We start from the raw sequence: 57,258 nt of genomic DNA on the forward strand, positions 1-57,258 counted from the left end.
AGCGAAGGTCGGCAAATGGTCAGTTGCGGCCAGTCCTGCGCGCGCAGGGCCTGTTCCATCTCGCCTTTGACGCGGTTGTAGAACACCGAGGAATTCGGATCGGCGCCAATCGCGCTGATCACGATCAGGTGCCGCGCGCCCATCTCCCGCGCGCGTTTGGCAAACGCCACGACCATGTCCAGATCCACTGCGCGAAAGGCTTCTTCGGAGCCGGCCTGCTTGATCGTGGTGCCGAGGCAGCAATAAGCGATATCGACCCGGCCACTGAGCTGCGGCAGAAACGTCTGCGGGTCGCCGACCGGGTTTTCCAGATGCGGATGCTCGGCCAGCGGCCGGCGTGATGGGGCGAGGACACGGGTAATCGTTGGCTCGTTGAGTAAACGGTCGAGCAGATGTTCACCGGTCAGTCCGGTGGCTCCGGCAAGCAATACGTGCTGAGGCGTCAAGTACATAGTGTCTCTCCCTTGATACTGTTCAGCTTAGTTGCCTTTTTTCGCTGCGTCGTTCAATGCGCTGCTTTGCAAAGCTTTGCGCGCTTGCTGTTTACGCAGCAATTGCCAGTGCGACAGCACGGTCTTCGGTGCCCAGATCTGCGGCTCCGAGGCTTCGAAACCGTCGGCCAGTTCGCGTTCGGCGACAGTGGCTTTAGCCAGTTTGAAAGCTTGTTCCAGATCGTCGGTCTGGTTCAGCGCCTGAGCAAACAGGGCGTCGCCAAAGTAAGTGAAATTGGCTTCTTCCGAACAGCCGAACGACACCCGATCTGCACGCGAGGCGGTCATGATCAGCGTGCGTTCGTCCTTCAATGCCGGGATGAAACCGCCGGAATAGCACGAGGAAATCACGATGACCTTGTCGCGATGCTTGAGCGGCGCGAGCACCGCGGCGAGTTCATCGGCGGGCAGGTCGGCCAGTTCCATGCGCGACTGATCGAGCACCAGTTCATGCTCGGCGGTGCCATGGCTGGTCAGATAAATGAACAGCAGATCTTCCGGCCCGCTGCGTTCGGCGAGGGTTTGCGCGGCGCGGCGCAGGTTCTCGCGGGTGGCCATCGGCCGGTCACCGAGGTGGTCGCGGTGATTGACCAGACGGATCTGGCCGAAGGCGCCGAAGCGTGTGTTGAGCATGTTGGCGACGTAGTCGGATTCGCGCAGAAACACGCTTTGCTTGCCATCGCCACCGAGGGTCAGGGTGTACAACTCGACCGCCGGGGTCGAGGCCGGGATTGCCGACAGCGCCTCGTCGAGCAGACGACCCTGGGCGAGCAAACCGAGCTCGAGGGTGTCGGGCAGCAATTTGCCGTCGGCGTCTCGCACACGCTGGCCGTTGATCCAGGTGCCACTGAGCACGCTGCCATCGGTCAGCACCAGCGTGCCGCGGCCGGAGTAGCTGTCGTTGTCGAAGCCGCCGACGTAGAAGCTGCCGTCGGACAGGTTCAAACGGCCCTGGCCGGTGAATCGCCAGTCGTTGAACACACCGATGTAATGGCTGCCGTCAGCGCCGATCAATTCGCCCTTGCCGCTCAGCGCGCCTTCCTTGAACTGGCCGAGCCAGACGTCGCCGTCGGCATTCTCGTAGCGGCCCTTGCCGTGCAGTTGATTATTCTTGAAACCGCCAACGTAGATATCGCCGTCGGCGCTGGTGTAAGTGCCGTTGCCTTCCAGTTGACCGTTGACGAAATGCCCCGTGAACGCATTGCCGCTGGCGTCGCCGCGCTGGCCTTCACCGTTGGGTTTGCCGTGGGCGAACTGGCCTTGATAGGAGCTGCCGTCGTCCATCTCCAGACGGCCGAGGCCGGAATACTGGTCAGCCTTGAATTCGCCGCGATAGGTCATGCCGTTTTCTTTCAGCGTACCCTCGCCATCGCGCCGGCCCTGCTTGAAACCGCCGGTGTAGCTGCTGGCATGGGTGCTCAGGCTGCCCTGGCCGTCGAACAGACCTTGCTGGAACTGGCCGCGATAGACCTCGCCATTGCTGCCGTGCCATTCGCCTTGCCCGTGCCACTGGCCCTTGTCGAACTGCCCGGCGTACCAGCTGCCGTTTGGGTAGTCGACGCGGCCCTGACCCTGCAGCAAGCCGTCGACCAGTTCGCCGCGATAGCGTCCGCCATCGGGCAGGCGCGCATCCGGCGGCAACAGCGATTCGCCGTCGCCGCAAGCGGTGAGCATCAGGGTCAGGGCAAGGGGTGCAAGTCGAGCGATTGAGCGCATAGCGGGATCCGGGCAATTAGGCGACCGAGTATGCCGCAGCTATGCATCGCATATATAGAGACGTGACGCGAAACAGCGTGCGCTGCTTCGCATCCGGGATGATCAGACGAAGCAGAGTGACAGCGGCTCGGCGATATAGGCCGGTTTGTCCGAGCCCTCTATCTCCAGTGTCGCGGTAGCCTTGAGCAGCCACTGGCCGGGTTTTTTCTCGGTCACTTCGACCATATCGACCTTCAATCGGACTTTCGAATTGACCTTGACCGGCTGGATGAACCGCACGCTGTCCAGGCCATAGTTGACGACCATCTTCACGCCTTCGGGCAGCACGAGGATGTCTTCCATCAGTTTCGGCATCAGCGACAGCGACAGGAAACCGTGGGCTATCGTGCTGCCGAATGGCGTTTGCGCGGCTTTGACCGGATCGACGTGAATGAACTGAAAATCACCGGTGGCTTCGGCGAACAGGTTGATACGCTCCTGATCGATGGTGAGCCATTCGGAACGTCCAAGTTCCTTGCCGACATAATCTTTGAGCTCTGCAACGGGAACATAGGGCATTGAGACTCTCCTTGGGTTCATCGGTTTTATAGTTTTTCTGGTGGCGGATTTGACCGGCCTGCGAACCACTGTAGATCATCATGGCGATTTGCTCAGGTCAACCGACCATGCTTTTGGCGAATGCCGGTCCATAGCGCCGGCATGCTTATAATGCCGGGCCCCTGCTGGGTGAAATACAAGACGGAGATGTCAGATGTTGTTACGTGGCCTGACCCTGCTGGTGCTGTTTCAATTGCTCGGCACAGCGCTCAATCACTTGCTGCTGCCGATATTGCCGGGGCCGATCATCGGGCTGCTGCTGTTGCTGGTGTTCCTGATCATTCGCGGTGAAGTCGGCGAGCCGCTGAACCAGGCGGCGGGCAGTCTGCTGCGTTATCTACCGTTGCTGCTGGTGCCGCCAGCAGTAGGCGTGATGGTGTATGCCACGGCGATTGCCGCCGATTTCTGGGCGATCGTCGGCGCGCTGGTGGTCTCGCTGATCCTGTCGATGGCCTTTGCCGGCGTGCTCATGCAACGTTTGGTCAAGCGTCACGCGCCGCCGGCGGAGGAGTCCTGATGCTGTTCGACTGGCAAGGCGCGTGGGCCTCGGTGATTCACCATCCGCTGTTCGGCATCGGCATTACCCTCGGTGCCTATCAACTGGTGCTGGCGGCGTTCGAGAAAACCCGCTGGATCTTTCTGCAACCGGTGCTGGTCTCCATGTTGTTGGTGATCGGTGTGCTGGTCGGCTGCGGCCTGACCTACGCCGAGTACCGCAAGAGCACCGAAATCCTCAGCATTCTGCTGGGGCCGGCAACCGTCGCACTGGCGGTGCCGCTGTACCTGAATCTGCGCCGGATCCGCCAATTGTTCTGGCCGATTTTTACTACGCTGGTGATAGGCGGGGTAGTGGCGACGGGCATGGGCGTGGCGCTGGGCTGGTGGTTCGGTGCCGATCACATGATCCTGATGACCATGGCGCCGAAGTCGGTGACTTCGCCGATCGCCATGCTGGTCGCCGAGCAGATCGGCGGTGTGGCCGCGCTGGCCGCGGTGTTCGTGCTGATCACCGGGGTGATCGGCGCGATCTTCGGCCCCGCGCTGTTGACCCGGCTTGGCGTGCACAGCCCCGAGGCGCGCGGCATGGCGCTGGGCATGACCGCCCACGCGGTCGGCACGGCGGTGGCGATGCAGGAAAATGATGAGTGCGGCGCGTTTGCCGCGCTGGCGATGAGTCTGATGGGCGTGGCCACGGCGGTGTTCCTGCCGTTGGCGGTGTCGATGGTGGTGTAAGGAAATGTCTATGAGTCTGCCGCTTTTCCCGCTGAACACGGTGCTGTTCCCCGGCTGCAATCTCGATCTGCAGATCTTCGAGGCACGCTACCTCGACATGATCGGCCGCTGCATGAAGCAGGGTGTCGGCTTCGGGGTGGTGTGCATTCTTGAAGGCAGTGAAGTCGGCGTGGCGCCGGAGGGATTCGCGCTGGTGGGATGCGAGGCGCGGATCACCGATTTCCAGCAGCAGGACAACGGTCTGCTCGGCATCCGCGTGCAGGGCGGGCGACGCTTCAATGTGCTGCGCACCGAAGTGCAGCGTGATCAATTGATTCTCGCCGATGTCGAGTGGCTCGACGACGAGCCCGAGCAACCGCTGCAGGAGGAGGACGCCGATCTGGTGGCGCTGCTCAAGGCGCTGGCGGAACACCCGATGGTCGAAGCGCTGGACATGGGCACCGAAGCCGCGGGCCAACAGTCACTGGCCAATCAGCTTGCCTATCTGTTGCCTTTCGCCGAAGAAGACAAAATCGATCTGCTGCAACTCGACGACCCGCAGCAGCGGCTCGACGCAATCCAGGCGTTGCTGGATGAATTGCAGGGTGAATTGTTTGCCTAGTTGCACTCTGAATCAACTCAGGGCGCCTGCCAGCATTGTGTTGGTTCGGTCTTTATCATAATTTCAGGTGACCCGCGGGAAGCGGGATACTTGAATAAAAATAAGGACGAATCATGACTGTATATGAAGATGAATGGGCATTTTGGGATGATATTGCCGGCAAGTATATTTTGAAACATGCCGAGACGGATCATAACGTCAGGCACGTGGTTGACGCGGCATCAACTTATGCGGACCTGATGGTGATAGCCCGCCGTAAAAGAAAATCTGAAAAAGTTCCTGTCGGCGAAGTGCCGCGGATGTCTGCATCAGCAACTACCGTCGTGACTGCGACGGCGGTCTGATTATTTCCCTTTTTCAGCATTGCCTGCCGTTGCGGTTACCAGACGGCAGGTGTTTACAGGTGGGCAACCATGGCTTTAGCAAACATAAACAACCAGACATTCACCGCGCATCTTTATCTTGATGGCCGGCCGGTAGTGCTCAATCAACAACGTCTGCAACAGGCTCTGCGCAACCTGCGGATAACCAGAGCCGAGAAACTGGAGGCCGAAGTAGGACTCGCAGATTCACGCGTGTCCAGTTTCATAACCCTGGCCGACCATGAAGACGACACACCACTGTCGCTGAAATTTGTCCCCAAAGGTGACGAATATCTCATCAGTGTGGTGCTGGCGGGAATGTTCGATGGCGCGCGGTTATTCCTGGAGGACAAGACTCATAATCTGCTGGCCAGCACCAGTGCCCCAGAGCAGTACTTTTCAATCAGCACTACCGGTGTTTCAAAGGCAAGCTTCAGTCATTTCAAATCCGGCCCTGCCTGGCTCGAGCTGATCGGCGAGCCTCATGACAGGCCCTTGTATCGTCATATAAGCAGCGGAATGAGCACATTCCTCAAGGTCGATCCCAACAGCACTGGGCATAACGCCTTCAATAACAAACCTGCGATATTTGTGATCAAGGTCATCGACGAGCGTTCAGCGGTTACTTGATAAAAAAGGCGCCATTCATTTTTAAATGAATGGCGCCTTTTGTCAGGCTCGATAATGTTCGGGCACTGGCCAGGTCACATCGTTGGAGTAGGTGTTTTCGCCTTTTGGCAACTTCAAGACGACACCGCCGGAGCGGGCTATTCGATTGATCAAATGGTCATAAGCAGTGGCACCATGGCGCATGTAATCGGCCCCGTCGGTGCCTGCCCATGTGGCTTTCTCGATAGCCTCAGCGGAGTTCCCGGCTTTGCGCAAGATATCTTCGACTCTGGCCGCCTGGCTCAAGTCCGAACTCACCAGCCATATCCTCTCTGCACTGATACCTCGCGTCGGCATTGATATCCGGCCTTCGAGGGTATCGCCGTCGAAATCCTTGTTGTTCAGATAGATGTTTTCCACTCGTGGCACCACCTCGATACCCCGAGTGTCGATGACGTACAGGAAGCCTAGCGTTTGCTTGCGACGGAGCAAGGGATAGTCACGCGAGTTGTCCATTTCAAACGATGTCTCGGAATCGTTGGCTGAACTGTGCCGATTTCCGCTCGACGAATCACTGTCAGAGAAATGCCCCCGGATAACGGTTGGCCTGACTGTTGTAGTGTCGAGGGTTGGAGTAGTAATCAAAATTCATGTAGGTCAAGCCATCGGCCGCGCCGAATGTCGCGCTGAAAGCCGATTTGGTCGTGGAGTCGGAAGGATTGCCCCGCAATTTCACCAGGCGTTTGTCTCGAGCCAGTTCAAAAGGCGTGCGCAAGTCAGCACGGAACATGGCCGGGATGTCTGTTCGGTAAAGGTAGCCATGCTTGTTTCTCTTGTAGCCTGCATGCTCCAGATAACTTTTCAGGAAGTTTTCTTCATAGCGCTGCTCTACGGGATGTGAGTCGAACTCAGAGTTCTCGCCTTCCTCTCTCATTCTCAGAACGAGAGGTTGCATCTCTTCTGCAATCTGCGCAAAGCGGGTGTCATCCAGCGGATTCTCGGTCAGGCGTTTGTGCTGTTCGGCCCAATCGGGGAATCGCCCATGCTCCATGTCTTGTCGCAGACGTTTTTGCTGAGCCATGCTCAAGTTGTAGCTGCGCAGAATGTGCGCACGTTCCGTCTCGGACCTGTGTGGATATGACCATCTGAATGAGTCGCTCAGAAACTTGTGAGTATCCGGCTCGTTGAAGCGCGTAGCCCAGTCGGGCGCTCTTCCCAAGGCTTCTGCTTCGATTCGGAATACCAGCGCCTGTGCGCCCTCAAGGCGGTATACGCTCCAGATATCACCATCGCTCCAATGCGCAAGTTTCAGCGGGACAGATGCATCGCCCCGTGCCTCGTTCGGATCAACCCGAATCAAGCGTCCATTCTCATCCGCCAGGGCGAAACCTGCCTCTCGTTTCACTACTGTGAATTCATGCCACTTGCCATACGGGCCAGTGTGCTCGATCGCCCGGTGTTCGCGAACCGAGTAATAGCCCCGCGCATCCGCGGTATAAGACGAGGCGTACTGCATGGGGTCGTAGTACTCGAGCGGCTTCTTCAGACTCCAGACATTACTGTCGTTCACGCGATAGAGAGCAGGCCCTGAAGGAATCCGCTCGCTCGGCAATCTGGCGCGCCAGGCCTTCATCAGATCGTGAAACGCCACCATCACTGTCAGTCCGGAAGCTGCCAAGTCATCGTTGGCGATGTCGGCGAACGTGCGACCCTTGTAGACCTTCAATCCGTCGGCATTGTGACTCAACGTCTCATCAATCCTCTGTAAATAGGGCTCCAGGGGTGATGCCGCCGCTCGACGTTGAAGTGCCTGCGTTTGCGGAATCTGCGTAATTGTCATGCCAGGCTCTGTTTTTGCAAGACTGCTGTGAGGGTGGCCAGTGACAGGTCCGGGCAACCAGTCCGGATCGTCCGGCCTCATGCGCACAGGCAAGTGCAAGTCCAGATCCATCGTGCGCTCAGGATGAGAGGGGCGGGATGTTGAAGTCGATGCATCTGGTGTCAATGAAGGGCGTACGCCCCCAGGTTTTTGTCGCATGGGAAAATCCTTTTTTTGCGGGTCGGCCCTCCATGGGCCGTGGTGAGCGGGTGCCAGTCCGGGCATCGGAGCCCGCACTGGCACGTTGTTGAATCTGGAGCGGTCGCGGTCAGGTTCCGCTGATGGGGATGAAGAGATCGTCGAGGTTCAAGTGTTTCTGCGGATCGGTCGCCAGGCTCCAGCTTTTTCTGATCGAGTTGTAAGTCAGCGTACCCTCGGTGTCGGGCTGGTAACCGATGTCGGTTACGTAAACCCGTGCCGCCAGTTCGTTGCGCTGTCTGTGCTGCTCGATGTCGGCCACCAGTGCGTCGACGCTGGCGTAGCTGCGGGCATTGATGACGTACAGTTGCAACACTTCAAACAGCAGCGAGACTTCATAGATATGGCCGGCGGAGGTCACCACGCTGATGGATTCCACAGGCGTGTCATCCTCGATATCCGGCAGTTCGATGGTGACGCTGGCAATGCGCAAGCGATTGTCCTCAAGCTGGATATCGTCACGCTTGACGGTTTCGCTCAGCGTGCGAGTGAACAGATTCCACGTTGACGCATTCGCCGTTTTCGCCGCGGCGCCCGGGGTGGACAGGCGCACGATGCAGTTGCTGGCCAGGTAAACGTCATACGTCGCGCTCTGGCCCTCGAGTACGTAGATGCCTGTGTGCGTGCGTGGCTCGATGACCACTTTGCTCGCTTGCGCAGTCAGCACCGGTTTTTCGCTGACCAGGGGCCGGACAAACAGGTAGTTGCCATTGCGCCTTTTCAGCCAGCTGCGCGTGCTGGACACCCGCGTACCGGGATTTCTGGCGTCCTCTTCGTAGTCCAGCCCGGGCACCTGCAGGCGGTACGAGACTTCATCCTGCATGACCAGCACGATGTCTTGCGCCAGCAACGGGGTGGTGACTTTCAGGCTGTTGCGGCCGCTGTAGCCCGTGGCCGCAGCGATGGTCGTTATCACGCCTTTAAACAGTACTGCTTTGGAGGGCAGCAGAAGCGACAGGCAAATGTCTTTGTAGATCAGGTGGGTATTGCCCGAAACGCCGTTACGCACTTCGACTTGGTAGCTGAGCACCGCGTCGACGATTTCGCTGGCCTTGAAGTCAAGGTAAACCGTGCTGGCCGTGGCAGCGGCAGCAGTCGCTGCAACGAACTCGACCCGACGATCCGTGCGTGCAACGAAGTGTCGGTGCAAGCCCTGAGGGGTGATCGTCACCGTGCCGCCATTGACGATGGCCGGGGCAGGTGCCGGTCGACCGTTGACGGTCACAGCGACCTCGATGTCCTGACTCGCTGCTTCACCAGGTCGAGCCGGGAGCAACGCCAGCAGTTCATATTCGTCCTGAGTGCGGAACAGCCATCGGGCGTTTTTCAGTTGGCGTTGGCCGTCGACCATCTGATAGACGTTTTCCAGAGTCAGCACATGGTCGGGGTCACAGCCATCGTTGCCGCGCAACGAGGTGATCACCAGTGAAGTGCCGATGAGCTGCCAGCGCTGAATGACCGAGCGCGCCCAGCCGAACTCGACCACGCTCGAATGTTCACCCTCCTCGATGATTGTCGTCCGCGCGTTGGTGTTGGCGATGTAGTAACGATCCTCGCCATGGCCACCGTCGACCCGACATTCGGTGCCGAAGATAGCGATAGTGTCATTGCCGTCGCCGGCCTTGACGCGGTCGTATCCGTTGGCAGAAATCTGATTGGCGTCGGCCGTACCCGTGACGTGACTGGTGCCCTTGCGCAGGGTCGAGACATTCTCGAAAGAGGTCAGGTGGGCGACTTCGATCCCTTCGGCCTGCGGATCCAGGCCGCGCAGCATCACTTTGCCGGTCTGCAGATTGATGTCATGCCCGACGTGGCGCGTGTCACTGGTCGGGCGACTGCCTTCGAACGCCACCATATCAGCGCCGCCTCCGCCGTCCAGCACGTTGACATGGGCCGGTTTGCCCGAGCGATCCAGTTCCCGGGCGGTGATTTCGTGATAGAAGGCATCGTTCTTGTCGCCGCCGGTGAGGGCCTTGTGGCCGTCGCGGTAGGTGAACAGGTTGGGCTGCGCCTTGACGCCGACGACGCGATCATTGCCATCGCCCATGCGCCAGAACACGCCTTTGCCTTCACCCGCGCTGCCGCTGACCTTGCCCTTGAGATCCGCGGGCAAGCCATCGCGGGCATCGATCACATCGTCTGCGCCGACGATCACTGCCTGATTGTCGAGCTTGAACGGTTTCTCCCCGGTGCTTTCGTCCCAGACGTAACGCCATAGCTCGACAGCCTGTAATTCGGCGCGGAAGGCGCCGTTCACCACATGTTCGATGGAATTTTTGTACGCGCCCTCCAGCATGTCCTTGGCTGACAGTTCGAGCTGTTTCTCATGGTCGCGATAGCCTTTGGACAGCTTGAAGCGATCCATTACCTCGGTGTCCAGTTCCTTGCCAGTGAAGGCGAACCAGCCCGAGCGCAGGCGTTCATGGGCGGTCAGCTCGATGTAGTCGTCGATATCGTCAACCACTCGTGCAGCCTGGTAGATCATTGAGCCGGCGATCAACAATGCCGCAGCGACGAGGCCGACGGGCCCTGCAACGCTGCCAAAACCGGCCAGGGCGGCGACGCCCAGCACCAGGCTGATCCCCGCACCGGCGACACTCATGGCACCGCTGACGTAGTGATCCTGGGCCTCTTTGCCGGATGTGGCCGCGGCGGCGTTGAACGATTTGACGGCGTCGATGATATCGAAGGGCAGCGTGATCGCGCTGGCGAACATCCCGGCCCCGCGGCTCATGTATTTGCCCACCGACGTCAGCGGGAAATATTTGAAGAGTTTGCCGCCGTTGGTGAGCATTGCCTCGCCGGTTTTGGTCAGGCCCTGTTCGATGATCAGCGAGCCCAGTTCCGCTGCGATGGATCCGCCCTGGAAGATCGCTTCCAGCTTGTCACCCTTTCTGATTGCGTCGGCCATGGCCATGTAGCCGCTGTAAATGCCGAAGGCTTGCAAGCCCACGCCTGCACCGCTCATCAAATAGCTTTTGTTCCTGTTAACCCAGCCGGGGGTGTTTTCGAACGAATCGGCCCGATGGATGCCCAGTTTTTGCGCGGCTTTGCCGAGCTGGTTGAGGCGCTCCATCGTGCTCCCGGTACCGATGGGCGTATCGCTGATGAACAACGGCCCGGCATCGATGGAGCGTTTGCAGGCGATTTCAAAAAACAGCATGGCAGGCACGGCGCTGTCCGGAATGTCGACCGACTGCAGCCGGGCTTCGACTTTTGCCGCTTCGAAATTAAGGCCATCCAGAAAGGCCTGATCGGCATTTTTCATATCGGTATTGGCCGGGCTGACGGGTTGCCCGTTAACCGTCGCGCCCAATGCCTGCAGTTCGACCCGGCTGGTCGTGAACTCGCCGATGCGCAATGGGCCGTAATACTTGTCGAGAGACCTGAGGCTTTGCCGGTGGGCGGCATCAGCGTTGTTTTCGAGAGCGGGTGAAGGCAAATGATGGAGATTGCCTGTCGAGGGCGCATGGACGTTGGCCGAGGCATCGATCGGCGTGACCTGAAGCAGGCGCACGTTGGCAATGTGCGCGGAGGGTACGATGAGTTTCGACACGTCTTAATCCTTTAATGGTGTGTTTGAAGAGCCGGTTTCCTTACCGGTGTTGCCTGTGTCATCTGCGTTTCAGGGCCAGACGATGTCGTGCCCGGACTCGTTCCTGTTGCCCGACAGCCTGACTATCGGCAGAGCGGCCGCTTCGGCCTTGTCGATCAATCGATCGTATTCGAACTTGTTGGCATGCCCGGCATGGGTGGCCGCTTCGATCCGCTCGGCGCTGTTGCCGGCCATGTCCTTGATGTCCATCACCCTGGCGCCTTTGGTCTGGGCACTGTTGAGCAGCCAGATGCGCTCGGCATCGAGACCGCTGCGGGTGACCGAAATCAGCCCCTCGAAATCGTCGCTGGGGAACCAGGTCGGCGGCGTGTCGCGCGCGGTGGCATTGAACATCATGTTTTCTTCGTGGGGGACGACTTCCAGGTTCCGGGTGTCGAGGGCGTAGAGGAACATCTCCGTCTGGCGCGTGCGCGTGGATCGATAACCGCGCTCGTGATCCCATGTCACGGGGCTGGCCGGGTCAGACCAGTCGGAAGACGAACTGCTGGAAGAATCACTTGCGTCACTGTCCGAGCTGCTGTCTGCGGCATCCCGCCCCGGGTACTTATGCATCTGACTGTTGAAACGCAGGTACTCGGGATCGGGCGCGCTGGCATACACCTGCGCTTCTTTGAGGCTGAACGTTGCGCTGATCGGCTTGTGCGTGGTGGCGCCGGGCTCATGGTGGTAGCGCGGCAGCATGGTGCCGTCGTTTGCCAATTCGAAAGGGGTGCGCTCGTCACCGCGAAACAGCGCCGGGATATCGGTGCGGTACAGGCAGTTGTTCTTGTTGCGCAGATAGCCGAGTCGCTTGAGCAGCGCTTCGCGTAGCTCGGGGGTCAGAAAGTTTTCGGCGTGATACCAGTCGTGGCGGGCATTGCGCTTGAGGTTCAGCTGTTCAACCGCATCCCTGGCGAACTGATCGAGGCGGTGCGGATTGTCGACATCGTCCAGCAGCCGCTTGTGTGCCTGGGCCCATGCAGGAATCGCCAGTTGCTTTTCCATCTCCTGCCGCAAACGCGTCAGTTGATCCGGCAGCAGGTTGTAGGACTGCAGAACGGCTTCGCGCTCTGCCAGGCTCAAGCCCGGATGCAGCCAGCGCAAAGCGTCGCGCAGCAAGTCCGTGGCCGGATTTTCCGTGCTCACCGGATCTGCCCACTGTGGGGGTGTGCCTGCGGCCTCGGCTTCGACACGAAACCGCGTGATGTCCCGGCCTTGCAGCCCATACAGTTGCCAGATTTCCAGATCGGTCCACTGTTTGAGGTGCGTGGGAGATGCGTTGAAACCGCCTTCCGGAGGATCGACCCGCCTGAGGTTGCCGAAAGAATCCCTGAAAGCAAACTGGATGCCGTCTTCGTTCGACCTCAGAACCGGTTGCATTTCGTAGTAGCCCTGGGCATCCGGCGAACGCTGCGAAGCGCGGTAACGGCTTTCATCGATAGGCGTGGTCATTGAGGCCAGACGCGGGCGCTTGGCAACAGGGGCGGCATCGGGCTGTGCGCTCACGGTCACCGCGGCCCGCTGCGGCACCGGTTGTTCGGTCAGGCGCCAGGTCGGGCTGTCGGCGTTTTTATAAAGGCGCGCGCCGGAGGCGGTGCGTTCGGTCAAGCGCTTGCTGCGCCAGACGCCGGACTCATCCCGGTCAACATGGGTGGTCTTGATTGCGCCGTCAATTTCGACATCGACAAATCTTCTGCCGACGATCCAGCGAAATCCGTCAGCGTCCGCGGGGTTCATTCCGTGCACAAAAGCTTCGGACAGCCAGTAGTCATGGACCGGACTATTGGCTTGAGGCGCCTGGGTGCCCCGTGTCGGCATCCGAAAGATTTCGACGGCGGGTGGTTGTAAACGGGGCGCGACGATTTGCACGCCCATTGCATCCGCCGGCGACGTGGGATCGACAAGCCCGGGTGTGGGGAAGAGGGCGGGTGAAACGCCATCGAGCTGGCGTGGCGGGAGAGCGGCGGATTCCGGCGGGTGCGACGTGGCCGCGGGGGGCTTTCGAGGTGTTTTTGGGCTCATGGAATACTCGGAACAAACAGATTGAAAGGCATTGTTTTCGGAGTTTGAAAGTTGCGGTATCAAACGTTGAACATGCGCTTTAGTTGTAATTAAGCCAAATCAATCTAACCGGTTTTCACTGGGCGGAATGACACTTTCAAGCAAAGTGTGGCCTGATTATGTAACCTCTGTTTTGTATATGTTTCGAGCGGGGAATTGTCTGGTTTTAATCAGGAAGTTTGACCGGGCACAAGTAATCGAGTGTCAGCAGTGAGTGCCGCTCTTGTCGGAATATTCCTAAAGAGCGGCGTTAGACAAACAATACTTGTAAGTTGGTCCGGTTTAGTAGGCGTAACGCAACAGTGTGTGTGGCAGGTGGCGCAAGACGAAAAAACCGAACAGGGCCACCATCGATGGCAGGATCAACCACCAGATCCTGAACGGCATCGGGTCGAGTGACGTCTGCCGCTGGCTCAGCCATAACATCGCGGCGCAGACGCAACTGGCGAGCATTGCGCCAGCGAGGATATCGGTGGGCCAGTGCGCGCCCAGATAAACCCGCGACAAGGCGATCGACAGCGCCGGGATACAGGCAATCAGCAGCCAGGTCAGGCGCATGCGTGGCGGCTGTCCGCGCCCGGCCAGCACGCCGAGTGTCAGGAACAGGGCAAACGCGCCGGATGCGTGGCCGCTGGGCATGCTGTAGGTGGTCAATGGATCACTGAGCACCTCTGGGCGTACCCGGGCGAAAAAGTATTTGGTTCCGGTGTTGGCCATCGCCGTGATGAGCATGGTGGAGCCGGCGAACATCGCCTGGCGCCATTGCTTGCACAGCAACAGCAGCACGACGAGCAGGGCGCTGAACAGCAGCATGTTGCGGAATTCGCCGATCAGGGTCAGCGTCACGGCGATTTCGTCCAGCGCTGGCTGGCGGTGCTCCTGCACCAGGGTCATCACGCCATTGTCGAGCGCGGTCAGGTACGGATAGCCGATGAACAGGCCGATCAGGATCAGCAGGCTCATGCTGCCGATCCAGATCGTCGCGCGACGATGACGACGCACACTGCTGTTGACGCTCAGGCCGACCATCACTGCCACGCTGGCGGCGACGATGCCGGCCTCGAGCCAGAAACCTTCGGGCAGAGGAAGGCGGAACGCAGCACCTGTGGCCCAGCCGGGCAGCAGATAGGCCAGGCTCCAGCCGGCGGCTGCGAGCAGGCTGACGGCGAAGAAACGCGGGAACGGCATGTCGCACATCCCCGCGACCATCGGCAGCATCGGCCGCAAAGGACCGATGAAACGCCCGACCAGCAGGCTGGCGATGCCATAGCGCTGGAAATACGACTCGGCGCCTGCCATCCATTCCGGGTGGTGGCGCAGCCCGGGGAGGCGGCGGATGTTCTGGTGGAAATGGCGCCCGAGGAAATACGAAATCAGATCGCCGAGGATGCCGCCGAGAAAGCCCAGCAACAGCGTTTCGCTCAATGACAGCGCGCCGCTGCCGGCCAGAACCGCCACGGCGAACAACAGCACCGTGCCCGGGACGATCAGCCCGGCAATCGCCAGACATTCCACGCACGCAACGATGAACACCGCTGCGGCCAGCCACTGTGGATTGGCGCCGAGCCATCCGGTGATGCTATCGAGCCATGGGCCCATAGAGAAAACTCCATCCAATCTTTAATTGATCGTTACGCGTTTGACTTCTGACCTGTGGGAGCGAGCCTGCTCGCGAATGCGGTGTGTCAGACGATAGAAGCGTTGGCTGGCACGACCCCTTCGCGAGCAGGCTCGCTCCCACACGGGGACATCATCTATTTGCGGATTCGGCGTCAGCTCCGGGAAGCAGGCAATAATCCCGGCCTTCGACCTGACCCCGTCGCAGCGGGTTCCGCGTGCACCATTGGGCATACGCGGCGTCAACGAAGCGATACATCAAGTGTTCATCGCGGCCCAGCGGAATGCCCAGCCGGGTGGTCTGGATAATGTGTGTCGGCGCCGCCCCGGCGTCCTCGACCAGCAACAATTCATGGTCGAAACGCTTGGCGTCCCACATCGGCACTTTCAAACCCAGCGCCTTGCACAGCAATGTCTGCCCGGCGCAGAGTTTCTGCGTCGGACGCGGCCGGCCCTGGGCATCGGGGTTGTTCACCAGCATCTGCGCCAGACTCGCCGGGCCGCTGACTTCATCGACCCATGGATAGGCGGACTTGATCAAAACGGCATTGCCCGGCCCCTGGGCGCTGAAGTTCAGCGAATCGCCGCCACGGGCGTAGTACATATAGATGTGCCCGCCATCCAGAAACAAAGCCTTACGTTTTTCTGTATAGCCGAGGGAGGCGTGGCTGCCTTTTTCCGCGCAGTAATAAGCTTCGGTTTCGATGATCCGCGCACTCAGCCACAGATCGCCGACGCGGTGACGGATCACTTTACCGAGCAGAGCCTGCGCCAGTACCTGGGCGTCGCGGTCGAAAAAACTGTCCGGCAGGCCCACGGGCAGGCGCGCGGACTCGGGACATAGGGGCACGTTGGTCATGATGGGCAAGGTTTATCCAGGCTCAATGAGGTCGTGATGATAACAACGCTGAGCTTAATTACGTCTGAACGACGGGCAAACGCAGCTCATTTCGACCATCCGCCCGTCACCGCTGTTAGTCCCGGGACGCGACAGCTATAATCTGCCGCTTTCCTCTTTGCCAAGACCCCAGCAGACCATGACTGAGTCCGTTCTTGACTACATGACCCGATTGGGTCGCGCCGCCCGCGCTGCCTCCCGGGTCATCGGTCGCGCCAGCACCGCGCAGAAAAACCGCGCCTTGCAGGCTGCCGCCAATGCTCTGGATGCTGCGCGCGCCGAGCTTGCTGCCGCCAATGAGCAGGATCTGGCAGCCGGTCGCGCCAACGGTCTGGAACCGGCATTGCTCGAGCGTCTGGAACTGACCCCTGCACGCATCGACGGGATGATCGTCGGCTTGCGCCAGGTCGCAGCACTGGCGGATCCGGTCGGCGCGATCCGCGACATGAGCTTCCGTCCGTCGGGCATTCAGGTCGGCAAGATGCGTGTCCCGCTGGGCGTGATCGGGATCATCTACGAATCCCGCCCGAACGTGACCATCGATGCCGCCAGCCTGTGCCTGAAGTCCGGCAATGCGACCATCCTGCGCGGTGGCTCCGAGGCGATTCATTCCAACCGGGCGATTGCCGCCTGCATCCAGCGCGGCCTGGCCGAGGCTGAATTGCCCGCCGCCGTGGTGCAAGTGGTGGAAACCACTGACCGCGCCGCCGTCGGTGCGATGATCAGCATGCCTGAATACGTCGACGTCATCGTTCCGCGTGGCGGGCGTGGCCTGATCGAGCGCATCAGCCGCGATGCCCGGGTGCCGGTGATCAAGCATCTGGACGGCATCTGTCACGTTTACGTCAGCGCACACGCCGATCTGGCAAAAGCCCAGCGCATCGCTTTCAATGCCAAGACTTACCGTTATGGCATCTGCGGCGCGATGGAGACCCTGCTGGTCGATCAGGCTGTTGCAAATGACTTTCTGCCAGCAATGGCCGCGCAGTTCCGCGAAAAAGGCGTCGAGCTGCGTGGTTGCGAGCGTACCCGGGCGATCATCGAGGCTGTAGCCGCCACCGAGGACGACTGGCACACCGAGTATCTGGCGCCGATCCTGTCGATCCGCGTGGTCGACGGCCTGGAGCAGGCGATCGAGCACATCAACCATTACGGCTCCCATCACACCGACTCTATCGTCAGCGAAAACCTCGCCGACACCCGCCGGTTCGTGGCGGAAGTCGATTCGGCCTCGGTGATGATCAACACACCGACCTGCTTTGCCGATGGATTTGAATACGGATTGGGTGCCGAGATCGGCATTTCTACTGATAAGCTGCACGCCCGCGGCCCGGTGGGCCTCGAGGGGCTGACCTGCGAGAAGTACATCGTGGTCGGCGACGGCCAGTTGCGCGGCCAGGCGACGGTCTGACTTGACCGACCTCGACCTGACAGCGCCGCACACCGGCAGCGAGTCGCGCCCGCAACGCATTGGCGTACTGGGCGGTACGTTCGACCCGGTGCACATCGGCCATTTGCGTGGCGCGCTGGAAGTCGTCGAAGCGTTGGCGCTGGACGAGTTGCGCCTGATGCCGAACGCGCGGCCGCCGCATCGCGGTACGCCGCAGGTGTCGGCGCAGGATCGGCTGGCGATGGTCGAGTGTGCGGTGGCCGGATTACCGCCGCTGGTGGTGGACGCCCGCGAATTGCAGCGGGACAAACCGTCCTGGACCATCGATACCCTGGAGTCGCTGCGCGCAGAGATGCCCGCCGAGACCCAGGTCTTTCTGCTTTTGGGCTGGGACGCATTTTGCGGCCTGCCCACTTGGCACCGCTGGGAAGAGTTGCTCCAGCATTGCCACATCCTGGTGCTACAGCGCCCGGACGCCGACAGCGAACCGCCGGATGCCTTGCGCAACCTGCTGGCAGCGCGTTCGGTGAGCGACCCGCTGGCCCTGAAAGGGCCGAGCGGACAGATTGCATTCGTCTGGCAGACACCGCTCGCGGTTTCCGCCACCCAGATCCGTCAACTGCTGGCCAGCGGTAAGTCGGTACGTTTCCTGGTGCCCGACGCGGTCCTGGCCTACATCGATGCGCACGGTCTGTACCGTGCGTCGAACTGAACAAGGCGTGCTTCACCGATGCGGATTACCGTATCCCCAAGCCGCCGAATACATGAGCAAAACGAGTTTCATATGACTGATAAAGATCTACCGAAAGTAAAGCGCAAAGGCACGTTCAAGAGCGCACCACTGCCGGAAGCCGTCAACACCAACGAGCCGCTCAAGGGCGACGAACTGGTCAAGATTGCCGTCGCCGCGCTGGAAGACGTCAAGGCCCAGGACATCCAGATCATCGATGTGCGCGACAAGCAGAGCATCACTGACTACATGATCATCGCCACCGGTACTTCCAATCGCCAGATCAACGCGATGCTCGACAAGGTCCGCGAGGAAGTGAAAAAGCAGGGCGCCAAGCCGCTGGGCGAAGAAGGCAAGGGCGACAGCGACTGGGTGCTGCTCGACCTCGACCTGGTGATCGTGCACATGATGACCGCCTCGGCGCGTCAGTTCTACGACCTGGAGCGCCTGTGGGCCGGTGCCGAGCAAAGCCGTGCGGCTGATGCCAAGCACCACAGCCCGGAGAACACCCACGAGCATTTCACCAAGCTCAACAAAGACCAGTTCTAAGGGATTGCTGTGCGACTGCGCCTGATCGCCGTCGGTTCACGCATGCCCAAGTGGGTGGAAGAAGGCTGGCATGAATATGCCAAGCGTCTTCCATCCGAGCTGGCGCTGGAACTGGTGGAAATTCCGCTCAACACCCGTGGCAAGAATGCCGACGTGGCCCGTTTCATCCGCCAGGAAGGCGAAGCCATGCTGGCCAAGGTCGGGCACAACGAGCGGATCGTCACGCTGGAGGTTCACGGCAAGCCCTGGAGCACCGAGCAACTGGCGGTCGAACTCGATCGCTGGCGCCTGGATTCGCGCACGGTCAACTTCATGGTCGGCGGCCCGGAAGGGCTGGCACCGGAAGTCTGTGCCCGCGCCGACCAGCGCTGGTCGTTATCGCCGCTGACCTTGCCGCACCCGTTGGTGCGGATTCTGATCGGCGAACAGTTGTACCGTGCCTGGACCGTGTTGTCCGGCCACCCTTACCACAAGTAAGCCTGCCCTCATGTCTCAGCCGATCCGCATCAAGGACCACGAAAAGGACGCCCGTCTGGTGCGCAGCCGTGTCGTGTTCGGTGCGATCGTGATCGTGTCGCTGATCTGTGTGCTGATCGCGCGCCTGTATTACCTGCAGGTGATCCAGTACGAGTACCACTCGACCCTGTCGGAAAACAACCGCGTCCACGTGCAGCCGATTCCGCCGACGCGCGGGCTGATTTTCGACCGCAACGGTGTGGTCGTGGCCGACAACCGGCCGAGCTTCAGCCTGAGCATGACCCGCGAGCGCTCCGGCGACTGGCAACAAGTGCTCGACGTCATTGTCGAGGTGCTGGAGCTGACGCCCGAGGACCGGGTGATCTTCGAGAAACGCATGCGTCAGGGGCGCCGGCCGTTCGAGCCGGTACCGATCCTGTTCGAGCTGACCGAAGAACAGATCGCCCGGATCGCGGTGAACCAGTTCCGCCTGCCCGGGGTGGAAGTGGTCGCGCAACTGGTCCGGCATTACCCGCAGGGCGCGCATTTTGCGCACTCGGTGGGCTACATGGGGCGGATCAACGAGAAAGAGCTCAAGTCGCTGGATCCGGTCAACTACAGCGGCACCCACCACATCGGCAAAACCGGCATCGAGCGTTTCTACGAGCCGGAGTTGCACGGTCAGGTCGGTTACGAGGAAGTCGAGACCAACGCCCGTGGCCGCGTGTTGCGCGTGCTCAAGCGCACCGATCCGATTCCCGGCAAGGACATCGTCCTGAGCCTCGACATCAAGTTGCAGGAAGCCGCCGAGGCCGCACTGGGCGGGCGACGCGGCGCGGTGGTAGCGCTCGATCCGAAAACCGGCGAGGTGCTGGCGATGGTCAGTCAGCCGAGTTTCGACCCGAACCTGTTCGTCACCGGCATCAGCTTCAAGGCTTACGCCGAGTTGCGCGACTCCATTGATCGGCCGCTGTTCAACCGTGTGCTGCGCGGCCTGTACCCGCCGGGCTCGACGATCAAACCGGCGGTGGCGATTGCCGGTCTCGACGCTGGCGTGGTCACGGCTTCCAGCCGAGTGTTCGACCCGGGCTATTACATGCTGCCCAACTACGATCACAAGTACCGCAACTGGAACCGCACCGGTGACGGCTTCGTCGACCTCGATACGGCGATCATGCGGTCCAACGACACCTACTTCTATGACCTGGCGCACAAGCTCGGCATCGATCGGCTGTCGACCTACATGAACAAGTTCGGCATCGGCCAGAAGGTTTCGCTGGACATGTTCGAAGAGTCCCCGGGCCTGATGCCGTCTCGCGAATGGAAGCGGGCGACGCGCAAACAGGCGTGGTTCCCCGGCGAAACCCTGATTCTCGGGATCGGCCAGGGCTACATGCAGTCGACTCCGCTGCAACTGGCCCAGGCCACGGCGCTGGTGGCGAACAAGGGCATCTGGAATCGTCCGCACCTGGCCAGGTCCCTCGACGGGGTCAAACCGGTGGATGAAAACCCGATGCCGAACATCATCCTGCGCGACCCCTCCGACTGGAACAAGGTCAACCATGGCATGCAGCAGGTGATGCACGGGGCCCGTGGTACCGCGCGCAAAGCGGCGATCGGTGCGCAATACCGTATCGCCGGCAAGTCCGGTACCGCGCAGGTGGTGGCGATCAAGCAGGGCGAGAAATACGACCGCTCCAAGGTCCAGGAACGCCACCGCGACCACGCCCTGTTCGTCGGCTTCGCCCCGGCCGATGACCCGAAAATTGTCGTCTCGGTGATGGTCGAGAACGGTGAGTCCGGCTCCGGCGTGGCCGCGCCCGTGGTACGTCAGGTCATGGATGCCTGGTTGCTCGACCAGGACGGCCATCTGAAAGCCGAGTACGCCAGCCCTATCACTGCGGAGGCCACGGCCCGTGATGAATAATTTTGATCGCATGCTCTCCAGCGAGGATGTGATGCGTCGCCGCGCGACGTTGCTGCAAAGACTGCATATCGATGGCCCGCTGTTGATCCTGTTGCTGATCCTCGCCGCCGGCAGTCTGTTCGTGCTGTATTCGGCCAGCGGCAAGAGCTGGGATCTGCTCGGCAAGCAGGCGACGTCGTTCGGCATCGGCCTGGTGGCGATGATCGTCATCGCCCAGCTCGAGCCGCGATTCATGGCCCGCTGGGTGCCGCTCGGCTACGTGATCGGCGTGGTGTTGCTGATCGTCGTCGACATCATGGGCCACAACGCCATGGGCGCCACGCGCTGGATCAACATCCCCGGGGTGATCCGCTTCCAGCCCTCGGAATTCATGAAAATTCTCATGCCGGCGACCATCGCCTGGTATCTGTCGAAACGCACCTTGCCGCCGCAGCTCAAGCACGTCGGCATCAGCCTGATGCTGATTGGTGTGCCGTTCATTCTGATCGTGCGCCAGCCGGATCTCGGCACATCGTTGCTGATTCTGGCTGGTGGCGCCTTCGTCCTGTTCATGGGCGGCCTGCGCTGGCGCTGGATTCTCAGCGTGCTGGCGGCGGCGGTGCCGGTGTCGGTGGCGATGTGGTTCTTCGTCATGCACGACTATCAGAAGCAGCGGGTCCTGACCTTTCTCGACCCGGAAAGCGATCCGCTCGGCACCGGCTGGAACATCATTCAGTCGAAGGCGGCGATCGGTTCCGGCGGCGTATTCGGCAAAGGCTGGCTGCTCGGCACCCAGTCGCACCTCGATTTCCTTCCGGAAAGCCACACCGACTTCATCATTGCCGTGCTGGGCGAAGAGTTCGGTCTGGTGGGGATTTGTGCACTGCTGCTGATCTACTTGCTGTTGATCGGTCGCGGGCTGGTGATCACTGCCCAGGCGCAAACGCTGTTCGGCAAATTGCTCGCCGGCGCGTTGACCATGACTTTTTTTGTTTACGTTTTCGTCAACATCGGTATGGTCAGTGGCCTGTTGCCGGTCGTGGGGGTGCCGTTGCCGTTCATTAGCTACGGAGGAACTTCGCTGGTGACGCTGCTGTCAGCGTTTGGGGTTTTGATGTCGATCCATACCCATCGCAAGTGGATCGCACAGGTTTGAATAAGGTGAAGAGTGCAATGCAAGCAATGCGTGGCTGGGCGACTCGATGCGCGCCGCTGGTTGGCCTGATGGGCCTGCTGGGGAGCGTGCAGGAAGCGCTGGCCGGCGACTATGAAGGCTCGCCGCAGGTGGCCGAATTCGTCGGTGAAATGACCCGCGACTACGGTTTCGCCGGGGAACAACTGATGGGTGTGTTCCGCGAGGCGCAACGCAAGCAGTCGATTCTCGACGCCATCTCCAAACCCGCCGAACGGGTCAAGCAGTGGAACGAATATCGTCCGATGTTCATCACTGACGCGCGCATCGCCCGGGGTGTGGACTTCTGGCGTCAGCACGAGGCGACCCTGGCCCGCGCCGAGCAGGAATACGGCGTGCCGGCACAGGTCATCGTGTCGATCATCGGCGTCGAGACCTTTTTCGGACGTAATACCGGTAATTTCCGGGTGATCGATGCGTTGTCGACCCTCGGCTTCGACTATCCTCCCCGTGCCGAATTTTTCCGCAAGGAACTGCGTGAGTTCCTCCTGCTGGCCCGCGAAGAGCAGGTCGATCCGCTGACCCTGAAAGGCTCGTACGCCGGGGCCATGGGCCTGCCGCAGTTCATGCCGAGCAGCTTTCGCGCCTACGCAGTGGATTTCGACGGTGACGGCCACATCAATATCTGGAACAACCCGGACGATGCGATCGGTAGCGTCGCCAGCTATTTCAAGCGCCATGGCTGGGTCGCCGGTGAGCCAGTGGTCAGCCGCGCCGATGTGCGCGGCGAGCAGGTCGATGAAGGCCTGACCACCGGTATCGAGCCAGTGAAAACGGTCGCAGAGTTGCGGGCGCTGGGCTGGTCAAGTCATGATGCGCTGCGCGATGATATGCCGGTTACCGCATTTCGCCTCGAAGGCGACAACGGCCCTGAATACTGGATGGGCCTGCAGAATTTCTACGCGATCACGCGTTATAACCGCAGCGTGATGTACGCCATGGCCGTACATCAACTGTCTGAACAGCTGGTACAAGCACGGGGCGTCAAGTAATGCAGGCATTGCCTAACAATAAACCCCTGAAGCTGGTGGCTTTCGCTGCGTTGGCAGTCCTGGTCGCCAGTTGCACGACCAGCCGCACGCCGACACAGAAAACCCCGTCCACCGCGGTCCGCGCCCAACCGGGCCTGGACATCAACCGCGCGCACAAAGACGGCGCGCCGTGGTGGGACGTCGATGTCTCGCGCATCCCCGATGCGACACCGACCCTGCACACCGGCCCGTACAAGGCCAACCCTTACACGGTGTTGGGCAAGACCTATTTCCCGCTGCAGGAATCCAAGACCTACGTGGCCTCGGGCACGGCGTCCTGGTACGGCACCAAGTTCCACGGTCAGAACACCGCCAACGGCGAAGTGTATGACCTGTACGGCATGAGCGCCGCGCACAAGACCTTGCCACTGCCAAGTTACGTTCGGGTGACCAACCTGGACAACCACAAGACCGTGATCCTGCGCGTCAACGACCGTGGGCCGTTCTACTCCGATCGCATCATCGACCTGTCCTACGCGGCGGCGAAAAAACTCGGCTATGCCGAAACCGGCACCGCACGGGTCAAGGTCGAAGGCATCGATCCGCAGCAGTGGTGGGCGGCCAAGGGCCGTCCGGCGCCGCTGATGCTCAACGAGCCGCAAGTGGCGCAGAATAGCGCCCCGGTGATCACCGCTTCGGCCGGTACTGTCGAGCAGTGGACGCCGCCGCCGCAGCAGCACGCGGCGGCCGTGGTGCCCGTGCAGATCGATGCAAAAAAAAACGCTTCTGCACCAGCGTCTGGCCAGTATCTGCAGGTGGGCGCGTTCGCCAACCCGGACGCTGCCGAACTGCTGAGGTCGAAGCTCAGCGGGATGGTGAGCGCGCCGGTGTTCATCAGCTCGATAGTGCGCAATCAGCAGACCCTGCACCGGGTACGCCTGGGGCCGATCGGCTCGCCGGGTGAAATCGCCCAGGTGCAGAACAGTGTGCGGCTGGCCAATCTGGGTTCGCCCAGCGTGGTCACCGAGTAATACGTAGACCTTGATTGACGGTTCACTTGCGGTATTCGGGGGGTGAACCAGGTTGTTGGCTCGTCGAAGAACAAAAGCCCGGCAAGGGTGACTGGAGTGAGCAACTGAACACGCGATGGCCCGTTAGAAGGCTGTCTGAATAAGTTTTGCCTTCGGGCAAGTTTCCATTAGCGATTTCGAGAGACGGATGAACATCACCACCTTTGCCAAACGCCTGTGTCTGCTAGTCCCGCTGCTCCTCTCGCCAGCCGCTTTCGCGGCCGAGATGATGCCGTCGCCACCACAACTGGCCGCCAAGGCCTATGTTCTGATGGATGCCAGCAGCGGCAATGTGCTGGTCGAAAACAACGGCGACCAGCGTCTGCCACCGGCCAGCCTGACCAAGCTGATGACCGCGTACATCGCGACCCTGGAAATCCGTCGCGGCCAGATCGGTGAAAACGACCCGGTGACCGTCAGCGAAAACGCCTGGCGCACCGGCGGTTCGCGGATGTTCATCAAGGTCGGCTCGCAGGTGACTGTCAGCGACCTGCTGCACGGCATCATCATCCAGTCCGGTAACGACGCCAGCGTCGCCCTGGCCGAGCACATCGCCGGCAGCGAAGACGCATTCGCCGACCTGATGAACAAGACCGTCACCGAACTGGGCATGACCAATACCCACTTCATGAACCCGACCGGTCTGCCGAACCCTGAGCACTACTCGTCGGCCCACGACATGGCGATCCTGGCCCGCGCGATCATCCACGAAGACCCGGCTCACTACGCGATCTATTCGCAGAAGGAGTTCTTCTGGAACGGCATCAAGCAGCCTAACCGCAACCTGCTGCTGTGGCGCGACAAGACCGTTGACGGTCTGAAAACCGGCCACACCGACGAAGCCGGCTACTGCATGGTGTCCTCGGCGGTACGTGACGGCCAGCGCTTGATCGCCGTGGTGTTCGGCACCAACAGCGAAGTGGCCCGCGCCGCTGAAACCCAGAAGCTGCTGACCTACGGTTTCCGCTTCTTCGAAACCCAGACCTTCTATCAGAAGGGTACTGAACTGGCGCAGGCGCCGGTGTGGAAAGGCACCACCAGCCAGGTCAAGGCCGGCCTGGCACAAGACCTGACCATGACCCTGCCGAAAGGCCAGCTGAAGAAGCTCGCTGCCAGCATGACCATGAACCCGCAACTGGTTGCGCCAATCGCCAAGGGCGACGTGATCGGTAAAGTCGAAGTCAAACTGGAAGACAAGGTGGTGCACAGCGCCGACCTGATCGCTCTGGATGGCGTCGAGGAGGGTGGTATCTTCCGCCGCATGTGGGATAGCATCCGTCTATTCTTCTACGGCTTGTTCAACTGATTCAGTGTTGACCTGCATGGCCCCGCCCCGATCCGGTGCGGGGCCATGTGCGTTACCACGGCTTAAGAGGCCGTTACGCCATGACCGATACCGAAGTAAAGGCGCCAAAGATCGAATTTCCGCAGACTGATTATCCGATCAAGGTGATCAGCGACACGGGCGTCGGCAACAAAGACCAGATCATCGACATCGTCAAGAAACACGCGACCATCAACGATGAGCGCATCGACGAGCGTCAAAGCACCAACGGCAAATACACCACCATTCAGTTGCACATCGTCGCCACCGACCAGGATCAGCTGTACAACATCAACAGCGAACTGCGGGCGACCGGCTTCGTGCACATGGTGTTGTGATGCACGGCACGCTGGGCTTTCGCGAGCTGGGCCAGATGGCTTACGAGCCGGTCTGGCATGCCATGCAACGCTTTACCAACGAACGCGGTCATGCTGCCGCCGACGAAATCTGGCTCGTCGAACACCCGCCGGTGTTCACCCAGGGCCAGGCCGGCAAGGCTGAACACCTGTTGCTGCCGGGAGATATTCCGGTGGTGCAGGTCGATCGTGGCGGCCAAGTGACTTATCATGGCCCCGGGCAACTGGTGGCTTATCTGTTGCTGGATGTGCGCAAGCTGGGTTTCGGCGTGCGTGATCTGGTCAGCCGCATGGAAGCCTGCCTGATCGAACTGCTGGCCAGCTACGGCGTCACCGCTGCGGCCAAGCCAGATGCTCCCGGCGTGTATGTCGATGGAGCGAAAATCGCTTCTCTGGGTTTGCGCATTCGCCACGGTTGTTCCTTTCATGGCCTGGCCCTGAACGTGGATATGAACCTGGAACCGTTTCGACGGATTAATCCCTGCGGCTACGCCGGGCTGGCCATGACCCAGCTGAGCGATCACGCAGGATCGATTGAATTTGCCGAGGTAAGTGCCCGGCTGCGCGCGCAGCTCGTCAAACACCTCGACTATGCTGAGCAGACGACCCTCACGGGCGGAATCGACTGATATGACTACTGATGCAGTGCAAACCATGATCCCGACGCTCGACGTGACCGAGCGCCCGGCCCCGCGTCCCAAGGTTGAAGCCGGCGTCAAGCTGCGCGGCGCCGAGAAGGTTGCACGCATCCCGGTCAAGATCATCCCGACCACCGAACTGCCGAAGAAACCTGACTGGATTCGCGTGCGCATCCCGGTTTCGCCGGAAGTCGACCGCATCAAGAGCCTGCTGCGCAAGCACAAGCTGCACAGCGTCTGCGAAGAGGCATCCTGCCCGAACCTCGGCGAATGCTTCTCCGGCGGCACCGCGACCTTCATGATCATGGGCGACATCTGCACCCGTCGCTGCCCGTTCTGCGACGTTGGCCACGGCCGTCCGAAGCCACTGGACGTCAACGAGCCGGAAAGCCTGGCCATCGCCATCGCCGACCTCAAACTCAAATACGTGGTGATCACTTCGGTGGACCGCGATGACCTGCGTGACGGCGGTGCCCAGCACTTTGCCGACTGCATCCGCGAAATACGCAAACTGTCGCCGAACGTGCAGCTCGAGACCCTGGTCCCGGACTACCGTGGCCGCATGGACATCGCGCTGGAAATCACCGCCGCCGAGCCGCCGGATGTGTTCAACCACAACCTGGAAACCGTGCCGCGCCTGTACAAGGCTGCGCGCCCGGGTTCGGATTACCAGTGGTCGCTGACGCTGCTGCAGCGCTTCAAGCAGATGATGCCGCACATTCCGACCAAGTCCGGCCTGATGCTGGGTCTGGGCGAGACCGACGAGGAAGTCATCGAAGTCATGAAGCGCATGCGCGAACACGACATCGACATGCTGACTCTCGGCCAGTACCTGCAACCGTCGCGCAGCCACTTGCCGGTGCAGCGTTTCGTGCACCCGGACACCTTCGCCTGGTTCGCCGAAGAAGGTTACAAGATGGGCTTCAAGAACGTTGCATCGGGCCCGCTGGTACGTTCCTCGTACCACGCCGACGAGCAGGCGAAGCTGGTCAAGGCCGAGCTGCTGGGTTCCTGATTCAGCGCCGAGGAAAAATGCCCGCCGAGGTCTGATCGCCCGGCGGGCATTTTTTTGCCCGGCTTACATTCGCTGCTGATTTTTCCTTCAATGTACGGCGTGGCTGATCCTCTTCTGTTTGTTCACGTTCCTGACTAATGTGTGAGCATCAATTCACAGGGAGATCCAAGGATGACCGTTCGACCGACCCATACACTCTGCCCGCACAAAGCCGTGCCCGCACTGCCCTCGGAAGGGCTGATCGGCGTCATTGCGCCTGCCGGCCCGGGTGCTCTGGACACCGATAAGGCGCTGCAATGGATGCGCGCACGCGGCTATGGGCTGAAGGTGTTTCCCGGCGTCTACGAGAAGGACGGCTATCTGGCCGGCAGTGATGACGTGCGTCTGCGCGATCTGCACGCGGCGTTCGCTGATCCCGACGTCGACGCGATCATTTGCCTGCGCGGCGGCTACGGCACGCCGCGTCTGCTCGACCGAATCGATTACGACCTGCTGAGCCGTCACGCCAAACCCTTCGTCGGCTACAGCGATATCACCGCGCTGCATCTGGCCATCAGTCGCTACGCCGGATTCGTGACCTTTCACGGGCCGTTGCTCAATGCCGACCTGCTGGGCGACAAGGAGCCGCCGACCGTCACTTCATTCTTCGCCATGCTCCGCGGGCAAATGAAGACGGGCAGTGTGCTGAGCCATCCGGCGGCTTATCCGCTATCGACCGTCGAGCCGGGCATTGCCCACGGGCGTTTGCTGGGAGGCAATCTGGCGATGATCGCCGCGACCCTCGGCACGCCTTACGAGATCGATGTCGACGGCGCGGTTCTGTTCATCGAGGACATCAACGAGCCGCTGTATCGTATCGACCGTCTGCTGACCCAGATGCGTCTGGCTGGCAAGTTGGCCAGGCTGCGCGGTGTGCTGGTCGGTGATATCGCCGGGGTCGATCTCGAGGCGCTGAATCGCTTGCTCAAGCAGACGTTTGAGCCGTTGCGGATTCCAGTGTTGTCGGGCTGGCGCAGTGGCCATTGTGATCCTAACCTGACGCTGCCATTGGGCGCGCTGGTGCGGCTGGATGCGGGGAAGCAGGAGTTGATGCTGGAGCAGGATGTGGTCATCCGATAATTCGGGTGAGGTTCAAAAGATCGCAGCCTTCGGCAGCTCCTACATGGATTGACGAGCATCCTGGAGGAGCTGCCGAAGGCTGCAATCTTTTGATTTGTTCTATTGGCTACGCAGGCTCTCAAGCAACTTGTGCGTCGGATAACCATCCGCCGGCCACCCCAGCGCTTGCTGCGCGCTGCGAATCGCTTTGCGGGTGTTGGCGCCGATAATCCCGTCAGCCGTGCCGGCGTCGTAATTACGCGCGCTCAACAGCGTCTGCAGTTCGATGCGCTCGGTACGGCTCAGCGGCAGGTCATCTTTCGGCCAGTTGCCATTGATCAGGCCTGCACCTTCGAAACGCTCGGACAACAGACTCACTGCCAGCGCATAGGACGACGAATTGTTGTACTTGAGAATCGCCCGGAAGTTGTCGAGGATCAGAAACGCCGGGCCACGATAGCCGGCGGGCAGCAGCAGGGCGGCGGACAATTGTTCTGAACCTGCCGGAACCTGAGCGCCGTTCGGCAGGTTCACGCCCAGTTGCCGCCATTCAGCCACGCTTTTACGAATCGCGCCGTCCGCCAGGGTGTAGTTGAAACCGCTCGGCAGCTGCACTTCGAAGCCCCATGGCTGGCCACGCTGCCAGCCCGAGCTTTGCAGGTAATGCGCAGTCGAAGCCAGCGCATCCGCCGGGCTGCCCCAGATGTCGCGGCGACCGTCACCGTCAAAGTCCACCGCATGGGTGTTGTAGGTGGTGGGAATGAACTGCGTCTGGCCCATTGCACCGGCCCAGGAACCCAGCATCTTCTCCGGTGTGATATCGCCCTGTTGCAGAATCTGCAGGGCGGCGATCAATTGCGCGTGAGCAAAGCCCGGGCGACGCCCCTCGTAGGCGAGCGTGGCCAGCGAGTTGATCACCGACTTGCTGCCCTGGAACTGGCCGAAATTGCTTTCCATGCCCCACACCGACACCAGCGCCTGGCGATCAACGCCATAACGCTGTTCGATGCTTTGCAGAATGTCGGCGTACTGGTTGATCAACGCCTGGCCCTTGCGCACACGCAACGGCGACAACGCGCCGTCGAGGTATTCCCACACGGGGCGGGAGAACTCTGGCTGACTGCGATCGGCACGAATCACGCTGGCGTCGAAGCTGACATTGGCAAATGCCTGATCGAACAGCTCGGCACGAATCCCCGCGGCGAGGGCATCCTTGCGGAAACCGGCCTGCCATTCGGCAAAGGTCTGGGTCGGTTGAATATCGAGCGGGTCGGTGGACGGCACTACCGGCGGAATGATCGCTGGGGCCGTGGTGACCGGGGCGGCTTGAAGCGGTTGTGCATCGGCGGCGGTGGGTTTTTCCGCGCAGGCGACAAGCAGAATGAAGCTGGAGGCAGCGATCAATTGGCGAACAGGCCAACGACGGGAAAGACTTGGGGGCATGCACAGTTCCAGGGGAAACGAATCAGGTGCAGACCTTAACATGAGCGGGGGGTAGTGCGCTTCAGGCAGCCAGAAAACAAGAAGCCTCCCAGTTGTCAGACTGGAAGGCTTCGCGGCGGTAGCTGCCTTTGCCCTTGGAAGGTCGTTCCAGGCGGCTGCGGAACAAGGGCTGGGCGACGATGGATTTGGCCTTGTTGGGGCCATGCTTTGCAGGCTTTTTGCTCATGAGGGTTCTCTCGGTGAGGTGAGTTTTGCGGGGGGAATAATCTGCCGATGTCGGGCATCTGTCTATAGGACAAATATGGGCAGTGTTTGTAGGAAAACAAGATCAAAAGATCGCAGCGTGCCGCAGCTCCTACAGGGATCGGTGTAGGAGCTGCCGAAGGCTGCGATCTTTTGATCTTATTCAGCAGGCAATGACAGTCGCTGGCCTGACATCAATAAAGCCAGACGGCTAAGGCTCATCCACGGCGAACCCGCGGCCTGACCCTTGATCTGCGCATCGATACGCTGGGCTTCGAGCAGCAACTGCGCCCAGCGTTGCGCCGAATAGCGTTGCAGGGCCTTGCTCATCAGCGGCTTGCGCTTGTCCCATACCGGCGGTTTCGCCTGGCTGAAGCACTTGTCCAGCGGTGTGCCCTGGCTGTATTGCAGGGAGATATTGGCCAGCAGGCGCAACTCCCGCGCCAGCGCCCAAAGGATCACAGGCGGCTCGACGCCTTCACCGCGCAGACCTTCGAGCATGCGCAGGGCGTGAGCCGGTTCGCCGTTGAGCACCGCGTCGGTCAGGCCGAACACGTCAAACCGCGCACTGTCGGCCACGGCGGCCTGCACGGTTTCGACGGTGATCTGCCCACCTTCGGCCATCAACTTCAGCTTTTCGATTTCCTGGGCGGCGGCGAGCAGGTTGCCTTCGACACGCGCGGCAATCAATTCGACAGCGTCCTGACTGGCCGACAGGCCTGCCTGTGACAATCGTTGACGAATCCAGCTCGGCAGCTGATTGGCATCCACCGGCCAGATCTGCACGAACTGGGTTTGCTGGCCTTCGACCAGGGCCTTGCCCCACTTGGTTTTCTGCGCACTGCCATCGAGCTTCGGCAAGCTGATCAGCAGCAGCGTATCTTCGGCGGGGCGCGAGCAATATTCGATCAGCGCGGCCGCGCCTTTGTCGCCCGGTTTGCCCGACGGCAGACGCAGCTCCAACAGGCGTTTTTCGGCGAACAGCGACATGCTGGCACCGGCCTGCAGCAACGTCCCCCAATCGAAATTGGCGTCGGCGGCGAAGACCTGACGTTCGTCAAAACCTTGCTGGCGAGCAGCACTGCGGATGGCATCGGCGGCTTCCTGACATAGCAACGGGTCATCGCCGCTGATGATGTAGACCGGCGCGAGTGCGCCTTGCAGGTGTTTGCCGAGTTGCGCGGGGGTGAGCTTCATAAGGAAGGGCGAGCGGGGCGCCTGAGCGCCCCGGCCGTCTTACTGCTGCGGGATTTCGAGCGGCGACTGACGCGGAGTTTCCGCTTCAGCCTTTTGTGCCGCTTCCAGCGCGTCGGCTTCGGCCTTGGCGCGGTCATTGGCGGCTTGCTGCAGTTGCTGCAATTGCCCCGGAGTCAGCTGTTGCAGACGCAGCATCATGCGCTGTACCAGTTCGCGGCGGATTTCGCGACGGGCATCGTTGGCTTCCTGATCGGAACCGACGAGGTTGTTGCCGTCATGAATGAAGACTTTCTGCACTTCGAGCTTGTCGCTGAGCAGCGACAGGTTCTTCTCGCCGCGGATATCGTAGCTCAGCACTGTGCTGACCTGATATTCGCCTGTACGACCGGCACCGGCGTAGCTGAGGATGCGCTGGCTTTCCTGCTCGTCAGCCAGAAACAGCTTGTACGGCGCGCCGCTGTAGATCTTGACGCCACTGGACTCAAGCACCTGACGCAGTTGCGTCACGGTTTCGCCGTAGGCGTTACGCGCGCTCAGGTCGAGTTCCTTGATCGACAGTTCGTTGGTGCCGGTACCACGCAACTGGAAACCGCAGGCGCTCAGCAGAACGGCGAGGCCCATCACCAGCAGATTGCGTTTGATCATTGTGTTGCTCCCCTTGAAACCAGGTGAGCCGACTCTGCGGCCCGAAAGGTTTTACTGGGTGCCAGGCGAACCCGGCACCCGATCCAATTTAGCTGGCGACGATGTTGACCAGTTTGCCCGGCACCACAATCACTTTGCGAATGGTCAGGCCGTCGACAAACCGCAGCACGTTCTCGTTGACGCGCGCGGCGGCTTCGATTTCCTCGCGGGTGGCGCTGGCCGGCATTTCGATCTGGCCGCGCAGTTTACCGTTGACCTGAATGACCAGAGTCAGGTTGTCCTGCACCAGAGCGCTTTCGTCCACCGCCGGCCAGCCGGCATCGATCACCGCATCGGCGTGACCCAACTGTTTCCACAGTTCATGGCTGATATGCGGAGTGATCGGCGCCAGCAGCAAAGTGACCGCTTCGAGACCTTCGTGCAGCAGCGCGCGATCCTGTTCGGTGCCTTGGGCGGCTTTTTCCAGCACGTTCATCAGCGTCATGACTTGCGCGATGGCGGTGTTGAATTTGTGGTTCTGGCCGACGTCATGGCTGGCCTGCTTGATCGCCAGGTGGATCGCGCGACGCACGGATTTCTGCTCGTCGCTCAGAGCGCCAACCTCAAGCTTGCCCGGCAAGCCTTGGGTGACGTGGGCTTGCGCCAGACGCCAGACACGCTTGAGGAAACGGTGCGAGCCTTCAACGCCGGAGTCCGACCATTCCGCACTCATGTCGGGCGGCGAGGCGAACATCATGAACAGGCGGCAAGTGTCGGCACCGAACTGGTCGATCATCGACTGCGGGTCGACGCCGTTGTTCTTCGACTTGGCCATCTTCTCGGTGCCGCCGATTTCCACCGGCAGGCCGTCGGATTTCAGCCTGGCGCTGATGACCTTGGCTTTGCTGTCGCGTTCGAGTTCGACATCCGCCGGGTTGAACCAGGTGTAGGCGCCGTTGGCTTCGCGACGATAGTAGGTTTCGGCGATCACCATGCCTTGGGTCAGCAGGTTCTTGAACGGCTCGTTGGAGCTGACCAGACCTTCATCGCGCATCAGCTTGTGGAAGAAGCGCGCATAGAGCAGGTGAAGAATGGCGTGTTCGATGCCACCGATGTACTGATCCACCGGCAGCCAGTGATCGGCGGCGGATTTCTCGACCAGACCACCCTCGAAGTGCGGGGAGGCGTAACGGGCGTAGTACCACGACGACTCGACGAAGGTGTCCATGGTGTCGGTTTCACGCTTGGCAGGCTCGCCGCATTTCGGGCAAGTGCACTCGTAGAACTCGGGCATGCGCGCCAGCGGCGAACCGGCGCCGTCCGGCACCACGTCTTCAGGCAATACGACCGGCAGTTGATCTTCCGGCACCGGTACGTCACCGCACGCAGCGCAGTGGATGATCGGGATCGGGCAGCCCCAGTAGCGCTGGCGGCTGATGCCCCAGTCGCGCAGGCGGAACTGGGTGCGCGAGGCGCCCAGCTCTTTCTTGATCAGGGCCACTTCCATGGCGTCGAACGCGCCAGCGAAGTCGAGGCCGTCGAACTCACCGGAGTTGATCAGCGTGCCGTGCTCGCCATAGGCGTCTTGCCACGGCGCCGGGTTGGTGTCACCGGAGCTGGTGCGCACCACCGATTTCACCGGCAGGTTGTACTTGTGGGCGAATTCGAAATCGCGCTCGTCGTGCGCCGGGACCGCCATGACTGCGCCGTCGCCGTAGTGCATCAGCACGTAGTTGGCGACCCACACCGGCAGTTTTTCACCGGTCAGCGGGTGCTCGACGAACAGGCCGGTCGGCAGGCCTTTCTTTTCCTGGGTGGCGACGTCGGCTTCAGCGACGCTGCCGCCTTTGCATTCAGCGATGAACGCTTGCAGCTCGGGGTTGTTTTGCGCGGCCAGGGTCGCCAGCGGGTGCTCGGCCGCCACGGCGACGTAGGTCGCGCCCATCAGGGTGTCCGGACGGGTGGTGAAGACTTTCAGGGTGCCGGCTTCGCCGATCGAGTCGACGTTGTACGGAAACTGCACTTCCATGCCGCGGGACTTGCCGATCCAGTTGCGCTGCATGGTCTTGACCTGTTCCGGCCAGCCAGTCAGTTCGTCGAGGCTTTCCAGCAGCTCGTCCGCATAGGCAGTGATCTTGAAGTAGTACATCGGGATTTCGCGCTTTTCGATCAGCGCGCCGGAGCGCCAGCCGCGTCCGTCGATGACTTGCTCGTTGGCCAGCACGGTCTGGTCGACCGGGTCCCAGTTCACGGTGCCGTTCTTGCGGTAGATCACGCCTTTTTCGAACAGGCGAGTGAACAGCCATTGTTCCCAGCGGTAGTAGTCCGGCTTGCAGGTGGTCACTTCACGGGACCAGTCAACCGCGAGGCCGAGGCTGCGCAGCTGCGACTTCATGTAGGCGATGTTCTCGTAGGTCCACTTGGCGGGCGCCACGTTGTTCTTCATCGCGGCGTTTTCCGCCGGCATGCCGAACGCATCCCAACCCATTGGCTGCAGAACATTCTTGCCTTGCATGCGCTGGTAGCGCGAGATCACGTCGCCGATGGTGTAGTTGCGCACGTGGCCCATGTGCAGCTTGCCGCTGGGGTACGGGAACATCGACAGGCAGTAGTAGGTTTCCTTGCCTGGCTGTTCACTGACTTCAAAGGACTTTTGCTCATCCCAGAACGACTGGGCGGCGGCTTCGATCTCACGTGGCTGATATTGTTCGTGCATGGCTACTTTTGTACTGGATAGGGGTGGCCTAATCCGCTTCGACGGCTGCATTCGGGATCGCCCGAGTGCGCTGGAAGTGGAATGACAGGAAGCGCCGTAGCATACATGACCGCGCTTGGCCGAGGGAAACCCTGATTACAGCTGTTTGCCAGAGGGTTTGCGTGGCGAGGGCCGTTGGTCGCGGCGTGTAGCCGGTTCGTGCAGCGAAGCTAAGCTCTAACTGGGGAGTGAGTCTTATCTTCAATGAGGTGAGGGATGGTGGAGCAACGGAAAAAAAACGTAACGAAACCCGAGTTGTACGAAAGGTTGATCGATCGTCTGGGCATGGCGCTGGACGCCGTGAAAACCGCTGACCGGCTGCGCGACGAGCGCCCCCTGGAACTGGAATTGCGTGGCTTGAGCCCCGCCGAGTTCAAACTGGTCAAGGCCTATCTGGATCGCAGTGAACGTGAAACGCAGGGATGCCTGTCTCAAGCAGTGAAGCAGCTCGATGCAGCACATTCGGCCAAGGTAATCTGGCTCAAGGACAAGGCGCCGCGCAGAGACACCGGCAAGGTTCGCTCTGTGCAGGCCAAGTAAGCGCATGGCAGGTCGGGAACGGATCTTTTGCAACAGGATCCCGCCTATTGGTTGTAACCCTTGATTAACACTCTTAGGCTTCGGGCATCTTTGGAGATGCCCGATGCCCTTTCGATATTTCATCAAACAACTTTTATTGCCGCCCGGCATTCTCTTGCTGCTGTTGCTGGCCGCCTGGTGGCTGCGCCGCTCGCGACCGCGTCTGGCTGGCGTGTGTTTTGCCCTTGGCTTTGGCGGTCTGTGGCTTATGAGCCTGCCGGTGGTGGTGCAATGGAGCGCCAAGGCATTGGAGCGCGAGCCGCCGCTGGCCCGGCAGGAATGGGCGACGCTGGGGCAACGCGCCGAAGCTATTGTGGTGTTGGGCTCGGGACGTGAGCGCGGTGATCTCGCCTGGGGCGAAGACCAGCCAACCGGCGTCGGTCTCGAGCGTCAGCGTTACGCGGCGCGCCTGGCCAAGGCCTCGGGCTTGCCGATCCTGACCAGCGGCGGCCTGCATTACGGCACGCCACCGACCGAGGCGAAATGGCGGATTCGTTGCGTGATGACTTCGACGTGAGCGTGCGCTGGCAGGAAGGCGAGAGCCGCACCACATGGGAAAACGCGCGGTTCACGGCGGATATTCTCTTGCCGCAGGGGATCAAGCGGGTCGTCGTGGTGACACAGGCATGGCATATGCCGCGCGCGGTGTGGAGTTTTCAACAGGCGGGATTCGAAGTAGTGCCAGCGCCGGTGGGTTTCCTTGGCACCGATAACGCCCGGCCTTTCGGTGGCTGGCTGCCGGAGTTCAAGTCGATCTGGCAGAGCGGGCAGTTGCTCAATGAAGCGGTGGGGCAGGTGGGGTATTCGCTGTTTTACCGAGGTGAAGCCAACCACGATTGACTCGCTGCTGCTAATGCCCTCTTCGCGAGCAGGCTCGCTCCCACATTGAAATGCATTCCAACTGTGGGAGCGAGCCTGCTCGCGAAGCTTTCAAAGCGTTTTCGACATCCGGTTCGCCATCAGCGCCCAACCAAACAGCAGCAGGCACAGCACAATCAATGGCCACGAACGCCATTGCAGATAAGGCGTCAGGTTATGCATCGGCACCACTTCGCCGTACAGCACGCCCTGTTCGAACTGCGGAATCTGCTCGGTGATCTGCCCGAACGGGTTGATCAGGCCGGTAACGCCGTTGTTGGTCGCGCGGATCATCCAGCGTCCGGCTTCCAGTGCGCGCATCTGTGCCATTTGCAGATGTTGCAGCGGCCCGATGGAAGTGCCGAACCAGGTGTCATTGCTGATCGTCAGCAGCAGATCGCTGCGTGCCGATAGCCCGGCGGCGAATTCCGGATAGACCACTTCGTAGCAGATGAACGGTGCGATCTGGTAACCCTTGGCCTGCAACAGCGCCTGATCGGAAGGGCCGCGAGCGAAGTCCGACATGGGCAGGTCGAAGAACGCGATCAAACCACGCAACACATCCTGCAACGGCACGTATTCGCCGAACGGCACCAGTTTCTGCTTCAGATAAGTGCCGTCGCCTTCGCCGACCACGGTGATGCCGTTGAAGAAGCGTCTCTCTTTATGCACGGTCTGGCGGATCGGTACACCGGTGATCAGCGCCGATTTACGCTCGGCGGCGAAGCTGCCCATCATCGTCAGGTAGCCCTCGGCGGACTCCTTCAGAACCGGCACGGCGGTTTCCGGCCAGATCAGCAGGTCGACCGGTTTGGAACGGAAACTCAAGTCGCGGTACAGCGCCAGTTGTGCGTTGAGCTCGGCCGGGTCCCATTTCATGCTTTGCGCGACGTTGCCCTGAATCGCAGCCACCGTCAGCGGTGCGCCGGACGGGCTGGTCCAGGCGTGGCCTTTGAGGGCGACGCCCGCTATCCAGGGGCCCAGCAGAAGTACCAGGCCGGCAGCGATAAAACCCTTGCGCCGCGCCTGCAACAAGCGCGGCGCGTTGTAGATCAATGCCGCCGTCAGTGCCAGCACAAACGACACCAGCCACATACCGCCCACCGGGGCGAGCCCGGCCAGCGGACCGTCGAGCTGACTGTAACCGGAGTAAAGCCACGGAAAACCGGTGAGGAACCAGCCGCGAAACGCTTCCTGTCCGACCCACAGCGCAGCAAAAGCCAGGGCATCCGCCAGCGGCGCCTCGTTACGGCGCAACCAGCGCGCCCACAGCCAGGCGGGCAAGGCGAAGAACCAGGCAATCGCCGCTGTGAACAGCAGCATCAGGAACCCGGCGAGCAACACCGAAGCGCCGCCAAAATGGTGAATGCTGTAATAGATCCAACTGGTGCCGGCGCCAAACAGGCCGAAGCCGAAGCACCAGCCACGACCCAGCGCCTGACGAGGGCTCAGCTCACGCAAACCGGCATAGAACAGACCGACCGCCAGCAACGCCAGCGGCCAGATGTTGAACGGGGCGAGAGCGAAAGTGGTGATTGCACCGGCCGCCACGGCCAGCAGGTTACCGGGCCAGCCGGGGCGGGTAGTCCAGCGCATTTCAGTCCTTAGCGAGCAATAGGTGTCAGACGCAGCAAATGAATCCGACGGCTGTCGGCGTTCAGGATGCGGAAACGATAAGCGCCGATTTCAGTGATTTCGTTGCGTTTTGGCAAGTGGCCGAACGCGCTCATCACCAGACCGCCGACGGTGTCGAATTCGTCGTCGGAGAATTCGCTGTCGAAAAACTCGTTGAAGTTCTCGATCGGCGTCAGCGCCTTGATCAGGAAATCACCGCTGGGCAGCGGCTTGATGTAGCTGTCTTCCTCGACGTCGTGCTCGTCCTCGATATCGCCAACGATCTGTTCGAGGACGTCTTCGATGGTCACCAGACCGGCCACGCCGCCGTACTCGTCGATGACGATGGCCATGTGGTTGTGGTTGGCGCGGAATTCACGCAGCAACACGTTCAGACGCTTGGACTCCGGCACAAACGTGGCCGGGCGCAGCAAATCCTTGATGTTGAAGCTGTCGCCGTTCTCTTTGAAGATCAACGGCAGCAGATCCTTGACCAGCAGCACGCCCATCACGTCGTCATGGCTTTCGCCGATGACCGGATAGCGCGAGTGGGCCGAGTCGACCACGGCCGGGAGAAATTCGCGGGGTGTCTGGGTCGCCTTGATGCTGATCACTTGCGAGCGCGGCACCATGATGTCGCGCACTTGCAGGTCAGCCACCTGAATGGCGCCTTCGACGATGGCCAGCGCTTCGCTGTCCAGCAGTTTGTTCTGATGTGCGTCGCGCAGCAGCTCAAGGAGCTCCTGGCGGTTCTTCGGCTCGTGGGCAAAAGCCTGGGTCAGTTTACCCAGCCATGACTTCTGCCCGTTGCTCGATCGATCTTCGCTCATAGCGATTACTCTGAATCCTTTGTTGTAACGATGGGGGAGTGTTCGGTTTCGTCGTCCGCGTACGGATCGCGATAGCCCAGTTCGGCAAGCAACTCGCGTTCCAGTGCTTCCATTTCCTCGGCTTCGTCGTCATCTATATGGTCGTAACCCAGCAGATGCAAGCAGCCGTGAATGACCAGATGTGCCCAGTGGGCCTTTAGTTCCTTGCCCTGCTCGGCGGCTTCGCGTTCGACCACGGCCACGCAGATCACCAGATCGCCGAGCAGCGGGATATCGAGAAACTCGTCAGGCACTTCCGCCGGGAACGACAACACATTGGTCGCGTAATCCTTGTGGCGCCAGGTGTGGTTGAGCTCGCGGCCTTCTTCCTCGTCGACCAGACGAATGGTCATTTCCGAATCAGCGGTGCGCTGGCGCAGGGCCAGTTCGCACCACTGGCGGAACTCGGCTTCACTGGGCGCGCTGGCCTCGGTGGCGATTTGCAGATCCAGCTCAAGCATCGCGCGAGGCTTCCTTCGCGGCTTCGGCACGGGTCTCGAAGCGCTCGTAGGCCTCGACAATCCGCTGCACCAACGGGTGGCGCACGACGTCTTTGGGCTGGAAGTGGGTGAAGCTGATGCCGGGCACGTCTTTCAGCACTTCGATCACATGGTGCAGGCCGGATTTGGTGCCGCGCGGCAGGTCGACCTGGGTGATGTCGCCGGTGATCACGGCGGTGGAGCCAAAGCCGATGCGCGTGAGGAACATCTTCATCTGCTCGACGGTGGTGTTCTGGCTTTCGTCGAGAATGATGAAACTGTTGTTCAGCGTGCGACCGCGCATGTAGGCCAGCGGTGCGACTTCAATCACCTGCTTTTCGATCAGCTTGGCGACGTATTCGAAGCCGAGCATTTCGTACAGTGCGTCATACAGCGGGCGCAGGTACGGGTCGATCTTCTGCGACAGGTCGCCGGGCAGGAAGCCGAGTTTTTCACCCGCTTCGACCGCCGGACGCACCAGCAGGATGCGGCGGATCTGCTCGCGCTCCAGCGCGTCAACCGCGCAGGCCACGGCCAGATAGGTCTTGCCGGTACCGGCCGGGCCGATGCCGAAGTTGATGTCGTTGCCGAGGATTTCCTTCACGTAGCGCTGCTGATTCAAGCCGCGTGGGCGAATCATGCCTTTTTTCGTACGCAGGGCGACAGTCGGTTCGGCAGGGGCCGGATTGTCGAGATCCGCGCCGGCCGATTCCTGGATGAACAGGTGCACCAGGTCTGGCGACAGCTCGGTACCCTTGGTTTCCCGGTACAGGCGGCGCAGCAGGTTTTCCGCGGACGTGGTGAGTTTGGGGTCGCCAATCAGCTCGAACTGGTTTCCGCGATTGCGGATCTCGATGGCCAGGCGCTGCTCGATCAAGCGCAAATGCTCGTCGAATTGCCCGCACAGATTGGCGAAGCGGCGAGCCTCAAAAGGCTCGAGGAGAAAACGATGTGGTTCGATGGGTGCGTTCAAGGTCGTATTTAGCCGCCCTGGGGCAATTAGGATGAAATCAAGGATAACGCCAGTGGCGTGGGTGCGAAAGCTCTTAAATATCTCAGCCGATCAGCGCCGCTGCGCTTTACCTGTGGGAGCGAGCCTGCTCGCGAAGGCGGCGACACATTCAACATTGATGTGTCTGACAGACCGCCTTCGCGAGCAGGCTCGCTCCCACAGGAGAAAATGCGGCGTTATTGAATTAAAGAGCCACGCAGCGAGTGCGGTTGCGCCGCGTCGATGTGCACGTCGGCGAACTGGCCGATCAGGGTCGGATTGTCGCAGCGGAAGTTGACGATACGATTATTCTCGGTACGGCCTTGCAGCTCGCCCGGGTCCTTCTTCGAATAATCGGTCACCAGAATGCGCTGGATCGAACCGACCATTTGTCGGCTGATCTCGAAGCCTTGCTGATTCAAGCGATGTTGCAGCGCATTCAGACGTTCTTTTTTCAATTCTTCCGGGGTGTCATCGGCCAGATCGGCGGCGGGCGTGCCCGGGCGCTGGCTGTAAACGAAGGAGTAGGAGAAATCGAAGCCGACATCGGCAATCAGCTTCATGGTCTGTTCGAAGTCTTTTTCGGTTTCGCCGGGGAAGCCGACGATGAAGTCCGAGCTGATGCAGATCCCCGGCACGGCCGCGCGCAGTTTGCGCAGCTTGGATTTGTACTCCAGCGCCGTGTGGTTGCGCTTCATCGCCGCGAGGATCCGGTCCGAGCCCGACTGCACCGGCAAGTGCAGGTGCTTGACCAGTTCCGGCACTTCGGCGTGGGCCTGGATCAGGCTGTCGGAAAACTCCAGCGGATGCGACGTGGTGTAACGAATGCGGTCGATGCCATCGACAGCGGCGACCACACGAATCAGCTCAGCCAGATCGGCCAGGCGACCGTCGTGAGTCGAGCCGCGATAGCCGTTGACGTTCTGCCCCAGCAAGGTCACTTCGCGCACGCCGTTTTCGGCAAGGTGAATGATTTCCGCGATCACGTCGTCGAACGGCCGGCTGACCTCTTCACCACGGGTGTACGGCACCACGCAGAACGTGCAGTACTTGCTGCAGCCCTCCATGACCGACACATAGGCACTCGGGCCGTCGATGCGTGGCTCGGGCAGGTGGTCGAATTTTTCGATTTCCGGGAACGAGACATCGACCTGCGGCAGCTTGCTGCTGCGCGCGGCGTCGATCATCTCGGGCAGACGGTGCAGGGTCTGGGGGCCGAACACCACGTCAACATACGGAGCGCGATCGCGGATCGCCGCGCCTTCCTGACTGGCCACACAACCGCCGACGGCGATGACCATGTCCGGGTTGGCCAGCTTCAGCTCGCGCCAGCGGCCGAGCTGCGAGTACACGCGATCCTGCGCGCGCTCACGGATCGAGCAGGTGTTGAGCAGAATCACGTCGGCGTCTTCCGCGCGGGCGGTGACTTCCAGGGCCTGATGTTCGCCCAGCAGATCGACCATGCGCGAGCTGTCGTACTCGTTCATCTGGCAACCGTGGGTTTCGATGTATAGCTTCTTGGCCATGGATTCGGGTCGTCACGTGATTCAAAGAACCGCGCATTATAGGGAACAAGCCGTCAGGTTCCTACCGCTGTGCGTCCGGTGGCTATGCTATAGTTCGCGCCCTCATTTTTACCCCGATGTTATCCGCCCGCCATGACCAAACGCGAAGCTCCAATCTACAAGGTGATTTTCCTCAACCAGGGCCAGGTGTTCGAAATGTACGCCAAGCAGATCTATCAAAGTGATCTGTGGGGTTTCCTGGAAGTTGAAGAATTCGTCTTTGGCGAGCGCACGCAGATGGTCGTCGATCCGAGCGAAGAAAAGCTCAAGGCGCAATTCGAAGGCGTGGTGCGCAGCTTTGTGCCGATGCATTCGATTGTGCGCATCGACGAAGTGGAACGTCTGGGCACGCCGAAAATCAGCGAAGCCCGCGGCGCGGTCGGCAATGTCATGCCGTTTCCGATGCCGATGCCTGAGAAGTAAAAAACAGATTCAAAGCTGGAATGATGTTGTGGCGAGGGAGCTTGCTCCCGTGCGGCTGCGCAGCAGTCTTCAGACCAGAAAATGCATTGTGTCAGCCAGATCGGGATTGCAAGGTTTAGGGCTGCTTCGCACCCCGGCGGGAGCAAGCTCCCTCGCCACAGGGGGCTTACGGAAGAGGTGAAAACGGCGTACGCCCATCGGCGCTCTGCAGTTCCATCAGGTATTTGCGGAAGATCTGTCCGAGCACCTGGGTGGCGGTTTCCAGATCTTCGCGGGACATCTTTTCCGAAACTTCGTCGGCCGTGTCCAATGCCTCTTCGGCACCGTTGACCGCCGCCATCTTCAGCACGATGTACGCCTGGATATTGTTGGCCTGCACGCCTTCACCATGGAAAAACATGCTGCCGAGCTTGAATTGCGCCTGGGCGTGGCCTTGCAACGAGGCCTTTTCGAAATAGCTCAGGGCTTGATTGAGGTCGCGCGGCGCGTTCTTGCCGTCGTAGTAGAACTCACCCAACTCGTACTGCGCTTGCGCATCCCCTTCATCCGCCGCTTTCTGGCAGGCGGCCAATGCCTGCGTGACGTCTTGCGGCTGAGTATTGAGGGTGCAACGACCCATCGCCGGGATCAACAACGAGTTGCCGCCTGCTTGTGCATGCGCGAGCAGGGGCTGAAGGAGCAACAGGCAGCCCAATGCAAGGGTGCGGCCGGTGCGGTTCATGGGAATCGACTTACCTCTGAAGGGCACGCGGACCCGTCGAGGGATCCAATAAGCGCGCATTATGAAATAAGCAGGGCCAACCTTACAAAGTCTTTACTCGTTTTTCTGCTGCGTGGGGAATATATCGCCCGATTCGGGCAGGATTCGCGCAGGCACGTCGGAAAAACCGAGGCTATGTAGGTTAAAGCTGACGCTGGCCATAGCCAACGTCAGCGGTGTGGCGATTATTTCAATGCGGCGAAGGCGCGCTCGGCAGCGTCCAGCGTCAGTTGCAACTCGGCTTCGCCATGGGCGATCGAGGTGAAACCGGCTTCGAACGCACTCGGCGCCAGGTACACGCCACCTTCCAGCATCAGGTGGAAGAAGCGACCGAACAGGGCCGCGTCGCTGGCCATCACGTCGTCGAAAGTGACGATGTCGTCGGCCCCACTGAAATACAGGCCAAACATGCCGCCGGCCTGAGTGGTCACGAACGGAATACCCGCAGCATCGGCGCGTTCTTGCAGGCCATCGAGCAGGCGCGTGGTGTAGTCGGTCAATTCGGCGTGGAAACCCGGGCGGCTGATCAAACGCAGAGTCGTCAGGCCGGCCGCCATCGCCAGCGGATTACCCGACAGCGTACCTGCCTGATACACCGGGCCCAGCGGGGCGATGCGCTGCATGATCTCGCGCTTGCCACCGAAGCAGCCCACCGGCATGCCGCCGCCGATGATCTTGCCGAAGGTGGTCAGGTCCGGCGTCACGCCGTAGTGCGCCTGGGCACCGCCGAGGGCGACGCGGAAACCGGTCATCACTTCGTCGAAGATCAGCACCACGCCGTGCTTGTCGCACAGCGAACGCAGACCTTCGAGAAAGCCCGGCGCTGGCGGCACGCAGTTCATGTTGCCAGCCACCGGCTCAACGATGATGCACGCCACCTCCTCACCCACTTCGGCGAGCATCGCCTCAACCGCATCGATGTCGTTGAACGGCAGGGTCAGGGTGTGTTTGGCGAACGCTGCCGGCACGCCGGCCGAGCTCGGTACGCCCTGGGTCAGTGCGCCGGAACCGGCCTTGACCAGCAGGCTGTCGGAGTGGCCGTGGTAGCAGCCTTCGAACTTGATGATGCTGTCGCGGCCGGTGAAGCCCCGGGCCAGACGGATCGCACTCATGGTCGCTTCGGTGCCGGAGCTGACCATGCGCACCATGTCCATCGACGGCACCAGCGAGCAGACCAGATCGGCCATCTCGGTTTCCATCGAGGTCGGCGCGCCATAGGACAGGCCGTGTTGCAGCTGATTGCGCACCGCATCGAGCACATCCGGATGGCTGTGGCCAAGGATCATCGGACCCCACGACCCAACATAATCCACATAACGCTTGTCGTCTTCGTCGGTGACGTAAGCGCCTTCGGCGTGTTTGAAGAACAGCGGGGTGCCGCCGACGCTCTTGAACGCGCGAACCGGCGAGTTGACGCCACCGGGAATGTGTTTCTGAGCATTGGCAAACAGGGTTTCGGAACGAGACATGATCGGGCTCTCAAATCAGATTTTCAGAAGTTTGTTGAAGGCGCGGGCGCGGCGGGTCACTTCAGCACTGCTGTCAGCACCGAACAGGCCATGGACCACGGCGAGCAGATCGACACCGTGCTCGACCAGCGGCGCGGCGTTATCGAGGGTGATGCCGCCAATCGCGCAGATCGGCAAGTGCAGCTTGCGTTTGGCTTCGTCGAGCAGGTCGAGGCTGCAACTCGGCGCACCGGGTTTGGTGGTGGAATTGAAGAAGCGGCCGAAGGCGACGTAACTCGCGCCTTCTTTGGCGGCTTGTTCGGCCAGGGCGATCTGCCCGTGGCAGGTCGAACCGATGATGGCTTTCGAACCGAGCAGGGCGCGGGTCGGCGAGAGCGGGCCGTCGGTCTGGCCGAGATGCACGCCGACGTTGAGGCGCGCGGCCAATTCGGCGTCGTCGTTGATGATCAACTGCGTTTTATAGCGCTCGCACAAGTTGCGCAGCGCTTCGGCCTCGCGCAGACGGCGGGCCTCGTCGCTGCTCTTGTCGCGGTATTGCAGCAGGGTGACGCCGCCTTCCAGCGCCGCCTCCACGTAAGACAGAAACTTGCCGGCCAGCAACTGGCTGTCGGTGATGGCATACAGGCCACGGAGTTTCATCGGGCAGACCTCACGACGTTACGAGCAGAAATCCAGTGGCAGACGGCGCGGCACGAACTGGCCTTTGCCCAGCTGTTCGGCGTCGCGCAGGGTCCGCCAGGTGTAATCCAGCGCAGTGCGCACGGCACTGGCCAAGTGTTCGCCCTGGGCCAGTCGACCGGCGAGGGCGCTGGCCAGCGTGCAACCGGAGCCGTGATAGCTGCCCGGCAGGCGCTGGCAGATAAAGGTTTCGCGCAGACCGTCGCGGCTGTACACGCGGTTGTGGATCTCCGTTTCGTCGCCGTGGCCGCCGGTGATCAGCAGGTTCTTGACGAACGGCAGGAGTTTTTCTGCGCATTCGTCGGCAGTGCCGTCAGGCAATTCGGCGAGGATCCGCGCTTCAGGAAGATTGGGCGTGGCAATGATCGATAGCGGCAGCAGACGCTCGCGCATCGCGTAGCCGACCTCGTCCTTGCCCAGGCGTCCGCCGCCGCCGGCTCGCAGCACCGGGTCGCAGACCACCGGCAGGTGCGGGTGCGCCGAGAGCAGCTCGACGACGGTGTCGACCATTTCCAGCGAACCGAGCATGCCCAGTTTCACCGCCGCGACTTCGGAGTCGTTGAGCACGGCATTGGCCTGGGCCAGTACCCACTCACGGTCGAGGACGCGAAAGTCAGTGACGTTGACGGTGTCTTGCACGGTCAGGGCGGTGACGGCCGGAGCCGCATGGCAACCCTGCGCGAGCAGGGCTTCGATATCTGCCTGCAAGCCGGCGCCACCACTGGGGTCGTGGCCGGAGAGACAGAGGACAACGGGGCGGGAGCTGTAGATATTCATGGTGCGCGAGCTTACCACCAAAGCTGATTTGCGGGTTCACCCCTGACTGCGTTTGCGAGCAGATTGTCGGACAACACTGCAGCTACCATTGTGGCGAGGGAGCTTGCTCCCGCTGGGTTGCGAAGCAGCCCTCTGCATTTATTCAGGCGCAGCGCATTTACAGGTTTTACGACTGCTGCGCAGCCGAGCGGGAGCAAGCTCCTTCGCCACAAAAGCGGATCGCATTGATCTTCCTGACCAATGCAACAGCTCTAGGCCGCTGCTTTGCTCTGGAACGCCCGTTCTAGAGCCGTTGTAGGAAAAATTTCCATGGTGCTCAATGGCCATCAACGGCTATGCTAGGCTGGATCCAAACAATCACAGGTAATACCGGTTTTACGTCTACTCAAAGGGAATGGGGGGGCTTCCTGACACAACCGGACGAGCCACGCTGGGGCTTCAATGCGCTATTTGCTGATGTTGCTGTTTTGCTTGCCCCTCATGGCGAGCGCTGTCGAATTCGACGAATTCACCCAGAGCCTGCCGCTGGGCCGATCGCTGCAAGTGTTCGAAGACCCGAGCGGTCAGGCGACGATTGCCGACGTCCGTGCGCATGATGCTGCCGGCCAGTTCAAAACCCACGATAAAGCCACGCTCAATGCCGGTTACTCGCGTTCGGCGTTCTGGCTGAAGATCGATCTGCATTACCGTCCGAGCAATCCGACCGCCCAGCGCACCTGGCTGCTGGAGCTGGCATATCCGCCGCTCGATCACCTCGATCTCTATCTGCCCGACGCCAGCGGTGCATACCGACTGGTGCGCCAGACCGGCGATGCCTTGCCTTTCGCCAGTCGCGAGATCCGCCAGAACAATTACCTGTTCGACCTGCCGTTCAAACCGAACCAACAACAGACGCTGTATCTGCGACTGGCCAGCGAAGGCTCGATCCAGGCACCGGTAACGTTGTGGTCAAGTACCGCGTACCTGGAAGACCAACCGGTGCGCCTGTATGTGCTCGGCATTATTTATGGCGTGCTGCTGGGGATGCTGGTCTACAACCTGTTCATCTACCTGAGCGTGCGCGACACCAGTTATCTCTATTACATCTTCTACATCGGCTCGTTCGGCCTTTATCAATTGTCGGTGAACGGCGCAGCGGTCGAATATTTCTGGCCGGACAACCCGTGGTGGGCCAATGCTGCGACGCCGTTCTTCATTGGATGCGCCGGACTGTTCGGCAGCCAGTTCGCCCGCAGTTTCCTGCAGACCAAAACCCACAGCCCTTGGCTGGATCGTTTGCTGATCGGTCTGATTGCCTTCAGTGCAATGGTGGTCGGTCTGTCGCTGATGACCAGTTACGCCCTGGCCCTGCGCCTGGCGACCACACTGGCGCTGACCTTCACCGTGGTGATCTTCGCCGCCGGGATTCTTGCCTGGTGGCGCGGCCTGCGCGTGGCGCGTTATTTCATCATCGCCTGGTCGGCATTCCTGCTCGGCGGCATCGTCAATACGCTGATGGTGCTGGGCCTGCTGCCCAACGTGTTCCTGACCATGTACGCCAGCCAGATAGGCTCGGCGATCGAGGTCGCGCTGCTGTCGCTGGCGCTGGCCGATCGCATCAACGCCATGCGCGAACAACAGGCGCAGACCTTGTACGACGCCGGGCAGAAGCTCGAGGTGCTCAACCAGCAACTGGCCCACAGCAACAAGCTCAAGGATGAATTCCTCGCCACCCTGACCCATGAACTGCGCACGCCGATGAACGGGGTGATCGGTTCGCTGGAGCTGATGCAGACCGTCGACCTCGATCCCGAACTGGAGCAGTACCAGCAGACTGCCGCCGGATCCGCCCGCGACATGATGCGCATGGTCAATGGCATCCTCACCCTGACTGAATTGCAGGCCGGCAAGCTCAAGGCCACGCCGGGCAGTTTCAGCCTGCGCGCAGTGGTCGAAGCGCTGCGCGTGCAGTTCGAGGGAAATGCGGCGGGCAAGTCGCTGGACTTCAAGGTCGACGTGCTGCCGATCCTGCCGGATCGCTTGCTTGGCGACAGCGCGAAACTGGCGCAGTGCCTGGAATGCCTGTTGGACAACGCCATCAAGTTCACCCGTGTCGGCGGCCTTGCGCTACGCGTCACCGGGCGGCCGTCGATGGATAACCGCATGGCGCTGTCGTTCGCGGTGATCGACACCGGCATCGGTTTCACCGATCTCGGCGAGGCGACCCTGTATCAGCGCTTCTTCCAGCTCGATGGTTCGATGACTCGCGAATACGGCGGCCTGGGGGTGGGTCTGGCGATCTGTCGGCAACTGGTCGAATTGCTCGACGGCAAACTCACCCACCGCTCCGAGCCCGGACGCGGTAGCCGTTTCCAGCTCGATGTCGAATTCGAGCTGCCGGTTATCGAAGCTCCTGCGGATCAGCCGCCCCGCGATTGCATTCGTGCGCCGCAGGATTGCACGGTGCTGCTGGTGGATGACAACAGCGTCAATCAACTGGTGATGCGCGGCATGTTGCTCAAGCTCGGTTTCCGCGTGCGCAGCGCTGACAACGGCGCCGCCGCGCTGGACTGCCTGCAACGGGAAAGCTTCGATGCGGTGTTGATCGATTGCCAATTGCCCAGCCACGAAGGCGCGTCGTTGTGCTGCCAGATCCATGCGCTGCCGGGCTGTGCGCACCTGCCGGTATTCATGCTGGCGTTGACGGCTGACCGCGAACACTGCACCCCGGGCGCGGCCATCGACTATCTGCCCAAACCGGTGAAATTCGAGGATCTGCAGGCTGCGTTGCAGCGCCGTGTACTCAGCTGTTGAGGGGGTAAAAGCGCCGCAAAAACGGCGCGTATGACACTTTGTTCAAAAAAGCACCAGTGCTTAACTGGTGCCATTGCTGAACAAGGAGCGCCGTCATGAACCTGCATCAGTTCGCCGAAACCCACGAAGTCACCAATCAGCCGCCGTCGCTGGACGGCACCAACCTGTACCGCATCGATCTGCCGCTGCAGGAGTGGTCGCGGCGTTTCGGCGCTGGTTGGGCCGAGTCGCGGATCGATGCCTATGGCGCACTGGCGGGCGGGCCTTTGATGGAGGCAGGGTTTCTCGCCAATCAGAACAAACCGGTATTTGCCAGCCATGATCGCTACGGTCACCGCATTGATCTGGTCGAGTTTCATCCGGCTTATCACGAACTCATGCGTACCGCGATCGAACATGGCCTGACCTCGCTGCCCTGGGCGCACCCGCAGGACGGCGCCCATGTCGCCCGCGCGTCGATGACTTATCTGCACAGCCAGGCTGAAGCGGGCAGTGGGTGCCCGTTGACCATGACCTTCGCCAGCGTGCCGGCCCTGCGCTTGCAGCCGGACCTGGCTGAACAGTGGCTGCCCAAAGTCCTCGCCACCGAATATGATCCGCGCAATGTCGGCATGGCGCACAAGGCCGGCGTGACCATCGGCATGGCGATGACCGAGAAGCAGGGCGGCACCGACGTTCGTGCCAATACCACCAAGGCTTATCCGGTCGGCGCCAGCGGCCCGGGGCAGGCGTACGAACTGGTCGGGCACAAGTGGTTCTGTTCGGCGCCGATGTGCGACGCCTTCCTCACGCTGGCGCAGACCGACAAGGGCTTGAGCTGCTTCCTGCTGCCGCGCCATCGCCCGGACGACACGCGCAATCAGTTCTACATCCAGCGTCTGAAAAACAAACTCGGCAACCAGTCCAACGCCTCCAGCGAAGTGGAATTTCGTGGCGCACTGGCGTGGATGGTCGGCGAAGAAGGGCGCGGCGTGCCGACCATTATCGAGATGGTGGCGATGACCCGTTTCGATTGCATGGTGGGTTCCAGTTCGCTGATGCGCCAGGCGCTGACCCAAGCCAGCCATCACTGCGCTCATCGCAAGGTCGGTGGCAAATTGCTCAGCGAGCAGCCGCTGATGCAAAACGTGCTGGCGGATCTGGCCCTGGAAAGCGAAGCCGCGCTGGCCCTGAGTCTGCGCATGGGCAGGGCGCTGGACAACCTGAATGATCGCCACGAAGCGCAGTTCGCGCGGCTGGTGACGGCGGTGGGCAAATACTGGATCTGCAAGCGTGCGCCAGGAATGATCAACGAAGCCGCCGAATGCATGGGCGGTGCCGGCTACGTCGAAGACAGCATCCTGCCGCGCCTGTACCGCGAAGCGCCGGTGAATTCGACGTGGGAAGGTTCGGGGAACGTGCAGTGTCTGGACGTACTGCGCGCTTTGTCGAAAGAGCCGGGCGTGCTCGACGTGCTGTTCAGCGAACTGGGCGACGGCCATGGCGACAAGCGTCTGGCTGCGCATATCCAGCAGTTGCAGGCGCAATTCAAGGACACCGGTGATATTCAGTACCGGGCGCGGCAGTTGACCGAAGACATCGCGCTTGGGTTGCAGGCCAAGCTTCTGTTGGAGGCGGGGAATTCAACCGTCAGCGATGCCTTCATTGCCAGTCGCCTGAGCGGTGGAGGCCGCGTCTACGGCGCATTGCCCCGTGGGCTGGACGTCGAAGCCATCGTCGCCCGCTCGACCCCACAGCTTTTCTGACCCCACGAAACCCTTGTAGGAGTGAGCCTGCTCGCGATAGCGGTGCATCAGTCAATGCAAATGTCGACTGGTAGACCGCTATCGCGAGCAGGCTCACTCCTACAGGGATCGTATGTGACCGACATAATGTGCGGTTGCCAACATGCCACTGTTCCCGTGCGACCACGATGCAGGCAAGATGAAGCTCTGCAAGTCAGAACACAGGAAGCTGATCGTGACCGAAGCGTTTATTGTCGTTCAAACCGCCGAACAAGCCGTGGATCGTCTGGCCGAGCTGCATGAGCGGGCCACCACTGCGCTGAATTCTGCCCTCAAGCGTTACCTCAAGGACCGCGTCGAACCCGACGCCGAACAGCGTGCCCTGTTTCGCTATCCCGAACTGCGTCTGACCTATCACTGCCAGGGCGAAGTGCCGCAGACCACCCGCGCTTACGCCAAGGTGCAGTTGCCGGGCACTTACAGCGTCACCGTCACCCACCCGGCGGCGTTTCGCAAATACCTGCTCGAACAACTGACGCCGTTGATGCACGACTTCACTGTGACCGTCGAAGTTGGCGTCAGCCAGCAGAACATTCCGTATCCGTATGTGGTCGAGCAGGGCGATGAACTGGCCGGTTCCGGCGTCACCGCAGCCGTGCTGGCGCGGGTGTTCCCGAGTACCGATCTGTCCGCTGCCACTGATGGCATTGCCGACGGTCTCTACGACTGGGAAAACACCGATCCGCTGCCGCTGGCGCTGTTCGATGCCGCGCGGGTCGACTTCTCGTTGCGCCGTCTGGTGCATTACACCGGCAGTGACTGGCGCCATGTGCAGCCGTGGATTCTGCTGACCAACTATCACCGCTACGTCGACCAGTTCATCGTTCATGGCCTGGAGCAACTGCGCAATGACCCGCGATTCGTGCGCATGGTCCTGCCGGGCAACGTGATCATCGAGAAGAGCATGGATCACGGCGAAGCCTCGGCCATCGCCGCCGGTGTGGTCTGGCACCGTTACCAGATGCCGGCCTATCACCTGATCGCCAACGACGGCCATGGCGTCACGCTGGTGAACATCGGCGTCGGCCCGTCCAACGCCAAGAACATCACCGACCACCTCGCCGTGCTGCGTCCGCATTGCTGGCTGATGATCGGCCACTGCGGCGGCCTGCGTCAGTCGCAGACCATCGGCGACTACGTTTTGGCTCACGCCTATATGCGCCGCGACGGCATTCTCGACCGCGTGGTGCCGCCGAACATTCCGATCCCGGCCCTGGCCGAAGTGCAGCTTGCCCTGCAGCAGGCAGCGGCGAATGTTACCGGCGAGAAGGGCGACGACCTGAAGAAACGCCTGCGCACCGGCACGGTTCTGACCTATGACGACCGTAACTGGGAACTGCGCTGGGCGCAGGAGCGGCCGTTGATCAACCTGTCCCGCGCGGTCGCAGTGGACATGGAAAGCGGCACGATCGCAGCGCAAGGTTATCGCCTGCGAGTGCCGTACGGCACGCTGCTCTGCGTCTCGGACAAACCGCTGCACAGCGAAATCAAATTGCCGGGGTCGGCCAACGCCTTCTATGAGCGTGCGGTCAGCCAGCATTTGAAGATCGGTATCGAAGCGGTGGATCTGCTGCGCACTGAACTCAACTCGCTGCACTCGCGCAAACTGCGCAGCTTCGACGAACCGCCGTTCCGCTAACGGTTATTCGTGGTCATTTGGCGGTCAGGGCACTAGCATTAACAGCCCTGATCGTTAGATGTCCTGTTCGCCATGTCCCGTCCTCCACGTCCACCTTCGCGCCGTCCCGGTGTGAAACCGCAATCGTCCTCGCCACGCCGTGTCGCAAAAGCGCCGCCGGCCGAGCCGAAACTGATCCTGTTCAACAAACCTTTCGACGTGCTGACGCAGTTCAGCGACGGTGATGGGCGGGCGACGCTCAAGGATTACATCGATGTGCCGGGGATTTATCCGGCCGGACGTCTGGATCGCGACAGCGAAGGTTTATTGCTGCTGACCAACGACGGTCAGTTGCAGGCGCGCATCGCCGATCCGAAACACAAACTGGCGAAGACCTATTGGGTGCAGGTGGAGGGCGAGCCGACGGCCGAGCAGTTGCAGCGCCTGCGTGATGGCGTTGAGCTGAATGACGGCATGACTTTGCCGGCCGAAGCGCGGCAGCTGGACGAGCCTGAGTTGTGGCCGCGCAATCCGCCGGTGCGCTTTCGTAAAAGCGTGCCGACGAGCTGGCTGGAACTGGTGATTCGTGAAGGACGCAACCGTCAGGTGCGGCGCATGACCGCGGCGGTCGGGTTGCCGACGTTGCGCCTGGTGCGGGTCAGGATTGGTGACTGGACGATTGAAGGGCTGGATCAGGGCCAGTGGCAGCAAGTGCCGGCGCGCTTATAAAGCGCCGGATTCGATCAGGCCGATCACCACGCTCTTGATGATGAACGCGGCCACGCCCAGCCCCAGCACGAAAAACAGAATCAACGAGCCAAACCGCCCGGCCTTGGACTTCTTTGCCAGATCCCAGACGATGAAACCCATGAAAATGATCAGGATGCTGACCAGACCGGTCATCATCCACTCTTCAAATACGGCTGGATCCATTGGGTTTCTCCGGCATGGGCGCGGCTAAAAGGGCGCGGCGAGTATACGTCAAGGTGTGTGGGGTGGCATTGATCTGGGTCTGATCTGACGACTGACCCTCACCCTAACCCTCTCCCGGAGGGAGAGGGGAATGACCGAGGTGTCTGGCGTCTTACATCGACCTGAAATATCGAGTCGATTATGGATTCACAACAGAACTTTCAGGTCGGCGTACTTCTAGAGCATCTCTCGGTCGGCTCCCTCTCCCTCCGGGAGAGGGCTGGGGTGAGGGCTTTTGATCAGCTACGCAAATGAGTCAACGGCAATTCAGTGCTGTTGAGCACCTGATTCAACACAAAACTCGAGCGCACACTGGTGACTCCTTCAATCCGGGTCAGATGCCCCAGCAGCAACTTCTGATAGTGATCCATATTCGGCACCACCACTTTCAACTGGTAATCGGCATCCACCCCGGTCACCAGACTGCACTCCAACACCTGCGGCAACGTGCGAATCGCCGCTTCGAAATTCTCGAAGCGTTCCGGCGTATGCCGGTCCATGCCGATCAGCACATACGCCGTCAGGCTCAAGCCGAGCATCTTGCGATCGAGCAACGCCACCTGACGGGAGATATAGCCGTCGTCCTCCAGTTGCTTGACCCGGCGCGAGCAGGGCGAGGGCGACAGACCGATGCGCTCGGCCAGTTCCTGGTTGGAGATACGGGCGTCACGCTGCAATTCCGCCAAAATACTCAGGTCGTACCGGTCGAGTTTGCTCATCAATCTGTCCTTGGTCGTAACTATTGCGGCGGATTATCTATCCAGGGTTAAAAATTGCGCAAGCAGTGTTTAATTGAGCAATTTTCGCAATCATCTGTCGCGGCCTCAGGCCTATTCTTATCACCAGAATCACTGCTCGGTAACACAGTCCACGCGGCCCGCCCAATCAGGCCCGCCGCGGCCGCCACCCCCACCGGGGATGTGCCGGCCCCCGAGCTGCACACTGTCCAGAAGACGGCGTGAGGTGAGCCGACGTCAAAAGCGTCGAGCCAGGACGAAGTTCTCTAGAAGGGAGGCCGACGGGTCTCCCTTTTTTCTTGCCTGCGATTTCATCTTGGCGCCTCAATAAATAAGTCCCGCGACTGATAACCTGTTGCAGAACCCGGTAGGCCAGTTTCGAGTCTCAGCAACAGGCCCTCCCAACGACAGGCTCCCGCAGTGAGGAAAAGCATGAATTCGCGCATCTGGCGTCTGGCCGGTGTTGGTTTGCTGTGTGTGGGTGTCGGTGCGCAAGCGCTGGCGGATGAGCCGCAGAATCGCGGGCCGGGCAACGGGCCGCAGAACGACGGGATCATCCGTGGCGACAACAGCCGTCAGTTCGAACACAACGGCCAGCCGCCCAACAATGACGGGCAATGGCAGAACCGCAACCGTGCCGATGATCGTCCGCAACCGCCTCGGCAACCGGGCAACAACTTGCCGATCCAGCCGCGGCCCGACGCCGTGCGCCAGACGCAGGAGCCGCGTCAGGGCTACTACCGCGACGAACGCCCGCAGAACGGTTATCACAATCAGCAATGGCAGACGCAGCCGCGTCCCGATGACAACCGCTGGCCGGGTCGTCCGAACGGTCATGGCAATGGCTGGGGCCCCGGCCCGCAGTATCGACCGGGTCATGTAATCGACCGCTTCCCGGATCGCGATTACCGCGTGCCGTATCGCGGTCAGGATTACTTCTATTCCGGCGGCTACTGGTACCGCCCGCAAGGCCCACGCTACATCGTCGTGCAGCCACCGCGCGGGATCCGCATCCAGTATTTGCCGGATTACGCCCGTGAGGTGTGGATCGGTGGTTCGCTGCTGTTCCTCGCCGCCGGTTCCTATTACGCCTATCAAGAGGCGACGCAGGATTACGTGGTGGTCGAGCCGCCGCTGCAGCAACAGCCACAACCGCAATCCCAAGGCTATGACGTCGAAGCCTACCCGGCCAACGGCCAGTCGCCGCAGCAAGTGCAGCAGGACGGTTATCAGTGCTCTCAGTACGCGGTGCAGCAAAGCGGTTTCGACCCGCGCACCGCGACCTACCAACCGGCACCCGAAGTGGTTCAGGCCTATCGCCAGGCGCAGGGCAACTGCCTGAGCAGTCGCGGTTATCAGGTTAGATAGAAGCAGCTGCGAGCTGCAGGTTTTCAGCTACAAGCTACAAGCTTGAAGCTAGAGGCTTGTCGCTTGCAGCTGCTTTTACAGGGTCGGCGTGCACCAGCACTTCGGCCTTCGGATAAACCTTGTGAATCGCCGCTGCCGCTTGATCGCTGATGCCATGGGCGACTGACAGGGTCAGTTCGCCCGGCAGTTCCAGATGCAATTGTACGAACCAGTGATTGCCGGAAATCCGCGTGCGCAGGTCATGTGCGCCGAGCACGCCCGGCACGCTGCAGGCCAGTTCGAGCATGTGCTGGCTGACATCGGTCGGCAGTTCTTCGTCCATCAACACCGAAAAACTCTCGCGGGCAATCTGGATCGCGCTCCAGAAAATATACGCAGCGATCCCCAGGCCGAACCACGCATCCAGTTGCGCGAAACCCATTCCGGCCAGCACCAGCGCGATCAGGATGCTGCCGTTGAGCAGCAGGTCCGAACGGTAATGCAGCGAATCGGCGCGTACGGCGTTGGAGCCGGTCTGCTTGATCACCCGATGCTGCAACATCAGCAGCGCCGCCGTCAGCAGCAGCGAAAACACGATCACACCGATGCTCAGCCACGGCGCGCCAAGCGGCTCCGGCGTCTGCAAGCGCTGGTAAGCCTGGAACGCGATCAACACCGCACTGCCACCGATGAACAACGCCTGCGCCATGCCCGCCAGGGATTCGGCTTTGCCGTGGCCGTAACGGTGATCGTCATCCGCCGGGCGCAGCGCGTAATGCACCGCCAGCAGATTGAGCATCGAGGTGACGCCATCCAGCGCCGAGTCGGTGAGGCCGGCAAGCATGCTCACCGATCCGCTGAGCCACCAGGCAATCGCCTTGGCGACGATCAGCGTGCAGGCGACCGCCACCGATGCGCGGGTCGCCAGCCGCAGAAGACGGGCGTGTTCGGGGCTGGAGGTCATTGAACGTCCTTTTTCAGGCGGCCGGTTGCAGGCCGAACATCGCCAGTTGCTGAGTGCTGCCCTTGTGCTGAATCAGACGCGGGTCGTCGAGAGGAAAGTCTTTACCCAGTTCGCTCTCAAGAATCGCCTGCAACTTGTGATTGTCGACCTGCCCGTCCGGGCCGATGGCTTGCTGGAGCTTGGCCGGATCGATCTGCGCGGTGTGGCCCGGTTCGAAATAGATCGCCCCGGTGGCGAAGTCGACGGCAAACGCGATCAGCCCGGGAATGATGTAGAACAGCAGGCCGACGGCATCGAGCACGGCAATCGCCGGGTCGATCTTGCCGTCGATCTGGCCACGGCGGTCCGGGTAGAAGATCGAACCGCACGCCGACAGTTGCGTGAGCAGGGTGGCAACCAGAACACCGCCAATCAGGCGAGAGGGTAAGCGCATGGAAATGTCTCCTGAGTCATCAAATAACGAAGCTTCGTCTTGTGAAGTTAAGACCCTGACGAACGTCAGACAGTTCGTCGTTATACTCGCGGCTCTGTTTGGGAGCCAGCATGATTTCTTTGCCGATCGACGATGTTTTACCCGCCCTGCGTGAAGCCCTCGCGTCTCGCCACGAAGCCGTGCTCGAAGCACCGCCCGGCGCCGGTAAGACCACCCGCGTGCCCTTGGCCTTGCTCAATGAAGCCTGGCTGGCCGGGCAGACCATCGTCATGCTCGAACCTCGACGTCTGGCTGCGCGGGCGGCGGCGGAGCGTTTGGCCAGCGAGCTTGGCGAACAGGTCGGTGAAACCGTCGGTTATCGCATCCGCCTCGACAGCAAGGTCGGCCCGAAGACGCGTATCGAGGTAGTCACCGAAGGCATCCTCACCCGGCGCTTGCAGGACGACCCGGCGCTGGACGGCGTGGGCCTGCTGATCTTCGACGAATTTCATGAACGCAGTCTCGACGCCGATCTGGCGCTGGCCCTCAGTCTGAACGGTCGCGAGCTGTTTCGCGCTGAACAGCCGCTGAAGATTCTGCTGATGTCGGCCACCCTCGAAGGCGAGCGTTTGGCCGGGTTGCTCGATGACGCGCCGATCCTGCGCAGCGAAGGCAGGATGTATCCGGTGACGATGCGCTGGGGCCGGCCGTTTCAGCCGGGTGAATACATGGATCAGCGCGTCACGCAAACCGTG

Annotated in this window: 53 protein-coding genes and 1 pseudogene (2 of these 54 running past the window's edge); 27 read left to right on the top strand and 27 right to left on the bottom strand. The window is 61.0% G+C overall.

Translation table 11 applies throughout. The annotated features are described in order from the left end of the window. From QRN33_RS16935 to QRN33_RS16945, 3 genes are all read right to left on the bottom strand, one after another. A protein-coding gene (locus QRN33_RS16935) for an oxidoreductase (protein WP_064364048.1) crosses the window boundary here: on the bottom strand, positions 1–452 show its 5' portion. 190 nt of this gene lie to the left of the window's left edge; only the first 452 of its 642 coding nucleotides appear in the window; its start codon is at positions 450–452; its stop codon lies beyond the left edge, outside the window. A 27-nt stretch (positions 453–479) separates the two neighbouring features. Continuing rightward, a complete protein-coding gene (locus QRN33_RS16940; RefSeq protein ID WP_285409399.1) occupies positions 480–2,207 on the bottom strand; it encodes a C13 family peptidase in 1,728 nt (575 codons plus the stop codon). Between the two features lie 102 nt (positions 2,208–2,309). Then, positions 2,310–2,765 carry a MaoC family dehydratase gene (locus QRN33_RS16945; protein WP_016773011.1) on the bottom strand — a complete coding sequence of 152 codons (456 nt, stop codon included), beginning with the start codon at positions 2,763–2,765 and terminating at the stop codon, positions 2,310–2,312. 193 nt (positions 2,766–2,958) lie between these two features. Between QRN33_RS16945 and QRN33_RS16950 the strand changes: the two genes are divergently transcribed. The 5 genes from QRN33_RS16950 (at position 2,959) to QRN33_RS16970 (ending at position 5,630) form a co-directional block, all read left to right on the top strand. Next, entirely contained in the window at positions 2,959–3,321 is a 363-nt protein-coding gene (locus QRN33_RS16950; RefSeq protein WP_016773012.1) for a CidA/LrgA family protein, read from the top strand. Further along, positions 3,321–4,037: an LrgB family protein gene (locus QRN33_RS16955; protein ID WP_016773013.1), complete on the top strand. Its 717-nt coding sequence runs from the start codon at positions 3,321–3,323 to the stop codon at positions 4,035–4,037. Before QRN33_RS16950 ends, QRN33_RS16955 begins: the two co-directional genes overlap by 1 nt. Before the next feature lie 10 nt (positions 4,038–4,047). Next, positions 4,048–4,638 carry an LON peptidase substrate-binding domain-containing protein gene (locus tag QRN33_RS16960; protein ID WP_042610593.1) on the top strand — a complete coding sequence of 197 codons (591 nt, stop codon included), beginning with the start codon at positions 4,048–4,050 and terminating at the stop codon, positions 4,636–4,638. Between the two features lie 113 nt (positions 4,639–4,751). After that, positions 4,752–4,982: a hypothetical protein gene (locus QRN33_RS16965; protein WP_042610592.1), complete on the top strand. Its 231-nt coding sequence runs from the start codon at positions 4,752–4,754 to the stop codon at positions 4,980–4,982. Between the two features lie 69 nt (positions 4,983–5,051). Next, on the top strand, positions 5,052–5,630 hold the full coding sequence (locus QRN33_RS16970; RefSeq protein ID WP_285409400.1) for a hypothetical protein: 579 nt from the start codon (positions 5,052–5,054) through the stop codon (positions 5,628–5,630). A gap of 42 nt (positions 5,631–5,672) precedes the next feature. Here the strand turns inward: QRN33_RS16970 and QRN33_RS16975 are convergent, their stop codons facing one another. The 6 genes from QRN33_RS16975 to QRN33_RS17000 form a co-directional block, all read right to left on the bottom strand. Beyond that, entirely contained in the window at positions 5,673–6,125 is a 453-nt protein-coding gene (locus QRN33_RS16975; protein WP_285409401.1) for a hypothetical protein, read from the bottom strand. A 61-nt stretch (positions 6,126–6,186) separates the two neighbouring features. After that, positions 6,187–7,449: a hypothetical protein gene (locus QRN33_RS16980; protein ID WP_285409402.1), complete on the bottom strand. Its 1,263-nt coding sequence runs from the start codon at positions 7,447–7,449 to the stop codon at positions 6,187–6,189. A gap of 307 nt (positions 7,450–7,756) precedes the next feature. Continuing rightward, positions 7,757–11,242, bottom strand: a complete 3,486-nt coding sequence (locus tag QRN33_RS16985) for a calcium-binding protein (protein WP_285409403.1) — start codon at positions 11,240–11,242, stop codon at positions 7,757–7,759. Between the two features lie 69 nt (positions 11,243–11,311). Further along, positions 11,312–13,303, bottom strand: coding sequence for a hypothetical protein (locus tag QRN33_RS16990; RefSeq protein ID WP_285409404.1), 1,992 nt, complete (start codon positions 13,301–13,303; stop codon positions 11,312–11,314). Between the two features lie 321 nt (positions 13,304–13,624). Next, positions 13,625–14,941 carry a bifunctional DedA family/phosphatase PAP2 family protein gene (locus QRN33_RS16995; protein ID WP_042610587.1) on the bottom strand — a complete coding sequence of 439 codons (1,317 nt, stop codon included), beginning with the start codon at positions 14,939–14,941 and terminating at the stop codon, positions 13,625–13,627. Between the two features lie 151 nt (positions 14,942–15,092). Continuing rightward, positions 15,093–15,818 (bottom strand): DNA-3-methyladenine glycosylase, encoded by a 726-nt coding sequence (locus tag QRN33_RS17000; RefSeq protein WP_042610586.1) that lies wholly within the window; start codon positions 15,816–15,818, stop codon positions 15,093–15,095. Between the two features lie 178 nt (positions 15,819–15,996). On the opposite strand from QRN33_RS17000, the gene QRN33_RS17005 reads away from it, so the two are divergent. From QRN33_RS17005 to QRN33_RS17065, 13 genes are all read left to right on the top strand, one after another. Then, positions 15,997–17,268, top strand: a complete 1,272-nt coding sequence (locus QRN33_RS17005) for a glutamate-5-semialdehyde dehydrogenase (RefSeq protein WP_042610585.1) — start codon at positions 15,997–15,999, stop codon at positions 17,266–17,268. Positions 17,269–17,284: 16 nt separating this feature from the next. Next, complete coding sequence (gene nadD, locus QRN33_RS17010) at positions 17,285–17,959, top strand: nicotinate-nucleotide adenylyltransferase (RefSeq protein WP_376779090.1); 675 nt, start codon at positions 17,285–17,287, stop codon at positions 17,957–17,959. Between the two features lie 72 nt (positions 17,960–18,031). Then, positions 18,032–18,526, top strand: coding sequence for a ribosome silencing factor (rsfS, locus tag QRN33_RS17015; protein ID WP_016773024.1), 495 nt, complete (start codon positions 18,032–18,034; stop codon positions 18,524–18,526). Positions 18,527–18,535: 9 nt separating this feature from the next. Beyond that, positions 18,536–19,003: a 23S rRNA (pseudouridine(1915)-N(3))-methyltransferase RlmH gene (gene rlmH, locus QRN33_RS17020; RefSeq protein WP_011063671.1), complete on the top strand. Its 468-nt coding sequence runs from the start codon at positions 18,536–18,538 to the stop codon at positions 19,001–19,003. A gap of 10 nt (positions 19,004–19,013) precedes the next feature. Continuing rightward, entirely contained in the window at positions 19,014–20,909 is a 1,896-nt protein-coding gene (gene mrdA, locus QRN33_RS17025) for a penicillin-binding protein 2 (protein WP_285409405.1), read from the top strand. A gap of 31 nt (positions 20,910–20,940) precedes the next feature. Next, positions 20,941–22,044 (top strand): rod shape-determining protein RodA, encoded by a 1,104-nt coding sequence (gene rodA / locus QRN33_RS17030; RefSeq protein ID WP_042610663.1) that lies wholly within the window; start codon positions 20,941–20,943, stop codon positions 22,042–22,044. A gap of 17 nt (positions 22,045–22,061) precedes the next feature. Next, complete coding sequence (gene mltB / locus QRN33_RS17035) at positions 22,062–23,072, top strand: lytic murein transglycosylase B (RefSeq protein WP_042610581.1); 1,011 nt, start codon at positions 22,062–22,064, stop codon at positions 23,070–23,072. Continuing rightward, positions 23,072–24,082, top strand: coding sequence for a septal ring lytic transglycosylase RlpA family protein (locus tag QRN33_RS17040; RefSeq protein ID WP_065615618.1), 1,011 nt, complete (start codon positions 23,072–23,074; stop codon positions 24,080–24,082). Before mltB ends, QRN33_RS17040 begins: the two co-directional genes overlap by 1 nt. Before the next feature lie 187 nt (positions 24,083–24,269). After that, positions 24,270–25,427, top strand: a complete 1,158-nt coding sequence (locus QRN33_RS17045; protein WP_016773028.1) for a D-alanyl-D-alanine carboxypeptidase family protein — start codon at positions 24,270–24,272, stop codon at positions 25,425–25,427. Positions 25,428–25,507: 80 nt separating this feature from the next. Then, complete coding sequence (locus tag QRN33_RS17050) at positions 25,508–25,783, top strand: DUF493 domain-containing protein (protein ID WP_042610580.1); 276 nt, start codon at positions 25,508–25,510, stop codon at positions 25,781–25,783. Further along, positions 25,783–26,430 carry a lipoyl(octanoyl) transferase LipB gene (lipB, locus tag QRN33_RS17055; protein ID WP_116658304.1) on the top strand — a complete coding sequence of 216 codons (648 nt, stop codon included), beginning with the start codon at positions 25,783–25,785 and terminating at the stop codon, positions 26,428–26,430. Before QRN33_RS17050 ends, lipB begins: the two co-directional genes overlap by 1 nt. Positions 26,431–26,455: 25 nt before the next feature. Then, positions 26,456–27,454 (top strand): lipoyl synthase, encoded by a 999-nt coding sequence (gene lipA / locus QRN33_RS17060; RefSeq protein ID WP_160768663.1) that lies wholly within the window; start codon positions 26,456–26,458, stop codon positions 27,452–27,454. A gap of 171 nt (positions 27,455–27,625) precedes the next feature. Continuing rightward, a complete protein-coding gene (locus tag QRN33_RS17065) occupies positions 27,626–28,573 on the top strand; it encodes a S66 peptidase family protein (RefSeq protein ID WP_123420044.1) in 948 nt (315 codons plus the stop codon). A gap of 99 nt (positions 28,574–28,672) precedes the next feature. Here the strand turns inward: QRN33_RS17065 and QRN33_RS17070 are convergent, their stop codons facing one another. The 5 genes from QRN33_RS17070 to leuS form a co-directional block, all read right to left on the bottom strand. Then, positions 28,673–29,995, bottom strand: a complete 1,323-nt coding sequence (locus tag QRN33_RS17070; protein ID WP_042610577.1) for a lytic murein transglycosylase — start codon at positions 29,993–29,995, stop codon at positions 28,673–28,675. A gap of 61 nt (positions 29,996–30,056) precedes the next feature. Further along, positions 30,057–30,221 (bottom strand): alternative ribosome rescue factor ArfA, encoded by a 165-nt coding sequence (arfA, locus tag QRN33_RS17075; protein WP_285409406.1) that lies wholly within the window; start codon positions 30,219–30,221, stop codon positions 30,057–30,059. A 176-nt stretch (positions 30,222–30,397) separates the two neighbouring features. Next, positions 30,398–31,435: a DNA polymerase III subunit delta gene (holA, locus tag QRN33_RS17080; protein ID WP_252875156.1), complete on the bottom strand. Its 1,038-nt coding sequence runs from the start codon at positions 31,433–31,435 to the stop codon at positions 30,398–30,400. Between the two features lie 39 nt (positions 31,436–31,474). Further along, entirely contained in the window at positions 31,475–32,080 is a 606-nt protein-coding gene (locus QRN33_RS17085) for an LPS-assembly lipoprotein LptE (protein ID WP_042610574.1), read from the bottom strand. 88 nt (positions 32,081–32,168) lie between these two features. After that, positions 32,169–34,775, bottom strand: coding sequence for a leucine--tRNA ligase (leuS, locus tag QRN33_RS17090; protein ID WP_252875155.1), 2,607 nt, complete (start codon positions 34,773–34,775; stop codon positions 32,169–32,171). A 255-nt stretch (positions 34,776–35,030) separates the two neighbouring features. Here leuS and QRN33_RS17095 point away from each other — a divergent pair, with 255 nt between their 5' ends. Continuing rightward, complete coding sequence (locus QRN33_RS17095) at positions 35,031–35,354, top strand: hypothetical protein (protein ID WP_024014441.1); 324 nt, start codon at positions 35,031–35,033, stop codon at positions 35,352–35,354. Positions 35,355–35,457: 103 nt separating this feature from the next. Next, a pseudogene (locus tag QRN33_RS17100) lies at positions 35,458–36,233 on the top strand (YdcF family protein). A gap of 90 nt (positions 36,234–36,323) precedes the next feature. Here the strand turns inward: QRN33_RS17100 and lnt are convergent. The 5 genes from lnt to miaB all read right to left on the bottom strand — a co-directional run bounded on the left by lnt (position 36,324) and on the right by miaB (position 41,730). Beyond that, the gene (gene lnt / locus QRN33_RS17105) at positions 36,324–37,847 is read right to left on the bottom strand and encodes an apolipoprotein N-acyltransferase (RefSeq protein WP_064364062.1); all 1,524 of its coding nucleotides are present in this window, start codon (positions 37,845–37,847) and stop codon (positions 36,324–36,326) included. An 8-nt stretch (positions 37,848–37,855) separates the two neighbouring features. Next, positions 37,856–38,695, bottom strand: coding sequence for a CorC family transporter (locus tag QRN33_RS17110; RefSeq protein WP_042610570.1), 840 nt, complete (start codon positions 38,693–38,695; stop codon positions 37,856–37,858). Between the two features lie 5 nt (positions 38,696–38,700). Next, entirely contained in the window at positions 38,701–39,195 is a 495-nt protein-coding gene (ybeY, locus tag QRN33_RS17115; RefSeq protein ID WP_285409407.1) for an rRNA maturation RNase YbeY, read from the bottom strand. Next, positions 39,188–40,186: a PhoH family protein gene (locus QRN33_RS17120; protein WP_042610568.1), complete on the bottom strand. Its 999-nt coding sequence runs from the start codon at positions 40,184–40,186 to the stop codon at positions 39,188–39,190. Before QRN33_RS17120 ends, ybeY begins: the two co-directional genes overlap by 8 nt. Positions 40,187–40,401: 215 nt before the next feature. Beyond that, positions 40,402–41,730 (bottom strand): tRNA (N6-isopentenyl adenosine(37)-C2)-methylthiotransferase MiaB, encoded by a 1,329-nt coding sequence (miaB, locus tag QRN33_RS17125; RefSeq protein ID WP_064364064.1) that lies wholly within the window; start codon positions 41,728–41,730, stop codon positions 40,402–40,404. 132 nt (positions 41,731–41,862) lie between these two features. Here miaB and QRN33_RS17130 point away from each other — a divergent pair, with 132 nt between their 5' ends. Further along, entirely contained in the window at positions 41,863–42,192 is a 330-nt protein-coding gene (locus tag QRN33_RS17130) for a DUF1820 family protein (RefSeq protein ID WP_016773045.1), read from the top strand. Positions 42,193–42,358: 166 nt separating this feature from the next. Here QRN33_RS17130 and QRN33_RS17135 read toward each other — a convergent pair whose 3' ends face one another. The 4 genes from QRN33_RS17135 to QRN33_RS17150 form a co-directional block, all read right to left on the bottom strand. After that, complete coding sequence (locus tag QRN33_RS17135; RefSeq protein ID WP_064364065.1) at positions 42,359–42,913, bottom strand: tetratricopeptide repeat protein; 555 nt, start codon at positions 42,911–42,913, stop codon at positions 42,359–42,361. A 224-nt stretch (positions 42,914–43,137) separates the two neighbouring features. Next, positions 43,138–44,421, bottom strand: coding sequence for a glutamate-1-semialdehyde 2,1-aminomutase (gene hemL / locus QRN33_RS17140; RefSeq protein WP_042610565.1), 1,284 nt, complete (start codon positions 44,419–44,421; stop codon positions 43,138–43,140). A 15-nt stretch (positions 44,422–44,436) separates the two neighbouring features. Then, the gene (gene thiE / locus QRN33_RS17145) at positions 44,437–45,060 is read right to left on the bottom strand and encodes a thiamine phosphate synthase (RefSeq protein ID WP_285409408.1); all 624 of its coding nucleotides are present in this window, start codon (positions 45,058–45,060) and stop codon (positions 44,437–44,439) included. An 18-nt stretch (positions 45,061–45,078) separates the two neighbouring features. Then, on the bottom strand, positions 45,079–45,876 hold the full coding sequence (locus QRN33_RS17150; protein ID WP_064364151.1) for a hydroxymethylpyrimidine/phosphomethylpyrimidine kinase: 798 nt from the start codon (positions 45,874–45,876) through the stop codon (positions 45,079–45,081). Between the two features lie 441 nt (positions 45,877–46,317). Between QRN33_RS17150 and QRN33_RS17155 the strand changes: the two genes are divergently transcribed. The 4 genes from QRN33_RS17155 to QRN33_RS17170 all read left to right on the top strand — a co-directional run bounded on the left by QRN33_RS17155 (position 46,318) and on the right by QRN33_RS17170 (position 52,800). Further along, positions 46,318–48,669, top strand: a complete 2,352-nt coding sequence (locus QRN33_RS17155; protein WP_285409409.1) for a hybrid sensor histidine kinase/response regulator — start codon at positions 46,318–46,320, stop codon at positions 48,667–48,669. A 95-nt stretch (positions 48,670–48,764) separates the two neighbouring features. Continuing rightward, complete coding sequence (locus tag QRN33_RS17160; protein ID WP_285409410.1) at positions 48,765–50,414, top strand: acyl-CoA dehydrogenase family protein; 1,650 nt, start codon at positions 48,765–48,767, stop codon at positions 50,412–50,414. 178 nt (positions 50,415–50,592) lie between these two features. After that, positions 50,593–52,092 carry an AMP nucleosidase gene (gene amn, locus QRN33_RS17165; protein WP_161806087.1) on the top strand — a complete coding sequence of 500 codons (1,500 nt, stop codon included), beginning with the start codon at positions 50,593–50,595 and terminating at the stop codon, positions 52,090–52,092. Between the two features lie 72 nt (positions 52,093–52,164). Continuing rightward, entirely contained in the window at positions 52,165–52,800 is a 636-nt protein-coding gene (locus QRN33_RS17170; RefSeq protein ID WP_285409411.1) for a pseudouridine synthase, read from the top strand. On the opposite strand, the gene QRN33_RS17175 is transcribed toward QRN33_RS17170, so the two are convergent. Next, positions 52,795–53,004 (bottom strand): DUF2788 domain-containing protein, encoded by a 210-nt coding sequence (locus QRN33_RS17175; protein ID WP_042610560.1) that lies wholly within the window; start codon positions 53,002–53,004, stop codon positions 52,795–52,797. The genes QRN33_RS17170 and QRN33_RS17175 overlap by 6 nt on opposite strands. Positions 53,005–53,282: 278 nt before the next feature. After that, the gene (locus QRN33_RS17180) at positions 53,283–53,762 is read right to left on the bottom strand and encodes an Lrp/AsnC family transcriptional regulator (RefSeq protein WP_285409412.1); all 480 of its coding nucleotides are present in this window, start codon (positions 53,760–53,762) and stop codon (positions 53,283–53,285) included. A 450-nt stretch (positions 53,763–54,212) separates the two neighbouring features. Between QRN33_RS17180 and QRN33_RS17185 the strand changes: the two genes are divergently transcribed. Then, entirely contained in the window at positions 54,213–55,148 is a 936-nt protein-coding gene (locus QRN33_RS17185; protein WP_285409413.1) for a DUF6515 family protein, read from the top strand. 34 nt (positions 55,149–55,182) lie between these two features. On the opposite strand, the gene QRN33_RS17190 is transcribed toward QRN33_RS17185, so the two are convergent. Continuing rightward, entirely contained in the window at positions 55,183–56,091 is a 909-nt protein-coding gene (locus QRN33_RS17190; protein WP_285409414.1) for a cation diffusion facilitator family transporter, read from the bottom strand. A 13-nt stretch (positions 56,092–56,104) separates the two neighbouring features. Continuing rightward, positions 56,105–56,524 carry a periplasmic Zn2+ metallochaperone PmcY gene (pmcY, locus tag QRN33_RS17195; RefSeq protein WP_123420036.1) on the bottom strand — a complete coding sequence of 140 codons (420 nt, stop codon included), beginning with the start codon at positions 56,522–56,524 and terminating at the stop codon, positions 56,105–56,107. A gap of 110 nt (positions 56,525–56,634) precedes the next feature. On the opposite strand from pmcY, the gene hrpB reads away from it, so the two are divergent. After that, positions 56,635–57,258 carry the 5' portion of an ATP-dependent helicase HrpB gene (gene hrpB, locus QRN33_RS17200; protein WP_285409415.1) on the top strand. The gene runs 1,896 nt beyond the window's last position, so 624 of the gene's 2,520 nt are visible here — the first part of the coding sequence; the start codon lies at positions 56,635–56,637; its stop codon lies off the right edge, out of view.

Source organism: Pseudomonas sp. FR229a (assembly GCF_030209115.1).
In the GTDB taxonomy this organism is placed as follows: Bacteria; Pseudomonadota; Gammaproteobacteria; order Pseudomonadales; family Pseudomonadaceae; genus Aquipseudomonas; species Aquipseudomonas moraviensis_A.

Bases quoted from the DNA above. Each gene is read 5' to 3' on its own strand.
- QRN33_RS16940 (WP_285409399.1), bottom strand. From the start codon at position 2,207: ATGCGCTCAATCGCTCGACTTGCACCCCTTGCCCTGACCCTGATGCTC.
- QRN33_RS16945 (WP_016773011.1), bottom strand. From the start codon at position 2,765: ATGCCCTATGTTCCCGTTGCAGAGCTCAAAGATTATGTCGGCAAGGAA.
- QRN33_RS16950 (WP_016773012.1), top strand. From the start codon at position 2,959: ATGTTGTTACGTGGCCTGACCCTGCTGGTGCTGTTTCAATTGCTCGGC.
- QRN33_RS16955 (WP_016773013.1), top strand. From the start codon at position 3,321: ATGCTGTTCGACTGGCAAGGCGCGTGGGCCTCGGTGATTCACCATCCG.
- QRN33_RS16960 (WP_042610593.1), top strand. From the start codon at position 4,048: ATGAGTCTGCCGCTTTTCCCGCTGAACACGGTGCTGTTCCCCGGCTGC.
- QRN33_RS16965 (WP_042610592.1), top strand. From the start codon at position 4,752: ATGACTGTATATGAAGATGAATGGGCATTTTGGGATGATATTGCCGGC.
- QRN33_RS16970 (WP_285409400.1), top strand. From the start codon at position 5,052: ATGGCTTTAGCAAACATAAACAACCAGACATTCACCGCGCATCTTTAT.
- QRN33_RS16975 (WP_285409401.1), bottom strand. From the start codon at position 6,125: ATGGACAACTCGCGTGACTATCCCTTGCTCCGTCGCAAGCAAACGCTA.
- QRN33_RS16980 (WP_285409402.1), bottom strand. From the start codon at position 7,449: ATGACAATTACGCAGATTCCGCAAACGCAGGCACTTCAACGTCGAGCG.
- QRN33_RS16990 (WP_285409404.1), bottom strand. From the start codon at position 13,303: ATGAGCCCAAAAACACCTCGAAAGCCCCCCGCGGCCACGTCGCACCCG.
- QRN33_RS16995 (WP_042610587.1), bottom strand. From the start codon at position 14,941: ATGGGCCCATGGCTCGATAGCATCACCGGATGGCTCGGCGCCAATCCA.
- QRN33_RS17000 (WP_042610586.1), bottom strand. From the start codon at position 15,818: ATGACCAACGTGCCCCTATGTCCCGAGTCCGCGCGCCTGCCCGTGGGC.
- QRN33_RS17005 (WP_042610585.1), top strand. From the start codon at position 15,997: ATGACTGAGTCCGTTCTTGACTACATGACCCGATTGGGTCGCGCCGCC.
- rsfS (WP_016773024.1), top strand. From the start codon at position 18,032: ATGACTGATAAAGATCTACCGAAAGTAAAGCGCAAAGGCACGTTCAAG.
- mrdA (WP_285409405.1), top strand. From the start codon at position 19,014: ATGTCTCAGCCGATCCGCATCAAGGACCACGAAAAGGACGCCCGTCTG.
- rodA (WP_042610663.1), top strand. From the start codon at position 20,941: ATGCGTCGCCGCGCGACGTTGCTGCAAAGACTGCATATCGATGGCCCG.
- mltB (WP_042610581.1), top strand. From the start codon at position 22,062: ATGCAAGCAATGCGTGGCTGGGCGACTCGATGCGCGCCGCTGGTTGGC.
- QRN33_RS17040 (WP_065615618.1), top strand. From the start codon at position 23,072: ATGCAGGCATTGCCTAACAATAAACCCCTGAAGCTGGTGGCTTTCGCT.
- QRN33_RS17045 (WP_016773028.1), top strand. From the start codon at position 24,270: ATGAACATCACCACCTTTGCCAAACGCCTGTGTCTGCTAGTCCCGCTG.
- QRN33_RS17050 (WP_042610580.1), top strand. From the start codon at position 25,508: ATGACCGATACCGAAGTAAAGGCGCCAAAGATCGAATTTCCGCAGACT.
- lipB (WP_116658304.1), top strand. From the start codon at position 25,783: ATGCACGGCACGCTGGGCTTTCGCGAGCTGGGCCAGATGGCTTACGAG.
- lipA (WP_160768663.1), top strand. From the start codon at position 26,456: ATGATCCCGACGCTCGACGTGACCGAGCGCCCGGCCCCGCGTCCCAAG.
- QRN33_RS17065 (WP_123420044.1), top strand. From the start codon at position 27,626: ATGACCGTTCGACCGACCCATACACTCTGCCCGCACAAAGCCGTGCCC.
- QRN33_RS17070 (WP_042610577.1), bottom strand. From the start codon at position 29,995: ATGCCCCCAAGTCTTTCCCGTCGTTGGCCTGTTCGCCAATTGATCGCT.
- arfA (WP_285409406.1), bottom strand. From the start codon at position 30,221: ATGAGCAAAAAGCCTGCAAAGCATGGCCCCAACAAGGCCAAATCCATC.
- holA (WP_252875156.1), bottom strand. From the start codon at position 31,435: ATGAAGCTCACCCCCGCGCAACTCGGCAAACACCTGCAAGGCGCACTC.
- QRN33_RS17085 (WP_042610574.1), bottom strand. From the start codon at position 32,080: ATGATCAAACGCAATCTGCTGGTGATGGGCCTCGCCGTTCTGCTGAGC.
- leuS (WP_252875155.1), bottom strand. From the start codon at position 34,775: ATGCACGAACAATATCAGCCACGTGAGATCGAAGCCGCCGCCCAGTCG.
- QRN33_RS17095 (WP_024014441.1), top strand. From the start codon at position 35,031: ATGGTGGAGCAACGGAAAAAAAACGTAACGAAACCCGAGTTGTACGAA.
- lnt (WP_064364062.1), bottom strand. From the start codon at position 37,847: ATGCGCTGGACTACCCGCCCCGGCTGGCCCGGTAACCTGCTGGCCGTG.
- QRN33_RS17110 (WP_042610570.1), bottom strand. From the start codon at position 38,695: ATGAGCGAAGATCGATCGAGCAACGGGCAGAAGTCATGGCTGGGTAAA.
- ybeY (WP_285409407.1), bottom strand. From the start codon at position 39,195: ATGCTTGAGCTGGATCTGCAAATCGCCACCGAGGCCAGCGCGCCCAGT.
- miaB (WP_064364064.1), bottom strand. From the start codon at position 41,730: ATGGCCAAGAAGCTATACATCGAAACCCACGGTTGCCAGATGAACGAG.
- QRN33_RS17130 (WP_016773045.1), top strand. From the start codon at position 41,863: ATGACCAAACGCGAAGCTCCAATCTACAAGGTGATTTTCCTCAACCAG.
- QRN33_RS17135 (WP_064364065.1), bottom strand. From the start codon at position 42,913: ATGAACCGCACCGGCCGCACCCTTGCATTGGGCTGCCTGTTGCTCCTT.
- hemL (WP_042610565.1), bottom strand. From the start codon at position 44,421: ATGTCTCGTTCCGAAACCCTGTTTGCCAATGCTCAGAAACACATTCCC.
- thiE (WP_285409408.1), bottom strand. From the start codon at position 45,060: ATGAAACTCCGTGGCCTGTATGCCATCACCGACAGCCAGTTGCTGGCC.
- QRN33_RS17150 (WP_064364151.1), bottom strand. From the start codon at position 45,876: ATGAATATCTACAGCTCCCGCCCCGTTGTCCTCTGTCTCTCCGGCCAC.
- QRN33_RS17155 (WP_285409409.1), top strand. From the start codon at position 46,318: ATGCGCTATTTGCTGATGTTGCTGTTTTGCTTGCCCCTCATGGCGAGC.
- QRN33_RS17160 (WP_285409410.1), top strand. From the start codon at position 48,765: ATGAACCTGCATCAGTTCGCCGAAACCCACGAAGTCACCAATCAGCCG.
- amn (WP_161806087.1), top strand. From the start codon at position 50,593: ATGAAGCTCTGCAAGTCAGAACACAGGAAGCTGATCGTGACCGAAGCG.
- QRN33_RS17170 (WP_285409411.1), top strand. From the start codon at position 52,165: ATGTCCCGTCCTCCACGTCCACCTTCGCGCCGTCCCGGTGTGAAACCG.
- QRN33_RS17175 (WP_042610560.1), bottom strand. From the start codon at position 53,004: ATGGATCCAGCCGTATTTGAAGAGTGGATGATGACCGGTCTGGTCAGC.
- QRN33_RS17180 (WP_285409412.1), bottom strand. From the start codon at position 53,762: ATGAGCAAACTCGACCGGTACGACCTGAGTATTTTGGCGGAATTGCAG.
- QRN33_RS17185 (WP_285409413.1), top strand. From the start codon at position 54,213: ATGAATTCGCGCATCTGGCGTCTGGCCGGTGTTGGTTTGCTGTGTGTG.
- QRN33_RS17190 (WP_285409414.1), bottom strand. From the start codon at position 56,091: ATGACCTCCAGCCCCGAACACGCCCGTCTTCTGCGGCTGGCGACCCGC.
- pmcY (WP_123420036.1), bottom strand. From the start codon at position 56,524: ATGCGCTTACCCTCTCGCCTGATTGGCGGTGTTCTGGTTGCCACCCTG.